Annotated in this window: 52 protein-coding genes and 1 pseudogene (1 of these 53 cut by a window edge); 33 read left to right on the forward strand and 20 right to left on the reverse strand. The window is 66.8% G+C overall.

Features of this window, described 5'->3' with window-relative positions; genetic code table 11:
• The first annotated feature begins 25 nt into the window (after positions 1-25).
• Positions 26-1834: a dihydrolipoyl dehydrogenase gene (gene lpdA / locus Q0P60_RS09450; protein WP_294991704.1), complete on the forward strand. Its 1809-nt coding sequence runs from the start codon at positions 26-28 to the stop codon at positions 1832-1834.
• A 211-nt stretch (positions 1835-2045) separates the two neighbouring features.
• On the opposite strand, the gene Q0P60_RS09455 is transcribed toward lpdA, so the two are convergent.
• The gene (locus Q0P60_RS09455; RefSeq protein WP_294991709.1) at positions 2046-2864 is read right to left on the reverse strand and encodes a hypothetical protein; all 819 of its coding nucleotides are present in this window, start codon (positions 2862-2864) and stop codon (positions 2046-2048) included.
• A gap of 459 nt (positions 2865-3323) precedes the next feature.
• Here Q0P60_RS09455 and Q0P60_RS09460 point away from each other — a divergent pair, with 459 nt between their 5' ends.
• The 9 genes from Q0P60_RS09460 (at position 3324) to Q0P60_RS09500 (ending at position 10540) form a co-directional block, all read left to right on the forward strand.
• A complete protein-coding gene (locus Q0P60_RS09460; protein WP_006394654.1) occupies positions 3324-3689 on the forward strand; it encodes a hypothetical protein in 366 nt (121 codons plus the stop codon).
• A 31-nt stretch (positions 3690-3720) separates the two neighbouring features.
• Positions 3721-4521 carry a F0F1 ATP synthase subunit A gene (gene atpB / locus Q0P60_RS09465; RefSeq protein ID WP_049466592.1) on the forward strand — a complete coding sequence of 267 codons (801 nt, stop codon included), beginning with the start codon at positions 3721-3723 and terminating at the stop codon, positions 4519-4521.
• 73 nt (positions 4522-4594) lie between these two features.
• Positions 4595-4900: a F0F1 ATP synthase subunit C gene (atpE, locus tag Q0P60_RS09470; RefSeq protein WP_005411133.1), complete on the forward strand. Its 306-nt coding sequence runs from the start codon at positions 4595-4597 to the stop codon at positions 4898-4900.
• A 106-nt stretch (positions 4901-5006) separates the two neighbouring features.
• A complete protein-coding gene (locus Q0P60_RS09475; protein ID WP_005419512.1) occupies positions 5007-5477 on the forward strand; it encodes a F0F1 ATP synthase subunit B in 471 nt (156 codons plus the stop codon).
• 2 nt (positions 5478-5479) lie between these two features.
• Positions 5480-6007, forward strand: coding sequence for a F0F1 ATP synthase subunit delta (locus tag Q0P60_RS09480; protein WP_197605859.1), 528 nt, complete (start codon positions 5480-5482; stop codon positions 6005-6007).
• A gap of 44 nt (positions 6008-6051) precedes the next feature.
• Positions 6052-7599 (forward strand): F0F1 ATP synthase subunit alpha, encoded by a 1548-nt coding sequence (gene atpA / locus Q0P60_RS09485; protein WP_005419511.1) that lies wholly within the window; start codon positions 6052-6054, stop codon positions 7597-7599.
• 96 nt (positions 7600-7695) lie between these two features.
• On the forward strand, positions 7696-8559 hold the full coding sequence (gene atpG, locus Q0P60_RS09490) for a F0F1 ATP synthase subunit gamma (protein WP_006471334.1): 864 nt from the start codon (positions 7696-7698) through the stop codon (positions 8557-8559).
• Between the two features lie 38 nt (positions 8560-8597).
• Positions 8598-10004 (forward strand): F0F1 ATP synthase subunit beta, encoded by a 1407-nt coding sequence (gene atpD, locus Q0P60_RS09495; protein WP_294991733.1) that lies wholly within the window; start codon positions 8598-8600, stop codon positions 10002-10004.
• 113 nt (positions 10005-10117) lie between these two features.
• Entirely contained in the window at positions 10118-10540 is a 423-nt protein-coding gene (locus tag Q0P60_RS09500; protein WP_005411127.1) for a F0F1 ATP synthase subunit epsilon, read from the forward strand.
• 72 nt (positions 10541-10612) lie between these two features.
• Here the strand turns inward: Q0P60_RS09500 and Q0P60_RS09505 are convergent, their stop codons facing one another.
• Positions 10613-10996, reverse strand: a complete 384-nt coding sequence (locus tag Q0P60_RS09505) for a GtrA family protein (protein WP_294991739.1) — start codon at positions 10994-10996, stop codon at positions 10613-10615.
• Between the two features lie 83 nt (positions 10997-11079).
• On the opposite strand from Q0P60_RS09505, the gene glmU reads away from it, so the two are divergent.
• Positions 11080-12447, forward strand: a complete 1368-nt coding sequence (gene glmU / locus Q0P60_RS09510; RefSeq protein WP_294991742.1) for a bifunctional UDP-N-acetylglucosamine diphosphorylase/glucosamine-1-phosphate N-acetyltransferase GlmU — start codon at positions 11080-11082, stop codon at positions 12445-12447.
• Complete coding sequence (locus tag Q0P60_RS09515) at positions 12416-12949, forward strand: GNAT family N-acetyltransferase (protein ID WP_294991745.1); 534 nt, start codon at positions 12416-12418, stop codon at positions 12947-12949. Before glmU ends, Q0P60_RS09515 begins: the two co-directional genes overlap by 32 nt.
• A 162-nt stretch (positions 12950-13111) precedes the next feature.
• Here Q0P60_RS09515 and Q0P60_RS09520 read toward each other — a convergent pair.
• The 7 genes and pseudogenes from Q0P60_RS09520 to Q0P60_RS09550 all read right to left on the reverse strand — a co-directional run.
• A pseudogene (locus Q0P60_RS09520) lies at positions 13112-14536 on the reverse strand (HAMP domain-containing sensor histidine kinase); the annotation flags it as partial.
• On the reverse strand, positions 14461-15807 hold the full coding sequence (locus Q0P60_RS09525) for a sigma-54 dependent transcriptional regulator (protein WP_294991748.1): 1347 nt from the start codon (positions 15805-15807) through the stop codon (positions 14461-14463). The gene Q0P60_RS09525 and the pseudogene Q0P60_RS09520, both read right to left, overlap by 76 nt.
• 121 nt (positions 15808-15928) lie before the next feature.
• Positions 15929-16315: a PDZ domain-containing protein gene (locus Q0P60_RS09530; RefSeq protein WP_294991752.1), complete on the reverse strand. Its 387-nt coding sequence runs from the start codon at positions 16313-16315 to the stop codon at positions 15929-15931.
• Between the two features lies 1 nt (position 16316).
• Positions 16317-17534 carry an FtsX-like permease family protein gene (locus Q0P60_RS09535; protein WP_294991755.1) on the reverse strand — a complete coding sequence of 406 codons (1218 nt, stop codon included), beginning with the start codon at positions 17532-17534 and terminating at the stop codon, positions 16317-16319.
• Between the two features lie 20 nt (positions 17535-17554).
• On the reverse strand, positions 17555-18856 hold the full coding sequence (locus tag Q0P60_RS09540) for an ABC transporter permease (RefSeq protein WP_294991759.1): 1302 nt from the start codon (positions 18854-18856) through the stop codon (positions 17555-17557).
• 10 nt (positions 18857-18866) lie between these two features.
• The gene (locus Q0P60_RS09545; protein WP_294991762.1) at positions 18867-19589 is read right to left on the reverse strand and encodes an ABC transporter ATP-binding protein; all 723 of its coding nucleotides are present in this window, start codon (positions 19587-19589) and stop codon (positions 18867-18869) included.
• 42 nt (positions 19590-19631) lie between these two features.
• On the reverse strand, positions 19632-20909 hold the full coding sequence (locus tag Q0P60_RS09550; RefSeq protein ID WP_294991765.1) for an efflux RND transporter periplasmic adaptor subunit: 1278 nt from the start codon (positions 20907-20909) through the stop codon (positions 19632-19634).
• 203 nt (positions 20910-21112) lie between these two features.
• Here Q0P60_RS09550 and glmS point away from each other — a divergent pair, with 203 nt between their 5' ends.
• Both glmS and Q0P60_RS09560 read left to right on the forward strand, forming a co-directional pair.
• On the forward strand, positions 21113-22951 hold the full coding sequence (glmS, locus tag Q0P60_RS09555) for a glutamine--fructose-6-phosphate transaminase (isomerizing) (RefSeq protein WP_294991768.1): 1839 nt from the start codon (positions 21113-21115) through the stop codon (positions 22949-22951).
• Positions 22952-23400: 449 nt separating this feature from the next.
• On the forward strand, positions 23401-23832 hold the full coding sequence (locus Q0P60_RS09560; RefSeq protein WP_100473978.1) for a CBS domain-containing protein: 432 nt from the start codon (positions 23401-23403) through the stop codon (positions 23830-23832).
• Positions 23833-23899: 67 nt separating this feature from the next.
• On the opposite strand, the gene Q0P60_RS09565 is transcribed toward Q0P60_RS09560, so the two are convergent.
• Positions 23900-24328: a VOC family protein gene (locus Q0P60_RS09565; protein ID WP_294991772.1), complete on the reverse strand. Its 429-nt coding sequence runs from the start codon at positions 24326-24328 to the stop codon at positions 23900-23902.
• Between the two features lie 99 nt (positions 24329-24427).
• The gene (gloA, locus tag Q0P60_RS09570) at positions 24428-24946 is read right to left on the reverse strand and encodes a lactoylglutathione lyase (protein ID WP_294991775.1); all 519 of its coding nucleotides are present in this window, start codon (positions 24944-24946) and stop codon (positions 24428-24430) included.
• Positions 24947-25071: 125 nt separating this feature from the next.
• Here gloA and Q0P60_RS09575 point away from each other — a divergent pair, with 125 nt between their 5' ends.
• Entirely contained in the window at positions 25072-26184 is a 1113-nt protein-coding gene (locus Q0P60_RS09575) for a PLP-dependent cysteine synthase family protein (RefSeq protein WP_294991778.1), read from the forward strand.
• A gap of 69 nt (positions 26185-26253) precedes the next feature.
• Here Q0P60_RS09575 and Q0P60_RS09580 read toward each other — a convergent pair whose 3' ends face one another.
• Positions 26254-26658, reverse strand: a complete 405-nt coding sequence (locus tag Q0P60_RS09580; protein WP_294991781.1) for a hypothetical protein — start codon at positions 26656-26658, stop codon at positions 26254-26256.
• 170 nt (positions 26659-26828) lie between these two features.
• On the opposite strand from Q0P60_RS09580, the gene Q0P60_RS09585 reads away from it, so the two are divergent.
• Positions 26829-28859, forward strand: a complete 2031-nt coding sequence (locus Q0P60_RS09585) for a M3 family metallopeptidase (protein ID WP_294991784.1) — start codon at positions 26829-26831, stop codon at positions 28857-28859.
• A 71-nt stretch (positions 28860-28930) separates the two neighbouring features.
• Here Q0P60_RS09585 and Q0P60_RS09590 read toward each other — a convergent pair whose 3' ends face one another.
• From Q0P60_RS09590 to Q0P60_RS09600, 3 genes are all read right to left on the reverse strand, one after another.
• Positions 28931-29734 (reverse strand): SDR family oxidoreductase, encoded by an 804-nt coding sequence (locus Q0P60_RS09590; protein WP_294991787.1) that lies wholly within the window; start codon positions 29732-29734, stop codon positions 28931-28933.
• On the reverse strand, positions 29731-30297 hold the full coding sequence (locus Q0P60_RS09595) for a DUF1415 domain-containing protein (protein WP_294991790.1): 567 nt from the start codon (positions 30295-30297) through the stop codon (positions 29731-29733). Before Q0P60_RS09595 ends, Q0P60_RS09590 begins: the two co-directional genes overlap by 4 nt.
• Positions 30298-30400: 103 nt before the next feature.
• Positions 30401-30883 carry a YajQ family cyclic di-GMP-binding protein gene (locus Q0P60_RS09600; RefSeq protein WP_014038547.1) on the reverse strand — a complete coding sequence of 161 codons (483 nt, stop codon included), beginning with the start codon at positions 30881-30883 and terminating at the stop codon, positions 30401-30403.
• A gap of 155 nt (positions 30884-31038) precedes the next feature.
• Here Q0P60_RS09600 and Q0P60_RS09605 point away from each other — a divergent pair, with 155 nt between their 5' ends.
• The 3 genes from Q0P60_RS09605 to Q0P60_RS09615 all read left to right on the forward strand — a co-directional run bounded on the left by Q0P60_RS09605 (position 31039) and on the right by Q0P60_RS09615 (position 33775).
• Positions 31039-31935 (forward strand): DMT family transporter, encoded by an 897-nt coding sequence (locus tag Q0P60_RS09605; protein WP_294991795.1) that lies wholly within the window; start codon positions 31039-31041, stop codon positions 31933-31935.
• 146 nt (positions 31936-32081) lie between these two features.
• Positions 32082-33089: a methionine ABC transporter ATP-binding protein gene (locus tag Q0P60_RS09610; RefSeq protein ID WP_294991799.1), complete on the forward strand. Its 1008-nt coding sequence runs from the start codon at positions 32082-32084 to the stop codon at positions 33087-33089.
• Entirely contained in the window at positions 33086-33775 is a 690-nt protein-coding gene (locus Q0P60_RS09615; protein ID WP_197580897.1) for a methionine ABC transporter permease, read from the forward strand. Before Q0P60_RS09610 ends, Q0P60_RS09615 begins: the two co-directional genes overlap by 4 nt.
• A 124-nt stretch (positions 33776-33899) precedes the next feature.
• On the opposite strand, the gene Q0P60_RS09620 is transcribed toward Q0P60_RS09615, so the two are convergent.
• Positions 33900-34502, reverse strand: coding sequence for a lipocalin family protein (locus Q0P60_RS09620; RefSeq protein WP_294991805.1), 603 nt, complete (start codon positions 34500-34502; stop codon positions 33900-33902).
• A 128-nt stretch (positions 34503-34630) separates the two neighbouring features.
• Here Q0P60_RS09620 and Q0P60_RS09625 point away from each other — a divergent pair, with 128 nt between their 5' ends.
• The gene (locus Q0P60_RS09625) at positions 34631-34948 is read left to right on the forward strand and encodes a hypothetical protein (RefSeq protein ID WP_294991808.1); all 318 of its coding nucleotides are present in this window, start codon (positions 34631-34633) and stop codon (positions 34946-34948) included.
• Between the two features lie 69 nt (positions 34949-35017).
• Complete coding sequence (locus tag Q0P60_RS09630) at positions 35018-37114, forward strand: prolyl oligopeptidase family serine peptidase (protein WP_294991811.1); 2097 nt, start codon at positions 35018-35020, stop codon at positions 37112-37114.
• Positions 37115-37232: 118 nt separating this feature from the next.
• On the opposite strand, the gene Q0P60_RS09635 is transcribed toward Q0P60_RS09630, so the two are convergent.
• Positions 37233-38426: a pyridoxal phosphate-dependent aminotransferase gene (locus Q0P60_RS09635; RefSeq protein WP_294991814.1), complete on the reverse strand. Its 1194-nt coding sequence runs from the start codon at positions 38424-38426 to the stop codon at positions 37233-37235.
• A 172-nt stretch (positions 38427-38598) separates the two neighbouring features.
• On the opposite strand from Q0P60_RS09635, the gene Q0P60_RS09640 reads away from it, so the two are divergent.
• From Q0P60_RS09640 to hslU, 9 genes are all read left to right on the forward strand, one after another.
• Positions 38599-40710, forward strand: coding sequence for a S9 family peptidase (locus tag Q0P60_RS09640; protein WP_294991817.1), 2112 nt, complete (start codon positions 38599-38601; stop codon positions 40708-40710).
• Between the two features lie 53 nt (positions 40711-40763).
• On the forward strand, positions 40764-41189 hold the full coding sequence (locus Q0P60_RS09645; RefSeq protein ID WP_294991822.1) for a YbaN family protein: 426 nt from the start codon (positions 40764-40766) through the stop codon (positions 41187-41189).
• Positions 41190-41258: 69 nt separating this feature from the next.
• Positions 41259-41531, forward strand: coding sequence for a lipoprotein (locus tag Q0P60_RS09650; protein ID WP_294991826.1), 273 nt, complete (start codon positions 41259-41261; stop codon positions 41529-41531).
• Positions 41524-42375, forward strand: coding sequence for a diaminopimelate epimerase (gene dapF, locus Q0P60_RS09655; RefSeq protein ID WP_294991831.1), 852 nt, complete (start codon positions 41524-41526; stop codon positions 42373-42375). The genes Q0P60_RS09650 and dapF overlap by 8 nt, the downstream gene beginning before the upstream one ends.
• Positions 42372-43046 carry a DUF484 family protein gene (locus tag Q0P60_RS09660; protein ID WP_294991836.1) on the forward strand — a complete coding sequence of 225 codons (675 nt, stop codon included), beginning with the start codon at positions 42372-42374 and terminating at the stop codon, positions 43044-43046. Before dapF ends, Q0P60_RS09660 begins: the two co-directional genes overlap by 4 nt.
• A 13-nt stretch (positions 43047-43059) precedes the next feature.
• Complete coding sequence (gene xerC, locus Q0P60_RS09665; protein ID WP_294991842.1) at positions 43060-43962, forward strand: tyrosine recombinase XerC; 903 nt, start codon at positions 43060-43062, stop codon at positions 43960-43962.
• A gap of 77 nt (positions 43963-44039) precedes the next feature.
• On the forward strand, positions 44040-44240 hold the full coding sequence (locus tag Q0P60_RS09670; protein ID WP_010481389.1) for a DUF3079 domain-containing protein: 201 nt from the start codon (positions 44040-44042) through the stop codon (positions 44238-44240).
• Positions 44241-44412: 172 nt separating this feature from the next.
• Complete coding sequence (gene hslV, locus Q0P60_RS09675) at positions 44413-44964, forward strand: ATP-dependent protease subunit HslV (protein WP_005411093.1); 552 nt, start codon at positions 44413-44415, stop codon at positions 44962-44964.
• 103 nt (positions 44965-45067) lie between these two features.
• Complete coding sequence (gene hslU / locus Q0P60_RS09680; protein ID WP_294991850.1) at positions 45068-46444, forward strand: ATP-dependent protease ATPase subunit HslU; 1377 nt, start codon at positions 45068-45070, stop codon at positions 46442-46444.
• 96 nt (positions 46445-46540) lie between these two features.
• Here the strand turns inward: hslU and Q0P60_RS09685 are convergent, their stop codons facing one another.
• Together Q0P60_RS09685 and smeT are read right to left on the reverse strand one after the other, a co-directional pair.
• A complete protein-coding gene (locus tag Q0P60_RS09685; RefSeq protein WP_294991856.1) occupies positions 46541-47533 on the reverse strand; it encodes a Gfo/Idh/MocA family oxidoreductase in 993 nt (330 codons plus the stop codon).
• A gap of 346 nt (positions 47534-47879) precedes the next feature.
• The gene (gene smeT, locus Q0P60_RS09690) at positions 47880-48539 is read right to left on the reverse strand and encodes an efflux transporter SmeDEF transcriptional repressor SmeT (RefSeq protein ID WP_294991860.1); all 660 of its coding nucleotides are present in this window, start codon (positions 48537-48539) and stop codon (positions 47880-47882) included.
• A gap of 227 nt (positions 48540-48766) precedes the next feature.
• Here smeT and smeD point away from each other — a divergent pair, with 227 nt between their 5' ends.
• Genes smeD through smeF form a run of 3 tightly spaced genes read left to right on the forward strand, consistent with a single transcriptional unit; the run spans position 48767 to position 54544 of the window.
• Entirely contained in the window at positions 48767-49951 is a 1185-nt protein-coding gene (gene smeD / locus Q0P60_RS09695) for a multidrug efflux RND transporter periplasmic adaptor subunit SmeD (RefSeq protein ID WP_294991864.1), read from the forward strand.
• A gap of 12 nt (positions 49952-49963) precedes the next feature.
• Positions 49964-53086, forward strand: a complete 3123-nt coding sequence (gene smeE / locus Q0P60_RS09700) for a multidrug efflux RND transporter permease subunit SmeE (protein WP_294991868.1) — start codon at positions 49964-49966, stop codon at positions 53084-53086.
• Positions 53087-53143: 57 nt separating this feature from the next.
• Positions 53144-54544, forward strand: coding sequence for a multidrug efflux RND transporter outer membrane subunit SmeF (gene smeF / locus Q0P60_RS09705; protein WP_294991872.1), 1401 nt, complete (start codon positions 53144-53146; stop codon positions 54542-54544).
• Between the two features lie 195 nt (positions 54545-54739).
• Here smeF and Q0P60_RS09710 read toward each other — a convergent pair whose 3' ends face one another.
• Positions 54740-54936, reverse strand: partial view of a low affinity iron permease family protein gene (locus Q0P60_RS09710; RefSeq protein WP_294991875.1) — the final stretch only. The gene runs 226 nt beyond the window's last position; only the last 197 of its 423 coding nucleotides appear in the window; its start codon lies off the right edge, out of view; the stop codon is at positions 54740-54742.

The raw sequence follows: 54936 nt of genomic DNA on the forward strand, positions 1-54936 counted from the left end.
CGGCCGGGCACGAGGAAAACCCACCATGGCCACGATTGAAGTCAAGGTTCCCGACATCGGCGATTACAGCGATGTGCCGGTGATCGAAGTGTTGGTCGCCGTCGGCGACACGGTGAAGAAGGATCAGGGTCTGGTGACCCTGGAGTCGGACAAGGCCACCCTGGAAGTGCCGTCCTCGGCCGCCGGCGTGGTCAAGGAACTGAAGGTCAAGCTCGGCGACAGCCTTTCCGAAGGCGCCGTGGTCGTGGTGCTGGAAACCGAGGGTGCCGCCGAGGCCCCGGCCAAGGCCGCTGCGCCGGCCCCGGTGGCAGCCGCCCCGGCCAGCAAGCCGCCGGTGACGCCGTCGCACCGTGCCCCGGCCGAACCGGCTGCGCCGAAGCCGGCGCTGTCCAGCGGCAAGCCGGCCGACATCGAATGCGAAATGGTCGTGCTGGGCTCGGGCCCGGGCGGCTACACCGCGGCCTTCCGCGCCGCCGACGTCGGCCTGGACACGGTGCTGGTCGAGCGCTACGCCAGCCTCGGCGGCGTCTGCCTCAACGTCGGCTGCATTCCGTCCAAGGCGCTGCTGCATGCCGCCGCGGTGATCGACGAAGTGGCCCATGCCGGTGACTTCGGCGTCGAGTTCGGCAAGCCGACCATCACCCTGGACAAGCTGCGCGAGTACAAGGAAAAGGTCGTCAACCAGCTGACCAAGGGCCTGGCCGGCATGGCCAAGCAGCGCAAGGTCCGCAATGTGCAGGGCGTCGGCAGGTTCCTCTCGGCCAACGAGCTGGAGATCACCGCCGCCGATGGCAGCACCCAGCTGCTGCGCTTCCAGAAGTGCATCATCGCGGCCGGTTCGCAGGCGGTGAAGCTGCCGAACTTCCCGTGGGACGACAAGCGCGTGATGGATTCCACCGATGCGCTGGAGCTGGCCGAAGTGCCGGGCTCGCTGCTGGTCGTCGGTGGCGGCATCATCGGCCTGGAAATGGCCACCGTGTACAGCGCACTGGGCAGCAAGGTCACCGTGGTCGAGTTCATGGACCAGCTGATGCCGGGCGCCGACAAGGACCTGGTCAAGCCGCTGGCCGACCGCCTGAAGAAGCAGGGCATCGAAGTGCACCTGAAGACCAAGGCCTCGGGTGTCACCGCCGACGCCAAGGGCATCACCGTGACCTTCGACGCGGCCGAGGAAGGGCAGTCGCCGGCACTGGCGCAGGGCACCTTCGATCGCGTGCTGGTGGCGGTGGGTCGTTCGCCGAACGGCAAGAAGATCGATGCCGAGAAGGCCGGCGTGCAGGTCACCGAGCGTGGCTTCATTCCGGTCGATCGCCAGATGCGTACCAACGTGCCGCACATCTTTGCCATCGGCGACATCGTCGGCAACCCGATGCTGGCGCACAAGGCCACGCATGAGGGCAAGCTGGCCGCCGAAGTGGCCGCCGGGCACAAGAAGGAGTGGGTGGCACGGGTGATTCCGTCGGTGGCCTACACCAACCCGGAAATCGCCTGGGTCGGCGTGACCGAGACCGAAGCCAAGGCCAAGGGCCTGAAGGTCGGCGTGGCCAAGTTCCCGTGGGCAGCCAGCGGCCGTGCGATCGGCATCGGGCGTACCGAGGGCTTCACCAAGCTGATCTTCGACGAAGAGACCCACCGCATCATCGGTGGTGCGATCGTCGGCGTGCATGCCGGTGACCTGCTGGCCGAGATCGGCCTGGCGATCGAGATGGGCGCCGAGGCCGAAGACATCGGCCACACCATCCACGCCCACCCGACGCTGAGCGAGTCGGTGGCGATGGCGTCGGAAATCTACGACGGCACGATCACCGACCTGTACATGCCGAAGAAGAAGTAAGGCGTCCGCGCCTTCTTCGAGTAGAAAACCCCGGCCCTGGCCGGGGTTTTCTGCTTTGAGGGGCCGCGCGCGGGTGCTGGCGCCGCGCTGCCAGCCCGTGTCGCCTGGACGCCGGCGTGAGCCGAAGCGCGCGACGCGGAAACAAAAAAGCGCGGCCCCGATGTACCGGAGGCCGCGCCAGGAGAGAGAGTGCCGTGGAAGGGGCGGGGGATCAGAACACGAAGCTGACGCCGGCGACCGGACCCTTGAATTCCTGCTTCAGGCCGATGGTGCCATCGCTGCCCTTCTTGTCCGCGTCGAGCTTGAACCAGTCGTAGCCGGCGAACACGCCGAAGTTCCTGGTGAAGCGGTAGTCGACGATGGCGTTGGCGCGGCTCAGGTCACCCTTGTAGTCGTCGAAGCTGCCCCAGCGGGTGTTGAGGTACTGGCCCTGCACGGTGATCATCCACTTCTCCGACGGGGTGAAGCTCAGCCGTGCACCGACCACCGGCGCCACGCCGTCGGTCTTCTCGTTGAGGAACTGGCCTTCATACACCGTGCCCAGGTCGGCATAGGCCTTGCTGCTCACCTTGGCGTACTCGGCGCCGATCTGCAGGCCGAGATCGAAGGTATCGGTATCTACCACCGAGTAGTCATAGACCAGGCTGGCCACCTGGTACTTCAGCTCGCCCTTGACGAAGCTGCCGGACGGCACGTTGACGTCACCGAAGGAGATGTCCTGGCCGAGGGTCTCGCGGCGGTCCTTGTCGTACTTGAAGTAGTTGAACAGCAGGCGCTGGCGGTTGCTGATGCGGAACATGCCGTCGATGCGCGGTTCCCACTCCTTGCCCCCCAGCTTGAAGTCCTCGGAGAAGCCGATGTCCTGCCCGGCCACGTTGGTCTTGCCGCGGATCGTATTGTCCGAGTCGATGTTCATTGCACCCAGGCGCAGGGCGAAGCGGTCATCGCCTTCGGCGGCGTGGGCGGCATTGGCGAACGAGGCGCCGGCGGCGAGCAGGGAGAGGGCGAGCAGGGTGGGTACGGAGCGCATCGAAGAGTCCTTGCAGTGGTTCATCAGAATGAAATCCACTGTGCCGGACAGGGCCGTCCACCATCCGTGAACGTATGGTCCACGGGGTGTGCACGGTTCAGCGCTGTCGACACGCTGCAAAAAGATGGCCCCGGAGCCGGGCTTCGGGGCCATCGTGGGACCTGCGGGGCGGAGCGTCGACGAGGTTGCTGCAGGCAGGTCACAGGATCGGACCCGGCCGTGCGGCGAAAGTTCCGCGGCCTGCGACCAAAGTTCAATATTGCGCTGCAGCATCATGCGGACGTCATTGTCCCCCGGGTGGCACGCAAAAATGTAACCGTTACCGCAACTTGCGGCTTCCCGGGATGAACAGGGAGCGGTTGTCTCGCAAATTGTCCCATTGCTATAATTTGGCGGCTCGATGAGGCCCCCCTGCTGTAGCCGCCTCAGCCCTCCACTTGCAACCACGCGGGACGTCCTGTGCTGAACTCCGTTGATGCGGGTCGGCGACTGATGCTGCGCGCCGCGGTCTACCCGCTGGCCGCAGTGGCTGTCCTGGCCCTGGCCTTCCTGCTGGTAGGTCCGAAATATGCCCTCGGCGCGCTGGCGTCCGGTGTGGCCATTTCGGCCGGTGGCTGGGTTGCAGCGCGGATGGCACTGGGTGGCGGGGCACTGGCCGCAGGATCGGCGATGGCTCGCCTGATCATTGCGATCGTGGCCAAGTGGGTGGTGGTATTCGGCGTCCTGCTGGTGGGGTTCCTGGTCTTCAAGCTGCCTGCACTGGCGCTGTTGGCCGGTATCGCCGTCGGCTTGATGTTCCAGGTCCTGGCCATGGCCAGGCGTTGACAGAATTCAATTAACTGAAGGTTCCGGACACATGGCGGGCGAGGCTCTAACCCCTACCAGCTACATCCAGCATCACCTGCACAACCTGACCGCGCCGGTCGGCAAGGGTGAGGGTATGTTCTGGCATATCCACGTCGATACCTTCCTCACCGCGGTCCTGATGGGCCTGGTGATCGTTGTCGCGTTCTGGCTGGGTACCCGCAAGGCCACCGCCGGCGTGCCGGGCAAGTGGCAGGCCTTCGTCGAGATCTGCCTGGAGTTCGTCGACCGCCAGGCCAAGGACACCTATCACGGCAAGAGCAAGCTGGTCACGCCGATCGCCATCACGATCTTCTTCTGGATCCTGATGATGAACCTGATCAAGATGATCCCGGCCGACTTCATCGCCAAGCCGCTGGAATGGGCGGGCATCCACTACTGGAAGCCGGTGCCGACCGCCGACGTCAATGCCACCCTGGGCATGGCCATCAGCGTGTTCTTCCTGATGCTGTTCTTCGCGCTGAAGTCCAAGGGCCTGCTCGGCTTCATCAAGGAATTCCTGACGGCGCCGTTCGGCAAGTGGATGATGCCGTTCAACCTGATCCTCAACATCGTCGAGTGGCTGAGCAAGCCGATCTCGCTGGCGATGCGACTGTTCGGCAACATGTTCGGCGGCGAAATCGTGTTCCTGCTGATCTGGGTGCTGGGTGGTGCCGGTTTCTTCGGTGCCATTGCCGGTGGTGCGTTCGGCCTTGGCTGGATGCTGTTCCACCTGCTGGTGATCCCGCTGCAGGCCTTCATCTTCATGATGCTGTCGATCGTGTACCTGAGCCTGTCGGAAGACGCTCACTGAGTTTCAAGCTTCAACGCGTTTCAACCTTCATCCGTTTCATCACCCTTAGCAACTTAAGTTCCTGGAGATAACCATGTACTTCGCCGTCCTGACCAACTTCGCGCAGATTCAGAGCTCCACCGCCCTTGCCGTCGGCATCATGATCGGCCTGGCCGCGCTGGGCGCCGGTCTGGGTCTGGCCATCATGGCTGGTAAGTTCCTGGAGTCGGCCGCTCGCCAGCCGGAACTGATCCCGGTCCTGCAGGTCCGCATGTTCATCACCGCCGGCCTGATCGACGCCGCGTTCATCATCTCGGTCGCCGTTGGCCTGCTGCTGGCCTTCGCCAACCCGCTGTCGGCTGCCTTTGCTGGCGCCGTCACCAAGGCTCTGGCCGGCTGATACAGCGGTTTGAGACGACCGGGTGCTGATGCACCCGGTTTCGGATGAAGGCCGGATGCGCCGCTACGGCGGCGCGTCCACCCCGAAACCAGCGATCGAGCTAACCATGAATATCAATTTCACCCTTCTTGCGCAGGCGCTGGCCTTCGCTGGTCTGATCTGGATCATCGCGACCAAGATCTGGCCGCCGCTGATGAACGCGATCGAAGAGCGCCAGCAGAAGATTGCTGAAGGCCTCGCTGCTGCCGACCGCAGCCAGAAAGATCTGGCCCAGGCGCAGGAGAAGGTCAACGAAGCGCTGAAGGAAGCCCGCACCAAGGCCAACGAGATCATCGATCAGGCCCACGCGCGTGCCAACCAGATCGTCGATGCTGCCCGTAACGAAGCGATCACCGAAGCCACCCGTCAGAAGGAACTGGCCCAGGCTGAAATCGACGCCGCCGCCAACCGTGCCCGTGAAGATCTGCGCAAGCAGGTGTCCGCGCTGGCCGTGACCGGTGCCGAAAAGCTGCTCAAGCGCGAAATCGACGCCAACGCCCACAAGGCGCTGCTCGACGAGCTGGCCTCGGAGATCTAAGGATGAGCCAGGCCCTCACGCTTGCCCGCCCGTACGCCCGCGCCGCGTTCGCGACCGCGCGCGACGAAGGCGCGTTCGCGCCGTGGTCGGACGCCCTGGCGTTCTCCGCCCACGTCGCCGCAGATCCGCGCGTGGCGGCCCTGCTCGCCAACCCGGAGCTGGGCCGTGACGACGCCGTCGCCCTGCTGGCGCCGGTGACCCACGGCGAGACCTACTCGCGCTTCCTGGCCATCCTGGCCGACTCGCATCGTCTGCCGCTGCTGCCGGAGATCTCCGGCATGTTCGACGCCCTGCGCGCCGAAGCCGAGCATGTGGTCAAGGCCACGGTGACCTCGGCCGCCGAACTGTCGGCCGGTGAACTGGACGCGATCAAGGTCGCGCTGCGCAAGCGCTTCAACCGCGAGGTCGAAGTGACCACCGCGGTCGATGCCTCGCTGATCGGCGGCGCCGTGATCGACGCCGGCGACGTGGTCATCGATGGTTCGCTGAAGGGCAAGCTGGCCCGTCTGCAGACCGCGCTCGCTAACTGAATTCATTTAACGTCCGGCCCCGCTGCCGGCACTAGGACTTGACGATGGCAACCACGCTCAACCCCTCCGAAATCAGCGAACTGATCAAGAACCGCATCGAGAAGGTCAAGCTGGCCGCGGAATCGCGCAACGAAGGCACCGTGACCAGCGTGTCCGACGGCATCGTGCGCATCTTCGGTCTGGCCGACGTGATGCAGGGCGAAATGATCGAACTGCCGAACAACACCTTCGCCCTGGCCCTGAACCTGGAGCGCGACTCGGTCGGCGCCGTGGTCCTGGGTGACTACGAGCACCTGCGCGAAGGCGACGTCGCCAAGACCACCGGCCGCATCCTGGAAGTGCCGGTCGGTCCGGAACTGCTGGGCCGCGTTGTCAACGCGCTGGGCGAGCCGATCGACGGCAAGGGCCCGCTGGGCACCGACCTGACCGCTCCGGTGGAGCGCGTTGCTCCGGGCGTGATCTGGCGCAAGTCGGTCGACCAGCCGGTGCAGACCGGTTACAAGTCGGTCGACTCGATGATCCCGATCGGCCGTGGCCAGCGCGAGCTGATCATCGGTGACCGCCAGACCGGCAAGACCGCGATGGCGATCGATGCGGTGATCAACCAGAAGGGCACCGGCATCAAGTGCGTGTACGTTGCGATCGGCCAGAAGGCTTCGACCATCGCCAACATCGTGCGCAAGCTGGAAGAGAACGGCGCGCTGGCCCACACCATCGTGGTTGCCGCGACCGCTTCCGAATCGGCTGCCATGCAGTACATCAGCGCCTACTCGGGCTGCACCATGGGTGAGTACTTCATGGACCGCGGCGAAGACGCGCTGATCGTGTACGACGATCTGTCCAAGCAGGCCGTTGCCTACCGCCAGATCTCGCTGCTGCTGAAGCGCCCGCCGGGCCGTGAAGCCTACCCGGGTGACGTGTTCTACCTGCACTCGCGCCTGCTGGAACGCGCTGCCCGCGTGTCCGAGGAATACGTCGAGAAGTTCACCGAAGGCAAGGTCACCGGCAAGACCGGTTCGCTGACCGCGCTGCCGATCATCGAAACCCAGGCCGGCGACGTGTCCGCCTTCGTTCCGACCAACGTGATCTCGATCACCGACGGCCAGATCTTCCTGGAAACCGACCTGTTCAACGCCGGCATCCGCCCGGCCGTGAACGCCGGTATCTCGGTGTCGCGCGTCGGTGGCTCGGCCCAGACCAAGATCATCAAGAAGCTGTCGGGCGGCATCCGCATCTCGCTGGCCCAGTACCGCGAGCTGGCTGCGTTCGCGCAGTTCGCCTCGGACCTGGACGAAGCGACCCGCAAGCAGCTGGAGCGTGGCCAGCGCGTCACCGAGCTGATGAAGCAGAAGCAGTACGCGCCGATGTCGATCGCCAACCAGGCGCTGTCGATCTACGCCGTCAACGAGGGTTACCTCGACGACGTGCCGGTCAACAAGCTGCTGGCGTTCGAAGAAGGCCTGCATGCCCACTTCGCCAACACCCAGGGCGAGCTGATCAGCAAGGTCAACGCCACCGGCGGCTGGGACAACGACATCGAAGGTGCCTTCAAGAAGGGCATCGCCGAGTTCAAGACCACCGGCAGCTGGTAATCGCGGTCCTGTAGAGCGGAGCCCTGCTCCGCTGGACCAGATGATCAAACGGTTGAACAACGCGGGGCACCAGCCCCGCGCCACGGGAAACAAGAGATGGCAAGCGGACGCGAAATCAAAACCAAGATCAAGAGCGTGCAGAACACCCGCAAGGTGACGCGCGCCCTGGAGATGGTCTCGGCCTCCAAGATCCGCAAGGCGCAGGATCGGATGAAGACCTCGCGTCCGTACGCGCAGGCGATGAAGCAGGTGATCGGCCACCTGGCCCAGGCCAGTACCGATTACCAGCATCCGTTCCTGGTCGAGCGCGAGCAGGTCAAGCGGGTCGGTTTCATCGTGATCTCCTCCGATCGCGGCCTGGCCGGCGGCCTGAACAACAACCTGTTCCGCAAGATGCTGGGCGAAGCCAAGGCATGGCAGGACAAGGGTGCGGAAGTGGACCTGGTGACCATCGGCCAGAAGGCATCGACCTTCTTCCGCCGCGTCAAGGTCAACATGGTCGGCAGCGTGACCCACATCGGCGACGTGCCGAAGCTGGAATCGCTGATCGGTGTGATCAAGGTCATGCTCGACGCCTTCACCGAAGGCAAGGTCGACCGCGTGTACCTGGTCTACAACCGCTTCGTGAACACCATGACGCAGAAGGCCAGCTTCGATCAGCTGCTGCCGCTGCCGCCGGCTGAGAAGCAGGTCGCTCACCACGACTGGGATTACCTGTACGAACCCGATGCCGCGACCGTGCTCGAGCACGTGATGACGCGTTACATCGAATCGCTGGTGTACCAGGCACTGCTGGAAAACGTCGCCTCCGAGCATGCAGCACGCATGGTTGCGATGAAGGCGGCGAGCGACAACGCCAACAAGCTGATCGGCACCCTGCAGCTCGTCTACAACAAGGCGCGCCAGGCAGCGATCACCCAGGAAATCTCCGAAATCGTCGGCGGCGCGGCAGCAGTCTGACCGCGTTCGTTCAAAGCACACATTTAGAGGATGCAGCAATGAGTCAGGGCAAGATCGTTCAGATCATCGGCGCGGTCGTCGACGTCGAATTCCCGCGTGAGTCGGTGCCGAAGGTGTACGACGCACTGAAGGTCGACAACACCGAAATCACCCTTGAAGTCCAGCAGCAGCTGGGCGACGGCGTGGTGCGCACCATCGCCCTCGGTTCCACCGATGGCCTGAAGCGCAACCTGATCGCCACCAACACCGACCGTGGCATCTCGGTGCCGGTCGGCGCCGGCACCCTGGGCCGCATCATGGACGTGCTGGGCCGTCCGATCGACGAAGCCGGTCCGGTCGCCGCCAGCGACAGCTGGGAAATCCACCGTGCGGCCCCGTCGTACGAAGACCAGTCCCCGGCCACCGAGCTGCTGGAAACCGGCATCAAGGTCATCGACCTGATGTGCCCGTTCGCCAAGGGCGGCAAGGTCGGCCTGTTCGGCGGCGCCGGCGTCGGCAAGACCGTCAACATGATGGAACTGATCAACAACATCGCCAAGGCGCACAGCGGTCTGTCCGTGTTCGCCGGCGTGGGTGAGCGTACCCGTGAGGGCAACGACTTCTACCACGAAATGAAGGACTCCAACGTCCTCGACAAGGTGGCGATGGTGTACGGCCAGATGAACGAGCCGCCGGGCAACCGTCTGCGCGTCGCCCTGACCGGCCTGACCATGGCCGAGTACTTCCGCGACGAGAAGGACGAGAACGGCAAGGGCAAGGACGTTCTGCTGTTCGTCGACAACATCTACCGCTACACCCTGGCCGGTACCGAAGTGTCGGCACTGCTGGGCCGCATGCCGTCCGCCGTGGGTTACCAGCCGACCCTGGCCGAGGAAATGGGCGTCCTGCAGGAGCGCATCACCTCGACCAAGAATGGTTCGATCACCTCGATCCAGGCCGTCTACGTTCCCGCGGACGACCTGACCGACCCGTCGCCGGCGACCACCTTCGCCCACCTGGACTCGACCGTCACCCTGTCGCGTTCGATCGCCTCGCTGGGTATCTACCCGGCCGTCGATCCGCTGGACTCCACCAGCCGCCAGATGGACCCGCTGGTCATCGGCCACGAACACTACGACACCGCCCAGCGCGTCCAGCAGACCCTGCAGAAGTACAAGGAACTGAAGGACATCATCGCGATCCTGGGCATGGACGAACTGTCCGAAGAGGACAAGCAGGCCGTGTCGCGCGCCCGTAAGATCGAGCGCTTCTTCAGCCAGCCGTTCCACGTGGCCGAAGTGTTCACCGGCTCGCCGGGCAAGTACGTGCCGCTGAAGGACACCATCCGTGGCTTCAAGGCCATCGTCGATGGCGAGTACGACCACCTGCCGGAGCAGGCGTTCTATATGGTCGGCGGCATCGAAGAAGCGGTCGAGAAGGCCAAGAAGATGGCCGAGAAGGCCTGATCCGGGACGGGCGGGAGCGATCCTGCCCGACCTGACGCCGGCGCCGGGCACCTGCCCGCGCCGGTGGACTCCCACGGTGGCATTGCGCCGCCGCGAACAGCGAAGAGATTTGCATGAGCACGATCCGTTGCGACATCGTCAGCGCCGAGCAGGAAATCTTCCGTGGCGAAGCGACCCTGGTCGTGGCCACCGGTGAGCTGGGCGAACTGGGCATCGCGCCCAAGCACGCGCCGCTGATCACCCGCCTGAAGCCGGGCAAGGTGGTGGTGACCACGCCGAACGGCGAGCAGCTGGATTTCGCCATTTCCGGCGGCATCCTGGAAGTGCAGCCGCAGGTGGTGACCGTGCTGGCCGACACCGCGATCCGCGCGCAGGACATCGACGAAGCCTCGGTCCGCAAGGCCAAGGAAGAAGCCGAGCGCATCCTGGCCAACCGCGGTGAAGCGATGGAAGTGGCTGAAGCCCAGCAGAAGCTGGCCGAAGCCGTCGTCCAGCTGCAGGCGCTGGAGCGCCTGCGCAAGACCCTCAAGCACTGAGGTCCACGCGATACCCACGAGAACGCCGGCCCTGTGCCGGCGTTTTTGTTTGCGCGCGGTCCTGGCGCCGCCTCAGCGGTACACCACGTAGCGCATCAGCAGGAACGACACGCAGGCCAGCCCGGCTTCCACCAGCGGCTTGGCCAGCCAGGTGTACTGCAGGCCCAGCGCATGGTCGACCAGGCTCACCAGCAGCGTGCTCGCGGCGGTCATCAGCAGCCACAGCCCCAGGAAGCGTGCGAAGCGCTTCCAGCCCAGCTTGTGGGTGCCGGCCTCGGCGAAGGTGTAGCGGCCGTTGAGCCAGAAACCCAGCAGCATGCCGGCCAGGCGCCCGCTGACGTTGGCCGGCGCCACCGGCATTCCCAACGCGGTGGCGGCCACGAACACCAGCCAGTCGACCAGCAGCTGCACGAGCCCGATGACGAGATAGGCGCTTCCCTGGCGGACGAGGCTCATGGGCAGGGTGAAGGAAGAGGGATGCCCATGTTAACGGCCTACGCTCTAGAATCATCGGTAACGAACCACGGACTGCCGTTGCCATGACCCAACCCCTGCACGTCATCATCCTCGCCGCTGGCGCCGGCAAGCGCATGAAGTCGGTGCTGCCGAAAGTGCTGCAGCCGATCGCCGGCCAGCCGATGCTGGCGCACGTGATCGATGCCGCGCGCGAACTGGCGCCGGCGGCGATCCATGTGGTCTACGGTCATGGTGGCGAAGCGGTGCGGCAGTACTTTGCCGGCCAGCCCGATCTGCAGTGGGCTGAACAGGCGCAGCAGCTCGGCACCGGCCATGCGGTGGCCCAGGCGATGCCGCAGGTTCCCGATGCCGCGCAGGTGCTGGTGCTGTACGGCGATGTGCCGCTGATCCGCGCGCAGACGCTGCGCGACCTGCTGGCGCAGCCGGGGCGGCTGGCCGTGCTGGTGGCCGATGTCGAGGACCCGAGCGGGTACGGGCGCGTGCTGCGCGACGCCGAAGGCAAGGTCGGCGCGATCGTCGAGCAGAAGGACGCCGCTGACGACCAGCTGCGCGTGCGCACCATCAATACCGGCATCATCGCGGCCGAATCGACCGCGCTGCGGCGCTGGCTGTCGCAGCTGTCCAACAGCAATGCGCAGGGCGAGTATTACCTGACCGATGTCTTCGCCTTCGCCGCCGGCGAATACACGCCGGCCGAGATGGCACTGGTGGCCGACGCGCAGGAAGCCGAGGGTGCAAACGACCCCTGGCAGCTGTCGCAGCTGGAACGTGCCTGGCAGCGCCGCGCGGTGCGCGCGCTGTGCGCACAGGGTGCGCGCGTGCGTGATCCGGCGCGGCTGGACATCCGTGGCAGCGTCACCGTGGGCAGCGATGTGCTGATCGATGTCGATGTCGTTCTTGAGGGCACCATCGTGCTTGGTGACGGCGTGACCGTGGGCCCGTTCAACCGCCTGAAGGATGTCACGCTCGGCCCGGGCACCGAAGTGCGTGCGCACTGCGACCTGGAAGGCGTGGTCACCGAGGGCGCAGCGCAGGTCGGGCCGTTCGCACGGCTGCGTCCCGGCACGGTGCTGGCCGACGGCGTGCACGTCGGCAACTTCGTCGAGACCAAGAAGGTCACCCTCGGCGTCGGCAGCAAGGCCAACCACCTGACCTACCTGGGCGACGCGGTGATCGGCAGCCGGGTCAACGTTGGCGCCGGCACCATCACCTGCAACTACGATGGCGTGAACAAGTCGACCACCACCATCGGAGACAACGCCTTCATCGGCTCCAACAGTTCGCTGGTGGCGCCGGTGAGCATCGGCGAAGGCGCGACCATTGCCGCCGGCTCGGTCATCACCCGCAACGCGCCGGACGGCAAGCTGACACTCGCACGCGCACGACAGGAAACCATCGATGGCTGGAAGCGCCCGGTCAAGAAATCCTGAGCCGCGCCTCGCGCGCGCCGACGAGCTCGGTGTGCTGCCGGCGATCGAACAGCGCGCCGGCGAACTGCTGAAGGGACATGAGGCCTATCCGGTGTTTGCCGGCCATGGCCTGGACCTGCCGACGCTGCAGGCTGGCCTGCAGCGCGGGCAGCTGTGGGTGGTGGATGCCGCCGCGGGCGGCATTGCCGGTTACCTGCTGGGTGGCACCCTGGGCGAGGAGTTCCATGTGCAGCAGATGGACGTGGACCCGATGCATGCAAGGCGTGGCCATGGCCGTACCCTGCTGCGCCACGCCCTGGCACAGGCGCGCGGCGCGGGTTACCGCTCGGCGGTACTGACCACTTTGTCCGACGTGCCGTGGAATGCGCCCTTCTACGCCAGCGAAGGCTTCGTCGGCGTGCCGCAGGCGCAATGGGAAGCGGGGGTGCAGGCGGTGATGGCCGAGGAGGCCGCGCTGGGGTTTCCGATGCAGCTGCGGGTGGCGATGCGGCGGAGGCTGTAGCCCGCCGCTGGCGGTGCGTGCTTCCGGTAGATCCACGCCATCCCTTCCAGTAGATCCACACCATCCCTTCCAGTAGATCCACACCATCCCTTCCAGTAGATCCACGCCATGCGTGGATAGGCCGACCACGGTCGGCAGCTCCCTTGGAATGCGTCGCTCGGCTCAGCCTGCCGGCAGCAGGATCGACACGCACAAGCCGCCGTCACCCCGGTTCTGCAGCGACACCCGGCCGCCGTGCGCCTCCACGATCTCGCGGGTCAGCGCCAGTCCCAGGCCGGTGCCATTGCGCTTGGTCGAATAGAACGGCATCAGCGCATTCTGCAGAACCTGTTCGTTCATGCCCTTGCCGCGGTCCAGTACATCCAGGCGCAGCCATTGTGGCAACCGCGTCAGCTGCACCTGCACGTCATCATTGGGCGGGTCGGCCTCGGCACAGGCTTCGTGGGCATTCTTCAGCAGGTTCAGCAGCGCCTGCCCGAACTGCGCGATGTCGATCCGGCTGCTCAGTTCCTCGTCCGGTTCGCGGTCCATGCCGAACGGGATCTGCTGGCGCAGGCTGGACAGGAACGGTGCCCAGTGCACGGTCTGCAGCTGCGGCTGTGGCAGCTTGGCGAAGCGCGCATAGCCGCGGATGAAGCCTTCCAGGTGGCGTGCACGGTCTTCGATGGTGGTGAAGATTTCCGGCAGGCGGTCGAAGCGCTCGCGCTGCACCAGCACGCCACCGGAGTGGGCCAGCGAGGCGATCGGCGCCAGCGAGTTGTTGAGCTCGTGGCTGATCACCCGGATCACCTTCTTCCAGGTCTGCACTTCCTGGCGGCGCAGTTCGGCGGTCAGCAGGCGCACCAGCAGCAGGTCGTGCGGGCGGCCGTTGAGCTGGAAGGCACGGCGCGAGAGATGGTAGACCTGCTCGTCGTCCTCATCGCCGTCCTCGCCCTCGGCATGCACCGCGAACAGGCTGTCGCCGCCACGCGCGATCGCGTCGCGCAGTTCGACCGGCACCTGCTCCAGCACGTCCTCCAGGCGCTGCCCTTCCAGCTTCCAGCCACCGTGCAGCAGCTTGCGCGCGGCCAGGTTGGAAAACACCACGCGCGGAATGCCGTCGCCACCGGAAGCGATCAGCAGCATCGCCACCGGCGTGTTCTGCACCATGGTGTCCAGCAGCAGCTCGCGCTGCACCAGGCCCTGGCGCTGCGCACGCAGTACGTCGCCCAGCTCACGATGCGCCTGCACCAGGTCGCCCAGCTCATCGTTGCCGGGCCAGTGCACGCCGAAGTTGTACTCGCCATCGCGGTAGCTGCTGGTGGTGCCGGACAGCGCACGCATCAGCGAGCGTACCGGTGCGGTCGCGCGGCGCAGCGTCCACCACATCAGTGACAGCAGGATCAGCGCCGAGGCGGCCGTGACCACCCAGCCATGATTCATCCAGTACGCCAGCAGCCACGGCAACGCCGCGGCCAGCGCCAGCACCGGCAGCAGGCGCAGGAACAGGCGGAAGGTGAACGAGCGCCGCTTCATTCGCGTGGAATGCCGTGGCGGTCCATGCGCCGGTACAGCGCCTGGCGGCTCAGGCCAAGCTCGGCCGCGGCCTGGGCGATGACACCGTGGTTGCGTGCCAGCACGTCCTCGATGCGCGCGCGGTCGGGATCATTACCGGCACTCGGTGCCGGCCGCGGCGCCGGTGCTGCACGCGGCAGGTTGAGATCGGCCACTTCGATACGGGGGCCGCTGGCCAGCAGTTCGGCACGCTGGATCACGTTGCGCAGTTCGCGCACGTTGCCGGGCCAGGGGTGCCGCTGCAGGGCGGCGGCCGCCGCACTGGACAGCGGCTTGCCCGCAGCCAGGAAGCGCTCGGCCAGCGGCACGATGTCGCCGGCACGTTCGGCCAGCGGCGGCAGCACCAGTTCCACCGTATTGAGGCGGTAGTAGAGGTCTTCGCGGAAGCTGCCGTCGCGGATCATGGCCGGCAGGTCGGCATTGGTCGCGCTGACCACGCGCACCTTGACCTGGCGCTCGCGGTTGGAGCCCAGGCGCTCGAAGCGGCCGGTCTCCAGCACGCGCAGCAGTTTCATCTGCCCACCCAGCGACAGGTTGCCGATCTCATCCAGGAACAGGGTGCCGCCGTCGGCGGCTTCGAACTTGCCTTCGCGTGCCTTGTTGGCACCGGTATAGGCGCCCGCCTCGGCACCGAACAGTTCGGCTTCGATCAGTTCCGACGGCAGCGCACCGCAGTTGACCGTGATGAACGGGCCCTTGGACACCAGCGAATTGGCCTGGATGATCTGCGCGATCTTTTCCTTGCCGGCACCGTTCGGGCCGGTGATCAGCACCGGCAGTTCCGAGCGGGCGACCTGGCAGGCGAGGGCGATGACACGCTCGCTGGCGGGGTCGGCGAAGACCGCGCCGCACAGCGTGTACTTCTCTTCCAGTGCATTGCGCTGGCGCAGTTCGCGGCTGCGACGGCGGTCCAGTTCGCGGCGTGCCTCGGAAAGCTCCAGCAGGTTGTTGACCGTGGTCATCAGCTTGCGGTCGTCCCATGGCTTGGCCAGGTAATCGGCCGCGCCGGCCTTGACCAGGTCCACCGCGCTGCTCAGGTGGGTCCAGGCGGTCAGCAGGATCACCGGCAGGTCCGGATGGCGCGCGCGGATCTGCGCGAACAGGACCTCGCCTTCCTCGCCGGAGGTGGTGTCCTCGCTGAAGTTCATGTCCTGGATCACCAGGTCAACCGGCTGCGACTCGAGCAGCGCCAGCCCTTCGGCCGGGCTCTGCGCCTGCAGCGTGTCGATGTCGTGCAGGGAGAACAGCACGTCCAGCGCGGTACCCACGCTGGCGTTGTCGTCGATGATCAGGATCGCAGGCATCAAGCGGTTCTGCAGAAAGGGATGGGCGGCGCCGTTGGAGCCGTTCGTGTCCACGCACCGGGAGAGCCGGGCGCCACCCATCAAGCATAGCCAAACCCGTGGCCGCAGGGTGGGGCGGGGCTCAGCGCCGTGGCGGCGGAGGCGGCGGTGCCAGCGGTGGCGGTGCGAGCAGCGCCAGGCGCCAGGCCGCCGCATCCACCGGGACCGTCAGTTCGCGCCTGTCGCGGCGCAGCAACAGATAGGCGGTGGCGCCGGTGGAGTGGCGCAGGGCACTGGCAAGATGCTCCACCCGGCGCACCGCGGTGTCGTCCACGCGCAGGATGCGGTCGCCGCTGCGCACGCCGAAGCGGGCTTCCGGGCTGGCCGCATCCACATGCACCTGGCCCTCGGTCGAGCGCAGCGCCAGCCGTGCATCATCCTGGCGCCACTCCAGTGTCTGCGAGCTGCCACCGCCGGCCAGCACCGGCAGTGGCAGCAGCAGCATCAACAGCACCCATCGGGCACGCATCTCACGCGCCCCGGGTGGCGACCGCTGGCGGTACCGCCGCTGCACGCCGGGCCGGCCCGAACACGGCGATCTGGCCCAGCAGCCACAGCAGCAGCGCACCCAGCGGCAGGTAGAACAGCGGCATGCGCGGCAACTCGTACATGTTCATCAGTGCGAGGTTGATCGCATACGCGGCCAGCATGCCCAGCACGATGCCCAGCGTGGCCAGCAGGAAGTTCTCGGTCTGGAAGTAGCGCAGGATCTGCCCGCGGGTGGCGCCGAGTGCGCGGCGGATGCCGATCTGCTTGCTGCGCTGCTGCACCCAGAAGCTGGCCAGGCCGATGATGCCCAGCGCGGTCACCACCAGCAGCGAGACGCTGACGGTGATGAGCAGGCCGACCATCGCGCGGTCGTTCTTGAAGTAGTCCTGGCGCTGGTCCTCATAGGTCCGCTTGTCACGCATCAACCGGTTGGGGTCGTTGCGTTCCAGTGCAGCGGCCGCGGCGTTGAGCACTTCGTCGCGGCGTGCCGGATCGGTGCGCAGGATGTAGGTGCCGCCGTCGTCGAAGGTGCGGCGCAGCGGCAGCAGCATCGACTTGGTCCAGTTGTCGTCCCAGCCATTGGGCGTGCTGAGCACATCGACGATGCCGACCACGTGCAGCGGCTGCTTGCCCATGTAGTAGGTCTTGCCGAGTGCACTGCCGTTCGGCTCCATCTTGGCGGCGGTGGCCTGGGTGAGGATCACCGGCATGGCCTGGTCCTTGGCGCTGCCCTTGCTCGCTTCCTTGACGTCCATGTACTCACTGGGCAGGAAGTCGCGCCCGGCGATCAGGTGGATGCCCATCGTGCCCAGCCCGCCTTCGGACAGGGTGTACATCGAGGCGGTGGTGGTGGGGCGTTCCTGCTCCGGTTCGCGCTGGATGCTGCTGCTGGACGAGCCGTTGCGGAACGGAACCTGGTTGATGATGGTGGCGCTGGTGACACCGGGAATGGCACGCAGCGAAGCCAGGTCCTCGCGGGTGCGGGCCATGGCGTCGGTCTGCTTGCCGATGCCGCTGACACGCAGCATCACCAGCTCGTTCTCGGCGATGCCGCTGGGCATGCTGATCTTCTCGATGCGCTGGCTGACCAGGAACAGCGCGTTGCAGACGATGGCGCAGGTCAGTGCGACTTCCAGCACGATCAGGGCGGCAGCAGTCTTGTGCCGGCGCAGGGTGCTGAGGATGGGGCGGATGTCCATGGGAGTCCTCGTTCTCGTGCTTACTGCGACTTGAGCTGGATGGCCGGGGTGACCTGCATCGCGCGCCAGGCGGGCAGGAAGCCGGCGGCGAGGCTGGCGAACAGGGTCAGGCCGAGGGCCAGCAGCAGCATGCTGCCGTCCAGGTGGGCCAGCTGGGCGTAGGTCACCGGTTGCTGGCGCACGGCGTACAGGCCGAGCAGGGCCAGGCCGATGCCGAGCACGCCGCCGACCACGCCGACCGCACCGGCTTCGACCAGGCACTGCAGGAAGATCTGCCCACGGCTGGCACCCAGAGCACGGCGCACGCCAATCTCACCACTGCGGCGCAGGAACTTGGCCAGCAGCAGGCCGACCGTGTTGACCAGGCAGACGCCGAGGAAGCCCAGTGCCAGCCACAGCTGCAGGCGCACGTCGTTGGGCACCGCGCCATTGAAGTCCAGCCACTCCATCACATTGCGCAGGCGCACGTTCGGCGGGCGCTGGAAGCGGCCGGCTTCGAGCTGCTGGCGGGAGTAGTTTTCCAGGTAGCGGCGATAATCGTCGGCCTTGGCCGGATCCATTTCCGCCCAGTACTGCAACCACGCACACGGAGCGTTGAGCGAGTGGCTGTTGTCGTCGGGATTCTCGCCGAAGCAGTTCATGTTGCCGTTGCTGCCCAGGTTCAGCTCGAACGAGGTGGTGATCGGCAGCAGCAGCTCTTCGTTGGTGCCGTAGCTGCCGGTGGTCAGGTCGTAGAAGTGCGGCTCCGGGCTCCACTCCTTCATCACGCCGACGATGCGGTAGGACTGGCCTTCCATGCGGATGTCACGGCCGACGCTGTTGGCGCCCTGGAACAGCTTTTCATTGAGGGTCTTGGAGATCACCACCACGCGGGCACGCGCATCATCGTCGGCGCGGGACCACGGACGGCCGTACTGCATCGGCACGTTGAACATCGGGAAGAAGTCGGCCGAGGTCCAGCGGGTATCGATGGTGAAGGGCTTGAGCGTGCCGCTGGTCGGTTCGATGGTGCCGTCGCCGGCGGTCATCAGCGCCTGCCGTTCGGCCTTGGCTTCGCGCAGCAGGGCCTCGCCGTCGAAGCGGGTCAGCTGGGTCTGCGGCTCCTCGCCCGGGACATAGCCACCGCGGCCACCCGGATCAATCTGCGCATAGAACAGGCGGTCGCTCTTGTCGGGGATCGGATCGCCGGACAGCACGTGGAACACGGTCAGGGTGGTCATCGAGGCGCCGATGCCCAGCGCGATGGCGACCACCATCAGTGCGGTCAGTATCTTGTTGCGGCGGAAGCTGCGTACCGCCAATCGGGCGTAGTAGGCGAACATGGTCGTGCCCTCACTCGTTGACCGCGACAATGTGGCGCGGCGTGGCCAGCACCGGCTCGCGCACCAGGTCGGTCACCTGGCCGTCGACGATGTGGACGTTGCGCTGCGCGCGCGCCGCCAGTTCCGGATCGTGGGTGACCATCACGATGGTGGTACCGGCGGCATTGATCTCTTCCAGCAGTTCCATCACGCCACGCGCCATCTGCGTGTCGAGGTTGCCGGTCGGTTCGTCGGCCAGCAGCAGGCGCGGGCTTCCGGCCAGGGCGCGTGCGATCGCCGCGCGCTGCTGCTGGCCGCCGGACAGTTCGTTGGGGTAGTGCTTCATGCGCGAGCCGAGGCCGACCTGGGTCAGCGCCTTCTCGATGCGCTCACGGCGTTCGTTGGCGCTCATCTTCCGGTAGCGCAGCGGCACATCGACGTTGTCGAACAGGTTCAGGTCCGGGATCAGGTTGAAGCCCTGGAAGATGAAGCCGATCTTCTGGTTGCGCAGGCGGCTGCGCGCATCATCGCCGAGCGTGCTCACGTCCTGGCCGTCGAGCATGTAGGTGCCGCTGGTGAAGGTCTCCAGCAGGCCGGCAATGTTGAGGAAGGTGGTCTTGCCGGAGCCGGACGGACCGGTGACGGCGACGAACTCGCCTTCCTTGACCTGCAGTTCCAGCGAGCGCAGCGCGTGGGTTTCCACCTGTTCGGTGCGGAAGACCTTGGCGACCGAACGCATATCGAGCATGTACATGGGGTGTCCTCTCTCCAGGATTCAGGTATCAGGTATCAGGTATCAGTTGACGGAGACGCGTTCGGCGTCCTTGAACAGGTCGCTGCCGGAGACCACGATGCGGTCGCCCGGCTGCACGCCCGACTTGATTTCCACTTCGCCCAGGCTGCTGACGCCCAGTTCCACCGGACGGCGCACCGCGGTGCGGCCATCCATCACGTAGGCGATGCCGTTGCCCTGTTCGACGAACGGGCCGCGCTCGACCTTGAGCACGTTCTTGCGGGTATCGAGCAGCACGCGCACCGACATCCGCTGGCTCTGGCGCAGGCCTTCCGGCTGCGCACTGGCGAAGCGCACGCGGGCGTTGACCTCGCCATTGACCACTTCCGGCGACACCGCGCTGATCTCGCCCGGGAACGGCTGGCCGTTGCCGCCGGTCAGCTGCGCCGGCATGCCGATCGCCAGGTCGCGGGCGAAGCTCTCCGGCACCTTGATCTCGACCTCGAACTTGGACAGGTCGACCACGCCCAGCACCGGCGCGTTGGCCGCCAGGTTGGTGGACTGGATGGCCTGGACCTGGCCGACCTGGCCGTCGAACGGCGCGCGCAGGGTCAATGCGTCCACCTGGCGCTGCACTTCGGCCACCACGGCCTTCTGGCGATCGGCCAGCAGGCGCTTGTTGCGCGCGTCCAGGTCGGCGCCCTGGCTCTGCAGGCGCGCATCGGTGGTGGCGTTGGACAGGGTGATGTCGGCCTTCTTCAGCGAGTCCTTGGCCTTGGCCAGGTCGATCTGCGGCACCGCACCGCCGTCGTAGCCGCGCTGGTAGCGCTGCAGGTCGCGGTCGGCGGCCTGCCGTTCGATGGTGGCCTGGTCGGTTTCCTTGCGCGACTTGGCGCGGGCCAGGGTGGCATCCAGTGCCGCACGGCTGGCCTCGGCCTCCAGGCCGGCCAGGGTGGCCTGTTCCTGGGCCAGCTTGCTGCGCAGTTCCGGGCTGTCGATGATCGCCAGCTCCTGGCCCTTCTTGACCACGTCACCGGCGACCACCTTCAGGTCCACGGTACCGGCCGAGATGGCGTACAGGATCGGGCTGTTGGCGGCGATCACCCGGCCGTCGGCGGCAATGTCACGGACCAGGTCGCCACGCTTCACTTCGGCAATGCGGACGCGGCTGCTGTCGAAGGAGCGGCTGGCATTGGACCAGGCATGCACCGCCCAGCCGATGCCCGCCAGCAGCGCAATGGCACCCAGCGCCGGCCAGCGGTAGCGGTGCCAGGCCGCGCGGGAAGGGCCGGCCGGGGCGGAGGAAACGATCTGGTCCTGTGCGGAAGTGTCGCGGATCATCGGGTGCATGCCTGACGGTGGTAGCCAGTACCAAGCAGGTAGCGTGCCAACTTTAAATCCTTTCCATTCAATGGCTTGTGATTGCCCCTGCAGTGTCCGGGTGTCCGCGGACACCTTTCCGGACACTTTCATTAAGCGGACAGGAGGGGGAAGCCGGACACGCAGGCTAGAATGCGGCGATCGTCTTCAAGGAAACGCGTGACATGTGTGGAATCGTAGGTGCGATCGCTGATCGCGATGTGGTGCCGGTGCTGATCGAAGGACTGAAGCGACTTGAGTACCGTGGTTACGATTCCTCGGGCATCGCCGTGATCGACGGTGCCGAGCGACCGGAGGTACGCCGCGTGCGTCGTACCGGCCGCGTGTCGGAAATGGCCACCGCGGCCGAGGCCGAGGGCTTCAATGCGGTGCTCGGCATCGGCCACACCCGCTGGGCCACCCACGGCGGCGTGACCGAGGCCAACGCGCATCCGCACATCAGCCAGGGCGTGGCGCTGGTACACAACGGCATCATCGAAAACCACGAAGAGCAGCGCGAGAAGCTGCGCGCGATGGGCTACACCTTCGAATCGCAGACCGATACCGAAGTGATCGCGCACCTGATCCATCATCACCTGAAGAGCGGCGACGACCTGCTGGTGGCATTGCAGCGCACGGTGAAGGAGCTGACCGGCGCCTACGCACTGGCCGTGGTCAGCCGCGCCGAGCCGGAGCGCTTCGTCTGCGCACGCATGGGCTGCCCGCTGCTGATCGGCCTGGGCGAAGGCGAGAACTTCGTCGCCTCCGACGTCTCGGCGGTGATTTCGGCCACCCGCAAGGTGATCTTCCTGGAAGAGGGTGACACCGCCGAGATCCGGCGCGACGGCGTGCGCATCTTCGATGAGCATGACCAGCCGATCGAACGCGATGTGCACCTGTCGGATGTGTCGCTGGCCTCGCTGGAGCTGGGCCCGTACCGCCACTTCATGCAGAAGGAAATCCACGAGCAGCCGCGCGCGCTGGGCGACACCATCGAGGCCGCGATCGATGCCGGTGGCTTCCCGGCTGAACTGTTCGGCAAGAATGCCGAAGCCGTGCTGTCGGGCATCGAAGGCGTGCAGATCATCGCCTGCGGCACCAGCTACTACTCCGGCCTGACCGCACGCTACTGGATCGAAGCGATTTCCGGCCTGCCGTGCAGCGTGGAAATCGCCAGCGAGTACCGCTACCGTGCGGCGTACGCGAACCCGAAGCACCTGATCGTCACCATTTCCCAGTCCGGCGAAACGCTGGATACGATGGAAGCGCTGAAGTACGCCAAGTCGCTCGGCCACAAGCACACGCTGTCGATCTGCAACGTGCCGGAAAGCGCGATTCCGCGCGCCAGCGAACTGGTCTGCTACACCCGCGCCGGCGCCGAGATCGGCGTGGCCTCGACCAAGGCCTTCACCACCCAGCTGGCCGCACTGTTCCAGCTGACCGTGGTGCTGGGCAAGCTGCATGGCCGCATCGATGCAGCGCAGGAAGCGGACTACCTGGAGCAGCTGCGCTTCCTGCCGGGCAGCGTGCAGCACGCACTGAACATGGAACCGCAGATCGCGGCCTGGGCCGAGCGCTTCGCGCGCAAGAGCAGCGCGCTGTTCCTGGGCCGTGGCCTGCATTACCCGATCGCGCTGGAAGGCTCGCTCAAGCTCAAGGAAATCTCCTATATCCACGCCGAGGCCTACCCGGCCGGCGAGCTGAAGCATGGCCCGCTGGCGCTGGTGGACGAGGACATGCCGGTGGTGGTGATCGCCCCCAACGACAGCCTGCTGGAGAAGGTGAAGTCGAACATGCAGGAAGTGCGCGCCCGTGGCGGCGAGCTGTTCGTGTTCGCCGATCAGGACAGCAACTTCAACGAGTCCGAAGGCGTGCACGTGATCCGTACGCCGCGCCATGCCGGCGTGCTCAGCCCGATCGTGCACACCATTCCGGTGCAGCTGCTGGCCTACCACACCGCACTGGCACGCGGCACCGACGTGGACAAGCCGCGCAACCTGGCCAAGAGCGTGACGGTGGAGTAACGGCTGGCGGATCGACTGCTGGACGCCGAATGCGAAGGGGGCCCATGTGGCCCCTTTCGTTTGCGTCGCTGACGGCAGCAAGTGGGACACGCGGCAGGCGTTCTGTCCGTCGCCGGCAGCAGGCCATCAACCTTTAACGCCTGGCACTGCCTGTATTCAGCGGCGGTTTCAGCCGCGGTGCCATTCTCTGGATCGTCAGTTGGTTCCCACGACGAACTGTCCTATCGATGCCGGTAGTGACCGATGGTCGCAGTCGTAGAATCGATTTGAACGAGGTCCGGGTCGAGTGGTTGGGCCCGCCTCGTTCGCGTTGCAGCACGTCGTCTGCCGATTTCTTTCCAGCGGCAGCCGGGTGCGCCAGACGTGCGCTGAAAGGTCTGTTCCCGGGGAGGGGGCGTATCGGAAGAGCACACTTTTTTGACTTCAGTGACCTGCACCAGGAAACAAGAATGAACGTCCGCGAACTCCTGCAATCCAAGAAAGAAGCTGTCATCACCATCGATGCGGAAGACACCATCGGTGCCGCCGCCCACAAGATGAGCGCGAACAAGATCGCCGCGCTGGTGGTGATGAAGGACGATGCCCCGGTCGGCATCATTTCCGAGAAGGACATCGTGCGTACCCTGGCCGACGACGGCCCGCAGGCCGGGCGCCGGGTGATCTCCAGCCTGCCGTCCACCGGCCTGGAGGGCATTGCCCCGGACGCGACCCTGAAACAGGCCATGTCGTTGATGACGTACTCGCGGCGCCGTCATCTGATGGTCACCGAAGGCACCCGCCTGGTCGGCATCCTCAGCCTGGGCGATATTGTGAAGAACCTGCTGGGCGAGCTGGAGCTGGAAAAGGCCGTGCTGCAGGACATCTACATGGCGGCCCACTGAGGGCGGCACCGCAGGACGCAGGGAAGCCGGGCATTGCCCGGCTTCTTCGTTCACGGCATCGGTCAAATCAGAAACTGACCTGCACCGAGTCGGCGCTGTAGCGGGCCGGGCCGTGGTAGACCACCTCGATGTTGTTGCCATCGGGGTCGAGCACGAAGGCGCCGTAGTAGCCGGGGTGGTAGGGGCGTTCGCCGGGCGCGCCGTTGTCGGTGCCACCGGCGGCGATCGCCGCGGTGTGGAAGGCATCGACGGTGGCGCTGTCGCGGGCCTGGAAGGCCAGGTGGTGGCGGCCGGTCAGCTGGCCGGCGGCGGCCTCGCTGCTGGCACTGGAGATGAACAGCTCGTCGGCCCAGAAGAAGTCCGGCCCCTCACCCCCCAGCGGCACGCCGATGGTGTCGAACACCGCCTGGTAGAAGCGGCGGCTGGCGGCCAGGTCACGCACCACCAGCTGCAGATGGTCGATCAAGCGGCCGCGGTGCAGTTCCATCGTTTCCATACGAACCTCACACAAAAAGGGGACGGAGGGGATTAAGTCGCTTCCGGCCAATAGTGCCAGAAACGGCTTAATCCCCTCCGTCCCCTTTTTTCCTGCGGGTCAGACGTTGGAGATGATCTCGACCCAGTAGCCGTCCGGGTCCTTGATGAAGGCCAGGTTCTTCATGCGGCCGTCGGTCAGGCGCTTCTGGAAGGCCACGCCCAGCTCCTCGAAGCGCTGGCAGGCGGCCTCGATGTCCGGCACCGACACGCAGATGTGGCCGAAGCCGCGCGGGTCGCTGTTGCCATCGTGGTAGACCGCGCCGTCCTGGCTCTCGGTACCGTGGTTGTGGGTCAGCTCCAGCACGCCCGGCAGGCCGGCCATCCAGAGGCGGCGCTGGGCGTCGTCCTCCGGCACCACCGCGCCGGCCGGCACATAGGCCAGGAAGTACAGGCTGAACTGGGCGTCCGGGAAGTCGCGCTTGTCGATCAGCTGGTAGCCGAGCACGCGGGTGTAGAAGTCCAGCGAGGCGGTGATGTCCTTCACCCGCAGCATGGTGTGGTTGAACACGAAGCCGGTGGTCTCGGCCGGAGCCTGGGCGGCGACGCCGGGAACATCGCGCAGGGCGGGAATGGTCATGGGGGAGGTCCTTCAGGCAGGGCCGTTGCCGGCCGGATGGCGCCATTCTACCGACCCGCACCGGACGGCACTGCGACGTACAATGGTCGGATCGCACCGTTCCGTCCTGACAACGATTGCCCGCCATGTCGCAGCGTGAATGGGTGGCCGCCGCCATCCGCAAGATCGAAGCCGATTTCAACCGTTCCGCCGATACCCACCTGATCCCGCTGGCGCTGCCCGGGTTCGAGGGCATCGACCTGTACCTGAAGGATGAATCGAGCCATCCCACCGGCAGCCTCAAGCACCGGCTGGCACGCTCGTTGTTCCTGTACGCGCTGGCCAATGGCTGGCTGCGCGAGGGGCGGCCGGTGATCGAGGCCTCCAGTGGCTCCACAGCGGTGTCCGAAGCCTATTTCGCGCGGCTGCTGGGCCTGCCGTTCATCGCGGTGATCCCGGCCACCACATCGCCGGAAAAGATCGCGGCGATCGAATTCCACGGCGGCCGCTGCCACCTGGTCGAGCGCGCCTGCGATCTCAACTGCGACTCGGAAAAGCTGGCCCGCGAAACCGGCGGCCACTTCATGGACCAGTTCACCTACGCCGAGCGCGCGACCGACTGGCGCGCCAACAACAACATCGCCGAATCCATCTTCAAGCAGATGGCCGAAGAGCCGAGCCCGATCCCGGAATGGATCGTGTGCAGCCCCGGCACCGGCGGTACGGCGGCCACGCTGGGCCGGTATGTCAGCTACCGCCGGCATGACACCCGCATCCTCTGCGCAGACCCGGAAGTGTCGGTGTTCTTCGACGGCTACCGGGCCGCGGTGGCCGGTGAGCAGGACTGGCGTGGCCTGACCTGCAGCGGCGGTTCGCGCGTGGAAGGCATCGGCCGGCCGCGGGTGGAGCCGAGTTTCATCCCGACCAGCGTCGATGCGATGGTGAAGGTGCCCGACGCGCTGAGCCTGGCCGCGATGCGCCATGTCAGCCGCCAGCTTGGCCGTCGTGTCGGTGGCTCCACCGGCACCAACTTCATCGGTGTGCTGCAGGCGGCGCAGTGGATGCGCGAGGCCGGCCACCAGGGCAGCATCGTCAGCATCCTGTGCGACAGCGGCGAACGCTATGCGCAGAGCTACTACGATCCGGCCTGGTACCCGCGGCAGGGGATCGATGTCGACGCTGCTGATGCGCAGCTGGCGGCAGCCGTGGCCGGGCAGGGCCTGCCGCAACTGCCGTGGTGCAGCCTGGAAGCGTTGTAGCGCGCCTGTGACGTCGAGCCCTGCTCGACTCCGGCATGCAGCAGTCGAGCACGGCTCGACCCTGCAGATTCAGTATCCCGCTGCGGTGAACGCATCCAGCACCGCATCGCGCAGTGCATCGGGCAGCGCCTCGATATCCATCGCGCGATCATCCAGGTGCAGGCTCGGGTCCAGGCTGCTCGCGCGGCCCTGGGCCAGCGCCTGCAGCCACAGCAGCACGCAGATCACGAACTCGCGTTCATGGCCCAGCCGCAGCTGGCTGGCGCCACGTTCGATCACCTCGAACGGGTACCACTCCTGGGCGTCATTGAAGGTGCCGCCCTGCTGCAGCAGCGCCTGCAGCTGTTGCAGGTGGCGTGGGGCGTCGTCGCCGGCATCGCACAGCGCGGCGATCCAGTTCAGTTCGGCGGCGCTGGCGGACAATGCCAGCGACCGCGCCGGTGAGGCGGATGCAACTGCAGCCAGACCTTCCATGTGGGGCCTCGTTCGGTACCTACCGCTGCGGACTCCCCCGCAGCCAGAGCTTCGGGGCGGGAGCGTAAGGCTGACGTGAATGCCGCGCCATGCCCCCTTGTCAGCCACGCTGGCCAGCGCCATATCTAGCAGGCTGCCCGCCTGCCGGGCCCGTATCCTGGAGATCTGCCGTGACCGTAGCCAACCCCCTGCTCGATTTTTCCGGCCTGCCGCGCTTCGAGGCGATCCGCCCTGAACACGTAGCGCCGGCGCTGGACGTGCTGCTGGCCGAGGCCGAAGCGGCCGTTGGCGCAGCCGAGCAGGTGCAGCCGGTGCGCTGGGAGACCTTCGTGGCCCCGCTGGATGACGCGACCGAGCGGTTGTGGCGTGCCTGGGGCCTGGTCGGTCACCTGCAGGGCGTGGTCAACACCCCGGAACTGCGCGAGGCCTACAACAGCAACCTGCCGCGGGTGACCCGTTTCGCCAGCGCGCTGAGCCAGAACCTGGCGCTGTACCGCCAGTACCAGGCGCTGGCGGCCAGTGCGGAAGCGGCGACCTTCGATGAGGCGCGGCGCAGGGTGCTGGACAATACCTTGCGTGATTTCCGCCTGGGCGGTGCTGAACTGGCGCCCGAAGCGCAGCAGCGCTTTGCCGCGATCAAGGAGGAACTGTCGGCGCTGTCGGCGAAGTTCTCGCAGAACGTGCTGGATGCCACCGATGCATGGTCGCTGATCATCGAAGACGAAGCGCGCCTGGCGGGCCTGCCGGACGACGTGAAGGCGGCCGCGCGCGCTGCGGCGGAGAAGGACGGCAGCCGGGGCTGGAAGCTGACCCTGCAGATGCCGTGCTACCTGCCGGTGCAGACCTGGGCCGAAGACCGCGACCTGCGCGAGATCCTGTACCGCGCCAGCGCACAGCGTGCGTCCGAGTTCGGCGACGACGTGCTGGACAACAGCGGCAACATCGACCGCATCCTGGCCCTGCGCGCGGAGCTGGCCGCGCTGCTCGGCTTTGCGTCGTACGGCGATTATTCGGTGGCGACCAAGATGGCGCAGGACCCGGCGGAAGTGCTCGGTTTCCTGCGTGACCTGGCCGCGCGTGCCAAGCCGTTCGCGGCCAAGGACCGCACCGAGCTGGAGCAGTTCGCACGCGAACATCTGGGCATCGACCAGCTGCAGGCCTGGGACCTGGCGTTCGCCGCCGACCGCCTGAAGCAGGCGCGCTACAGCTATTCCGAGCAGGAGGTGAAGCAGTACTTCACCGAGCCGAAGGTGCTGGGCGGACTGTTCTCGGTGATCGAGCAGCTGTACGGGCTGCGCGTGCAGGAAGACAACGCACCGGTCTGGCACCCGGATGTGCGCTTCTTCCGTCTGGTCGATGCGCAGGGCGCGCTGGTCGGCCAGTTCTACCTGGACCTGTACGCGCGCGAGGGCAAGCGCGGTGGTGCGTGGATGGATGATTGCCGCAACCGCCGCGTGCGTGCCGATGGCAGCGTGCAGACGCCACTGGTGTACCTGGTGTGCAACTTCGGCCGCGGTGCCAACGGCAAGCCTGCCACGTTCAGCCACAACGAAGTGACCACGCTGTTCCATGAAATGGGCCACGGCCTGCACCAGCTGCTGACCCGAATCGGCGAACTGGGCGTGGCCGGCATCAACGGCGTGGAATGGGATGCGGTGGAACTGCCCAGCCAGTTCATGGAGAACTTCTGCTGGGAATGGGACCACCTGCAGGGCATGACCGCGCATGTGGACAGTGGCCAGCCGCTGCCGCGCGGGCTGTATGAGCGGATGCTGGCGGCACGCAACTTCCACAGTGGCATGGCCACGGTGCGCCAGCTGGAGTTCGGGCTGTTCGACATGCTGCTGCACAGCCAGTTCGAACCATCGCAGGACAGCGTGCTGGCGCTGCTGGACCGCGTGCGCGCGGAAGTGGCGGTGAACCACCCGCCGGCCTGGAATCGCTTCCCGCACCAGTTCAGCCACATCTTCGCTGGCGGCTATGCGGCCGGCTACTACAGCTACAAGTGGGCCGAGGTGCTCAGCGCCGACGCCTATGCCGCCTTCGAGGAAGCGCCGCAGGCACTGGCCGCGACCGGTGCACGCTTCCGCGATGAGATCCTGTCGCGTGGCGGCAGCCGCCCGGCGGCGGACAACTTCAAGGCGTTCCGCGGCCGCGCACCGCAGATCGACGCCCTGCTGCGCCACTCCGGCATGGCCTGACCACAAAAAAGGGGACGGAGGGGATTAAGTCGTAAGTGCATTTACGACTTAATCCCCTCCGTCCCCTTTTTTCAGTCGGCGTAGATCATCCTACGGGTCATGCCGCCGTCGACGATGAAGTCCTGGCCGGTGCTGAAGCCGGACAGCGACGACAGCAGGTAGACCGCCAGCGCGCCGATGTCCTCGGGGCGGCCGACACGGCCGACCGGGTGCTGTGCCTGGTCGATGGCCGAGTACTCGGCCGGCTGGCGACGCGACGGTGACTGCCAGGCCGTGGTGCCGATCCAGCCGGGGCTGATGCTGTTGACCCGCACCGACGGGCCGCTGCTGATCGCCAGCGCATGGGTGAAGGCGACCAGTCCGCCCTTGGCGGCGGCATAGGCTTCGCTGTGCGCTTCGGATTGCCATGCGCGCGTGGAGGCGATGTTGATGATGGCGCCTGCCGTGCTGGCCGACAGTGCCGGCAGAGCATGCTTGCTGCACAGGAAGGCCCCGTGCAGCGATGACAGGCGGCGCTGCCACTCGTCCCAGTCCATGTCCTGCAGCCGGGTGCCGTGCGGCCCGGCGATGCCGGCGTTGTTGACCAGTCCATCAATGCGGCCGAAGCGCTGCAGGGCGATGGCGATGAAGTCGCGCACGCTGCTTTCGTCGGTGATGTCCAGGCGCTGGAACGCGGCCTCATCGCCGCGCTGCCATTCGGCCAGGCAGGCCTGGCCGGCGTCCACGTCGAGGTCACCGATCAGCACGCGGCCACCGGCACCGAGCACGGCCTGGGCGATGCCACGGCCGATGCCGTTGGCGCCGCCGGTGACCAGCACCACCTTGCTCGACAGCGGTGCGGCCGGCCATGCGGCGATCGGCGGCACCCCGCTCATGTCAGGTCTTCGCCGCGCAGGCGGCGATGCCAGCCATCCACGCCGATGCGGTCCAGGGTCTGGATGTTGCGCTCGACGATCACGTCCGGATCGGGGAACGCATCCACCGCGCGCGCCACGCTGTCTTCGCGCAGCAGATGCAGGGTGGGGAAGGGCGCCCGGTTGGTGTAGTTGCTGGCGTCGTTGGCGGCCACGCCTTCGAACTGGTAATCCGGGTGGAAGCTGGCCACCTGCAGGATGCCCTGCAGGTCCAGTGCTTCGATCGCCGCGTCGGCGTTGTCGAGGAAGTCGTTGTAGTCCAGGAAGTCGGCCAGCACCTGCGGATGCACGATCAGCGTGGTGTCGATCTGTTCGGCCGGGGTGTCGCGCAGCAGCACCAGCTCCTCGGCCAGCTGCTCGACCAGTGCTTCCGGCGTGGTCGCATCGCTGAGCACGAAGCGGACCTGCTCCTTCACGTACACCGCCTTGGCGAACGGGCACAGGTTCAATCCGATGACGATGCGTTCCAGCCACAGGCGGGTGGCGGCGATCGGGTCATCGGTGGGCAGGTGGGAATCGGTCATGGCGGGCGCGTCGGCTGGCGGGGCCGCCATTGTAGGCGGGTCGCCGGCAACGCGCCGTGGTGCCGCTGCCGCGGAGAGCGCCGGGCCGTGCCCGGCGCTCAATTCAGTCGCGGAAGTTGTTGAACTGCAGCGGCAGCTCGAACTTGCCGGCCTTGAGCACGGCGATGGCGTCCTGCAGGTCGTCGCGCTTCTTGCCCTGCACGCGCAGCTTGTCGCCGTTGATCTGGCTTTCCACCTTCAGCTTGGCATCCTTCAGTGCGGCGGCGATCTTCTTGGCGATCTTCTGCTCGATGCCCTGCTTGACGGTGATCTTCTGCCGGGCCTGGGCCAGGTTGGTCTCGATGTCGCCGAATTCCAGGCTGAGCACGTCGATGCCGCGCGCGGCCAGGCGGGCACGCAGGATGTCGTTCATCTGCTTGAGCTGGAACTCGGTCGGCGCGGTCTGGTTGATGACATCGCCATCGCGTTCGAACTTGGCGTCCACGCCCTTGAAGTCGAAGCGGGTGCTCAGCTCGCGGTTGGCCTGGTCGATGGCGTTGGTCAGTTCGTGGGTGTCGACTTCGGACACGACGTCGAAGGAAGGCATGGGCGATGCTCCGCAGGATTCAGTGGTGACCATTCTATCGCGAGGGCCCGCATGGCTGCCCTCTGTAGAGCCGCGCCCGCGCGCGGCTGCTCTTCACAAGGCAGCCGAGCACGGGCGCGGCTCTACAGAAGGCGAGCACCGGGCGATAATGGGCCATGAACCTGCAACGCTCCCCCTCGCGCGCAGTGGCCTGGATGGTCGCGGCGGTCGCCTGTTTCTCGCTGATGGACGCTGGCATGAAGCAGCTGTCGGCCAGCTATCCGACCCTGGAAGTGACCTTCCTGCGCGGTGCCGCCTCGCTGCCGTTCGTGCTGGTCTGGGTGCTGGTCAGTGCCGGGCCGCGTTCGCTGGTGCCGCGGCGCTGGGGCCTGCACCTGCTGCGTGGCGCGCTGGGCATGGCGATGATCGGCTGCTTCGTGTTCGCCCTGCGCGACCTGCCGCTGTCCACCGCCTACACCATCTACTTCGTCGCCCCGCTGCTGATCGCGGCGCTGTCGGTGCCGTTGCTGGGAGAACGGGTGGGACCGCGGCGCTGGGTCGCCATCGGCATTGGCCTGGTCGGCGTGCTGGTGGTGCTGCGGCCGGGCGTGGATGGCTTCATCTCGGTGCCGGGCCTGATGGTGCTGGCGGCGGCCACGGCCTATGCGGTGGCCGCCATCACGGTCAGCCTGCTGACCCGGACCGATACCTCGCAGTCGATGGTGGTCTGGTTCCTGGTGATCATGGCGATCGGCGCGGGCCTGCTGGCCCTTCCCGGCTGGGTGCCGCTGCAGCTGGCGCATGCGCCGCTGATTGCCGGCATGGGCCTGGCCGGGGCGCTGGGCCAGATTGCCCTGACCAAGGCCTTCCAGCTGGGCGAGGCATCGATGATCGCGCCGTTGGAGTACAGCGGCCTGGTCTGGGTGATCGGCTGGGACCTGGCCTTCTGGGGCCAGCTGCCGGACGGCTACACCTGGGTCGGGGCGGCGATCATTGTCGCCTCGGGTCTGTACCTGCTGCACCGCGAGCGGGTGAACCGGCAGCAGCCGCCGAAGCCGCTGGACCATCCGTGATCAGGTGCCGGGCAGCGGCCGGCACCGCCGGTGCGGGCGGCTTAGAACCAAAAGGAATAACATTCTGGCCCAAGGCGCGGGCGCGCGAGCGCCTGCGCTGGTAGGCTGCACGCCCCCTTCCGTCACCCAGCCGGTGAGCCACGTCCGTGATCGAGTTCCAGCGCCTGCACAAATCCTATGCCGTTGCCGGCCGCCAAGTCAGCGCGCTGCAACCGCTGGACCTGACCATCGAGGCCGGTGAGGTATTCGGCATCATCGGCCATTCCGGCGCGGGCAAGTCGACCTTGATCCGCATGATCAACCGCCTGGAAGAACCCAGTGGCGGCCGCCTGCTGATCGGCGGCGAGGATGTCACTGCGCTGGACGCAGACGGGCTGCGCGCGCTGCGCCGCCGCATCGGCATGATCTTCCAGCACTTCAACCTGCTGTCTTCGCGCACGGTGGCCGGCAACGTCGCTTTCCCGCTGGAGCTGGCCGGCACGCCGAAGGCGGAGATTGACGCACGCGTCGCCGAGCTGCTGCAGACCGTCGGCCTGGAGGCCCACGCGCAGAAGTATCCGGCGCAGTTGTCCGGCGGCCAGAAGCAGCGCGTCGGCATCGCACGCGCGCTGGCCACGCGCCCGCAGATCCTGTTGTGCGACGAGGCCACCAGCGCGCTGGATCCGCAGACCACGGCCTCGGTGCTGTCGCTGCTGTCGAAGATCAACCGCGAGCTGGGCCTGACCATCGTGCTCATCACCCACGAGATGGACGTGATCCGTCGTGTCTGCGATCGCGTCGCCGTGCTCGATGCTGGCCAGATGGTCGAGACCGGCCCGGTCACCCAGGTGTTCCTGCATCCGCAGCATCCGACCACGCGCCGCTTCGTCAGCGAATCGGAGCACGTGGACGAAGGCGCGCTGCACCGTGATTTCGACGCCGTCGGTGGCCGCATCGTGCGCCTGACCTTCCTTGGTGGCGACACCTACGAACCCCTGCTCGGCAGCATCGCGCGGCAGACCGGGGTCGACTACAACATCCTGTCCGGCCGCATCGACCGGATCAAGGACACCCCGTATGGCCAGCTGGTGGTCGCCCTGGTGGGCGGTGACCAGTCGGCCGCGCAGGCCGCGTTCGTGGCGGCCGGCGTGCACGTTGAGGAGCTGCGTCGATGATCATTGCCACTGCCGGCGGTTTCTTCCGTCACCTGGATGCGGGCAAGTGGGCCGATATCGGCCAGGCCACCGTCGACACTCTGCTGATGCTGCTCGGTTCGCTGCCGCTGACCCTGGCCATCGGCCTGCCGCTGGGCGTGCTGCTTTACCTGTTCGGCGCGCCGCAGATGAAGCGTCGCCCGTTCGCCTATGGCGTGCTGGCACTGGTGGTGAACCTGCTGCGCTCGGTGCCCTTCATCATCCTGATGATCGTGCTGATCCCGGTCACCCTGTTCCTGATGGGGACGTCGCTGGGCGTGCGTGGTGCGATCGTGCCGCTGGTGATCGGCGCGGCACCGTTCTACGCGCGGCTGGTCGAGACCGCGCTGCGCGAAGTGGATCGTGGCGTGATCGAAGCGACCCAGGCGATGGGCGCCACCACCTGGCAGCTGGTCACCCGCGTGCTGCTGCCGGAAGCGCGGCCCGGCCTGATCGCCGGCGCGACGGTCACCACCGTGGCGCTGATCGGTTTCACTGCGATGGGTGGTGCGATCGGTTCCGGTGGCCTCGGTGACCTGGCCTTCCGCGACGGCTACCAGCGCTCGCATACCGATGTGGCACTGGTCACCGTGGTCCTGCTGCTGGTGCTGGTGCAGCTGCTGCAGATGCTCGGCGACCGCCTGGTCGCGCATTACAGCCGCAAATAATCCCGCGCCGGGTGGCGCATCGCGTGGAAACGGGAATGCCGGCCGCTGGCCGGCCATCGCCTCATGAGGGGGGCATCGCGCAGGAACGGTAGTGCCGGCCGCTGGCCGGCCATCCCGCCTGCGATCAACGCGCGTTGGGTACTTCGTAGCCCAGCTTGCCGACCTGCTCGGGGTGCTGCGGCACGCGCTTGAGCTTGTCGGTGTTCACGCCGTACTCGTCGCGCAGGCGTTCAGCCAGCTCCTTGTACAGGGCCTTGTCCATGTCCGGCTTGCGCGCGAAGATCCAGGCCATCTCGCGGCCCGGGTAACCGATCAGCGCCCAGGAGTAGTCCGGCGCTACTTCCAGCACCCGCGAATGGGTCGGCACGACGCGGTAGAACCAGGTGCGCCAGCCGTGGTTGCCGCTGTCCGGATCAACGCTGGCACGCGCACGCACTTCCTGCAGCGGCTCACCGAAGCCATCGCGGTAGCGGTAGGTGATGCCGACCTTGTGCTCGTCGCGCAGTTCGTACTCGTTGACGCTGGCAACGTGGCCGCGTTCGATGAAGTTCGGCACGCGGCCGATCACGTACCAGGTACCCATGAAGCGCTTCAGGTCGATCGGCGCATCCGGATCGGTGGCGCGTGGGACGCTGGCACGCGGCGATGGCGGCTCACTGGCGGCCATGGCGGGGCCGGCCAGGGACAGGGCCAGCAGCACGGCGCAGAACGGGCGGATCGAAGTCATGCGGGAGCAGGCTCAGGAGGACTTTGCCCGAGCATGGTCGACTGAGCGTGCGCGATCCGTCAATGGTGTCGCAACCTGTGAGAAGGGCCTTGCCCAAGCTGTGTTGCATTGTCCACCGGAGAATCCCCATGAACGCACGTCGCGTCCGTCGCCCCGCAACTGAACGCGTCATCCCCGAGCGTGCCGATCCGCGCCTGCTGCGCAGCGTGCAGCAGCTGGCTTTGGCCGGCGTGGCACTGGTGCTGGTGTGGCCGGCCGCGCGCGGCAGCACGGCGTGGCTGGGCTGGCTGCCGATGTGGCTGGTGGGCATGCCGCTGGCGTCCTGGTGGGCGCTGCTGCGCTTTCCGCTGCCGCGCCTGCGGCAGCGGCGTCGTACCGGTGGACAGGCCCGTCGCCGCGGGCACCCGCCATTGCAGGGCCGTCGCGCCCCGGCACCCACGGCCTGACCTTCGACACGGGGGCGGCTGTGGCGATCCATGCTAGCGTTCCACGGCTTATGACTGCCTGGAGCTGCAATGTCACGACTCGCTTCCGCCTGCCTGCTGGCCGGCATGATGACCGCTGCCTCGGTGGGGACCGCCGTGGCCGCTGAAGACACCGATCGCTACGCCTGGCTCGAGGACGTCACCGGCGACAAGCCGTTGTCCTGGGTCAAGGAGCAGAACGCCAAGTCCGAGGCGCGCCTGGCGCAGAGCCCGGCCTTCAAGCAGATGGAGGCCAGCATCCGCGAGGTGCTCGACTCCGATGCCAAGATCCCCGCCGTGCAGAAGATCGGCGACTACTACTACAACTTCTGGAAGGACCAGCAGCACGAGCGCGGCCTGTGGCGGCGCACCACGCTGGCCGAATACCGCAAGGCCTCGCCGCAGTGGGAGACCGTGCTCGATCTGGACGCGCTGAACAAGGCCGAGGGCGAAAACTGGGTCTGGCACGGGGCCGACTGCCTGCGCCCGGACTACAGCCGTTGCCTGATCGCGCTGTCGCGCGGCGGTGCCGACGCCGACGTCACCCGCGAATTCGACCTGTCCAGCAAGAGCTGGATCAAGGACGGCTTCTTCCGTCCCGAGTCGAAGGGCGGCCTGAACTGGATCGACCGCGATACCGTGTTCGTCTACACCGATTTCGGTGCCGGCTCGATGACCACCTCCGGTTACCCGCGCGTGGCCAAGCTGTGGAAGCGCGGCACGCCGATGACCTCGGCTACCGTGGTCTACGAAGGCAAGCCGGAAGACATGTACATCGCGGCGATGCACGATGACACCCCGGGCTTCGAGCGCAACCTGGTCAGCCGCACGCTGGCCTTCTACAACAACGAGCTCTACCTGCGTGGCGACGACGGCACGCTGACCAAGATCGACGCGCCGAATTCGGCCGAAAAGGGCCTGCACAAGCAGTGGCTGACCCTGGAGCTGCGCGATCCGTGGACCGTGGGGGGCAAGACCTACGCGTCCGGTTCGCTGCTGGCGACCCGGCTGGACGACTTCCTGGCCGGCAAGCGCGAGTTCGACGTGCTGTTCACCCCGACCGCCACCACCTCGCTGGCGAGCGCGACCTGGACCCGGAGCCACCTGGTGCTGAACGTGCTGGACGACGTCAAGAACCGCCTGTCGGTGCTGACGCCGGGTGCCAATGGCTGGCAGACCAGCCGCTTCGTCGGTGCGCCGGCCTTCGGCACGCTGGGCGTGGCGGCGGTGGACAGCAACGACAGCGATGCGGTGTGGCTGACCGCCACCGACTACCTGACCCCGACCACCCTGGCACTGGCCGAGATCGGCCAGGCGCCGGAAACGCTGAAGACCATGCCGGCCTTCTTCGATGGCAAGGACAAGGTGATCGAGCAGCACTTCGCCACCAGCAAGGATGGCACCCGCGTGCCGTACTTCGTGGTGCACGACAAGAAGATGAAGCTGGACGGTTCCAATCCGACCCTGCTGTATGGCTACGGCGGCTTCGAGATCTCGCTGACCCCGGCCTACTCCGGCGGCATGGGCCGCGCCTGGCTGGAGAAGGGCGGCGTGTACGTGGTCGCCAACATCCGTGGCGGTGGCGAGTACGGCCCGCGCTGGCACCAGGCGGCGCTGAAGCAGAACCGTCACAAGGCCTATGAAGACATGGCCGCGGTGGCGCGGGACCTGGTCAAGCGCAAGATCACCACCGCCAAGCACCTGGGCGTGCAGGGCGGCAGCAATGGTGGCCTGCTGACCGGCAACATGCTGACCCAGTACCCGGAGCTGTTCGGTGCGGTGGTGGTGCAGGTACCGCTGCTGGACATGAAACGCTACAGCCACCTGCTGGCCGGTGCCTCGTGGATGGCCGAGTACGGCAACCCGGACACCAGCGACTGGGAGTTCATCAAGACCTTCTCGCCGTACCACCTGTTCGACGCGAAGAAGAACTACCCGCCGGTGCTGTTCACCACCTCCACCCGCGATGACCGCGTGCATCCGGGCCATGCCCGCAAGATGGCGGCGAAGATGATCGACGCCGGCAAGGACGTGACCTACTACGAGAACATCGAAGGTGGCCACGGCGGCGCAGCCAACAATGCGCAGGCCGCGCATATGTCGGCACTGGCCTACAGCTTCCTGTGGGAACGCCTGGGCGGTAAATAAGCAGAACGGAAAACGCCGCCCCAGGGCGGCGTTTTTCATTACCGGTAGTGCCGGCCGCTGGCCGGCAACTGCATCATTCACGCATTCCCGGGTTGCCGGCCAGCGGCCGGCACTACCGTCAACGTGATCCTTGCCAGCGCTTCAGCCCGCGCGCGATGCGTTCCACCGCTTCCTGCAGCCGCGGCACCTCCTGGGTATAGGCCAGGCGCACATGCTGGTTCGCGCGATGGAAGCCGAAATCCAGGCCCGGGGTGAACGCCACGTGCTCGGTTTCCAGGAAGTGCGCACAGAACGCCTGCGCGTCGTCGGTGAACGCGCTGACATCGGCGTACAGGTAGAACGCGCCCTGCGGCTCGACCTCGATGCGGAAACCCAGCTCTCGCAGCGCCGGCAGCAGGAAGTCGCGGCGCTGGCGGAACGCTTCGCGGCGCTGTTCGAAGATCGCCATCGATTCGCTGCTGAAGCAGGCGAGGGCGGCGTGCTGGGCGATGCTCGATGCGCTGATGTACAGGTTCTGCGCCAGCTTCTCCAGGTCCGCTACCGCCGCCGGGGGCGCTACCAGCCAGCCCAGCCGCCAGCCGGTCATGCCGAAATACTTGGAGAAGCTGTTCAGCACGAAGGCGCCGTCGTCCACCTGCAGCACGCTGGGCGCATCCAGGCCATAGGTCAGGCCGTGGTAGATCTCGTCCACCACCAGATGGCCGCCACGCGCGTGCAGGGCCTGCGACAGTGCCGCCAGTTCGTCGGCGGAGAGCACGGTGCCGGTCGGGTTGGCCGGGGAAGCGACCAGTGCGCCGACACTGTCGGCATTCCAGTGCTGCTGCACCAGTGACGGGGTCAGCTGGTAGGCCGTGTCCGGGCCGACCGGTACCAGCTGCGCGCCGCCTTCCACCAGGCGCAGGAAGTGGCGGTTGCACGGATAACCAGGGTCGGCCAGCAGCCAATGGCGGCCGGGATCGACCAGCAGGCTGCTGGCCAGCAGCAGCGCACCGGAGCCGCCGGGAGTGACCAGGATGCGTTCGGGATCGATGTCCAGCCCGTAGTGGCTGCGATAGAAGCCGCTGATCGCCTGGCGCAGGGCTGGCAGGCCGCGCGCGGCGGTGTAGCGGGTATGGCCAGCGCCCAGCGCGGCCTGGCCGGCGCGCACGATCGGCTCGGCGGTGGTGAAGTCCGGTTCGCCGATCTCCAGGTGGATCACATCGTGGCCGGCCTGTTCCAGCGCCTGCGCGCGGGCCAGCAGGGACATCACGTGGAACGGTGCGATTTCATGGCTGCGCCGGCTGTAGCCCGGCGTGTGGGGCAGGGTACTCATGCGCCCATGGTACGCCGCGCGCCGCGGCAGTGCCGGCCATCGGCGGGCATTGGCCGGGGTTCGTTCAAGCCGGGGTTGCCGCATCGCCGCGATTGCGGTCAGATCCCTGTTCGGGAAAAGGGAGCTGACCCCGTTCAAGACCATTGCATTGATGCGCCTGGAGCCTTATTTCATGAAATCCACCCTCTGCCTGTTGCTTGCGAGCCTGATGACCACCACCGCCACTGCTGCCACTCCGCCCGTTCCGCCGGATGCCGCCAAGCATCCGCATGTGGTCAAGGCGCCGTTCGGCGCGACCCGCAACGACGACTACTACTGGCTGCGCGACGACAAGCGCGAGAACAAGGAAATGCTGGCCTACCTGCAGGCCGAGAACGCCTATGCCGACCAGCTGCTGGCGCCGCTCAAGCCGCTGGAGGACACCCTGTACAAGGAGATAGTCGGCCGCATCAAGCAGGACGATTCCAGCGTGCCGGCGCGTGAGCGCGGCTACTGGTACTACAGCCGCTTCGAGACCGGCCAGGACTACCCGATCCACGCGCGCCGCAAGGGCAGCATGGATGCGGCCGAGGAAATCCTGCTGGACGTCAATGCGATGGCCGCCGGCAAGGGCTATTTCAGCGTCGGTTCGATGGAAGTGAGCCAGGACAACCGGCTGCTGGCCTGGGCCGACGATGATGTCGGCCGCCGCCAGTACACCATCCGCTTCAAGGACCTGGCCAGCGGCCAGGTGCTGCCGGACGTGATCACCGGCAGCTCCGGCGACCTGGTCTGGGCCGATGACAACCGCACCGTGCTGTACGTCGAGAACGATCCGGAAACGCTGCTGACCGTGCGCGTGAAGCGGCACGTGCTGGGAACGCCGGCCAGCGCCGACACCGTGGTCTACGAAGAAAAGGACGACAGCTTCTACATGGGCATCGGCCGCACCCGCGACGATCGCTTCATCACCATCGGCGTGCACAGCACCGTGTCTTCGGAAGAGCGCTATGCGCCGGCCAGCGATCCGACCACCTTCACCGTGCTGGCCCCGCGCCAGCGCGATGTCGAGTACGACGCCGACCATTACGATGGCCGCTGGGTGATCCGCACCAACGACGGTGCGAAGAACTTCAAGCTGGTCACCGCGCCGACCGATGCCACCTCGCGCGCGCAGTGGAAGGACTGGATCGCGCACGACGATGCGGTGTTCATCGAGGGTTTCGAGCTGTTCGACAGCTATACCGCCATCGCCGAGCGGTCCGAAGGCCTGGAGCGCATCCGCCTGCTGTTCAAGGAAGGTCGCAGCGACTACGTCAAGGCCGATGAGCCGGCCTATTCGATGGGCCTGGGCGACAACACCGAGGCCGATACGCCGTGGCTGCGCTACGTCTACACCTCGATGACCACGCCGACCACGGTGTTCGAGCTAAACACCGCCACCGGTGAGCGCCGCCAGCTGAAGCAGCAGCCGGTGATCGGCTATGACGCATCGAAGTATGAAACCGACCGTGTCTGGATCACTGCGCGCGACGGCGTGAAGGTGCCGGTCTCGCTGGTCTACCGCAAGGGCTACCAGAAGGATGGCAAGGGCGCGCTGTTCCAGTACGCCTACGGCAGCTACGGCATGTCGATGGATCCGTATTTCAACCAGACCGCGGTCAGCCTGCTGGACCGGGGCGTGGTGTACGCCATCGCGCATATCCGTGGTGGCCAGGAAATGGGGCGCGACTGGTACGAGAACGGCAAGCTGCTGCACAAGCAGAACACCTTCAACGACTTCATCGACGTCACCCGTGGTCTGGTGGCACAGGGCTGGGCGGCAAAGGACCGGGTGGCGGCTTCCGGCGGCAGCGCGGGTGGCCTGCTGATGGGCGCGGTGGCCAACCAGGCGCCGCAGGACTACCGGGTGATGGTGGCGCAGGTGCCGTTCGTCGACGTGGTCACCACCATGCTCGACCCGACCATCCCGCTGACCACCAACGAGTACGACGAGTGGGGCAACCCGGAGCAGAAGCAGTACTACGACTACATGCTGTCCTATTCGCCGTACGACAACGTCCGCAGCCAGGCCTATCCGGCGCTGTTCGTCGGCACCGGGCTGTGGGATTCGCAGGTGCAGTACTGGGAGCCGGCCAAGTGGGTGGCCAAGCTGCGTGACGACAACACCGGCCATTACCCGATCCTGTTCCGGACCAACATGGAAGCCGGGCATGGCGGCAAGTCGGGGCGCTTCCAGCGCTACCGCGAGCTGTCCGAGTCGTATGCGTTCGTGCTGCAGCAGCTGGGCATCGCCCAGCCGTGATGGCGCGGGGTGCCGGGCGTTGCCCGGCACCCCGAAACGGTATCCTTGCGGACATGAGCCTGCCCGAACCGCCTGCCCCTCCTGAGTCCGCCGCGCCGCCGCGCGTGGTGCGCTTCCGGTGGGCGTGGTGGCTGCTGGCCTACGTCAGCCTCGGCACCGGCATTGTCGGTATCTTCGTGCCGGGCCTGCCGACCACGGTATTCATCCTGATCTCGGCCTGGGCCGCCTCGCGCGGTTCCGAGCGCCTGCACAACTGGCTGCTGCAGCACCCGCGCTTCGGCCCGGCCATCGCCAACTGGCAGGCGCATGGTGCGGTCAGCCGCTATGGCAAGTGGATGGCCACGATCACCATGGCGGTGTGTGCCGGCATCATGCTGTGGTGCGTGCCGATCGCCTGGGTGAAGTGGTTCTCGATCGGCAGCATGACCGTGGTGGCGATCTGGTTGTGGACCCGGCCGCTGCCACCGCCGGAGCGGTAGCGCGGGCCGCCGGCCGGCACCCCGATCCTCTGCACCAACCGCTCAGCCGCCAATGGCTATACTCGGGGCATGAAGATCCCCCATCGAAACGCCATCCTGATTCCGCTGGCAGCGGCCTCGCTGCTGTTCCTCGCCGCCTGCGGCAACAAGGGCCCGCTGGTGCTGCCGCAGAAGCCGGTGCCGGTGGAAGAAACCGTCGAGCCTGCAGCCGAGCCCGCCAGCGAGGCGACCCCGGCGGCGACCCAGGGCAGCGGCACGCCGGCCACCACCGTGGACCCGGCCGCAGCGGCGGCGCAGCCGGCGCCTGCGCCCGCGAAGAAGGCGGGCGGCGGGAATGAGTAAGGCCGGCTCCAAGGCCCTGCGCTTCAGCAAGATGCATGGCGCGGGCAACGATTTCGTAGTGATCGACCTGCGTGACGGTACGTTGCCGCCCACGCCCGAACTGGCTGCGCGCCTGGCCGACCGCCACACCGGTGTCGGCTGCGATCAGATCCTGACCATCGAGGCACCACGCGCGGACGGCTCGGTGGCCTCGTACCGGATCTGGAACGCCGATGGCTCCAACTCCGAGCAGTGCGGCAACGGCGCGCGCTGCATTGCCGCCTGGCTGGTGCGCGAGGGCAGTGCGCAGGGCGATGCGTTCGTCATCGACAGCCCGCTGGCCAGCCACCCGGTCAGCGTGCTCGGCGACGGCCAGTTCGCCGTGACCATGGGCGTGCCTGCCTTCGAGCCGGCCCAGGTGCCGCTGATGGGCTTCGCCCACGCACGCGAGGAATACCTGCTGCCGCTGCAGGGCGAGAGCGTACGTTTCGCCGCGGTGTCGATGGGCAACCCGCATGCGGTGATCGAAGTGGGCCTGATCGATGCCGCGCCGGTCGAGCGCGTCGGATCGCTGCTGCAGCAGCACGCCTCGTTCCCGCGTTCGGTGAACGTGGGCTTCACCCAGGTGATGAGCCCGGCCCATGCGCGCCTGCGCGTGTTCGAGCGCGGCGTCGGCGAAACCCTGGCCTGCGGTAGCGGCGCCTGCGCCGCCGCGGTGACCCTGATGCAGCGCGGCCGCCTGCAGCGCGATGCACGCATCAGCCTGCCCGGCGGCGACCTGCGCATCCAGTGGCCGGGCGACGGCCAGCCGGTGGTGATGGCCGGCCCGACCGCATTCGTCTTCGAAGGGGAGTGGATCGCATGACCGACACCGTCGACAAGCTCGGCTCCCACGAAGTCGCTGCCTGGCTGCGGCGTCATCCGGGCTTCCTCAAGCAGTTCCCCGACCTGGCGCTGACCCTGGTGGTGCCGCGCGACGACGGTCCGACCGCGTCGCTGGCCAGCTACCAGCTGGAAGTGCTGCGCGAGAAGAACCGCGAGCTGGCGCGACGGTTGGCCGACCTGGGCGCCACCGCCCAGGTCAATGAACGGCTGGCGGTGCGCACGCACCAGCTGACCCTGGCCCTGATGAAGCAGGGCAACGCGGCCGATACCCTGCGCGCGATGGCCGCATCGCTGCAGGAAGACTTTGCCGGCGACCTGGTGCGGCTGGTGGTGCATGCGCCGGTGGCCGGGCTCGAGCAGGCCGACTGGCTGCAGGTGATCGCCGCCGATGATCCAGCACTGGAGCCGTTCCGCGATTGCCTGAAGGACGGTGAGCCGATCTGCGGCCGCCTGCAGCCGGAAAAGAACGCCGTGCTGTACGGGGTGCGCAGTGAGGAAGTGCAGACCACCGCACTGTTGCCGCTGCCGGGCGTGGGCCTGATCGCGGTCGGCAGCCACGATCCGAACCGCTTCTACCCGGGCATGGGCACGCTGTTCCTGCGCATGATGGGTGATGCCCTGGCCACCGGCCTGAAGCGCTTCCCGGGCTGAGCAGGACACGACGATGAGCGCGGTTCAGGCGTTCCTGCAGCACCTGCAGGTGGAGCGGCGGATGTCGGCGCATACGCTCGATGCCTACCGCCGTGATCTGGACGCGCTGTCGGTGTGGGCCGAGCCGCGTGGCGTGGAGGTGGAGGCACTCGATGCCGACGCGGTGCGCCAGTTCGTTGCCGATGAGCACCGTCGTGGGCTGTCGGCCAAGAGCCTGCAGCGGCGGTTGTCGGCCTGCCGCAGCTTCTACGCGTGGTTGCTCAAGCACGGGCGCATCGAGGCCAGTCCGGCGGCGACGCTGAAGGCCCCGCGTGCGCCGCGCCGGTTGCCGCAGGTCCTCGATGCCGATGAAGCGGTGCAGCTGGTCGAGCTGGAACCGGAAGGCGAACTCGGTCGGCGCGACCGCGCGCTGCTGGAACTGTTCTATTCCTCCGGCCTGCGCCTGAGCGAAGTCTGCGCGCTGACCTGGCGCGACCTGGACTTCGCCAGCGGGCTGGTCAATGTACTGGGCAAGGGCAACCGCCAGCGCCGGGTGCCGTTCGGCCGTCCGGCGCGCGAAGCACTGCAGGCGTGGCGTGCGGAAAGCGGCGGCGGGCCGGCTTCGCCGGTGTTTCCCGGCCGCAACGGGCCGATCAGCCAGCGTGCGGTGCAGATCCGCATCCGCCAGCTGGCGCAGCGCCAGGGCCTGTTCAAGCACGTGCACCCGCACATGCTGCGGCACAGTTTCGCCAGCCACATCCTGGAGTCGTCCGGCGATCTGCGCGGGGTGCAGGAGCTGCTCGGCCATGCCGACATCGCCACCACCCAGATCTATACCCATCTCGATTTCCAGCACCTGGCCAAGGTCTACGACGCGGCGCATCCGCGCGCCAAGCGCCGCAGCCGTGCCGACACGCCCGACGACAAGGCTGAATAGCACGCCCTTGATCTGGATCAGGGCAGCGCAGGTGCCGCCGGTGCATCGTGGCCGCAGGCCACCAGGACACCGGCAGCATGGCAAAGCCGATTCCATTGCATCCCCGCCACCCCGAGCGCATCTGCTGGGGCTGTGACCGCTACTGCGCGGCGGACGCGCTGGCCTGCGGCAATGGGTCCGGGCGTACCCAGCACCCGATCGAGACGCAGGGTGAAGACTGGTACATCGCCTGGGGTATCGAGCCGAATCCGGACCGGCCTTCGCAGGCAAAACGTTGAACGGCAGGCGTTCCACGTTCGGGCGGTGGGGTCCGCGCGCATTGCGATGCGCTCGTTGGAACGGCGCCCTCTGTCCATGGGGCGCGGCCAAGCGCTGAACGGCAGCCATCCGCACAGGCTTGATCGCACCCAGCGCTGTCCCCATGTCCCGGGAACAGCTATCGGAGGCCGCATGGACCCCAGTCAGAACCCCAACGTTTTCCACGCCACCACCATCGTCTGCGTCCGTCGCGGCGAGCATGTGGCCATTGCCGGCGATGGCCAGGTCACGCTGGGCCACACCGTGATGAAGGGCAATGCGCGCAAGGTGCGCCGCCTGGGCCGTGATGGCCAGGTGCTGGCCGGCTTCGCCGGTGCCGCTGCCGATGCCTTCACCCTGTTCGAGCTGTTCGAGGCCAAGCTGGAAAAGCATGGCCAGCTGCAGCGCGCTGCGGTCGAACTGGCCAAGGATTGGCGCACCGAGCGCCGCCTCGGCAAGCTCGAAGCGCTGCTGGCGGTGGCCGACAAGGAAACCTCGCTGATCATCAGCGGCACCGGTGATGTGATCGAGCCGGAAGACGGCATCATCGCCATCGGTTCCGGTGGTTCCTACGCACTGTCGGCCGCCCGCGCGCTGATGGCGCACACCGAACTGGATGCGCGCACCATTGCCAGCGAAGCGATCGGCATTGCCGGCGACATCTGCATCTACACCAACCGCAACGTGGTGGTCGAAGAGCTGTGAGGGTCGTGCCGGCCGCTGGCCGGCAACCCCATGGCCCTGGACACACGTGCCAGGTCGCCGGCCAACGGCCGGCGCTACCGACAACGAATCCGTGAGCACATCCATGTCGAAGATCGAAGTTTCCTCCGCCACCATGACGCCGCGCGAGATCGTGCAGGAGCTGGACCGGCACATCGTCGGCCAGCACGACGCCAAGCGCGCCGTGGCCATCGCCCTGCGCAACCGCTGGCGCCGCATGCAGCTGCCGGCCGAGCTGCGCAATGAAGTGATGCCGAAGAACATCCTGATGATCGGTCCGACCGGTGTCGGCAAGACCGAGATCGCGCGCCGCCTGGCCACCCTGGCCAACGCGCCGTTCGTGAAGGTCGAAGCGACCCGCTTCACCGAGGTCGGCTATGTCGGCAAGGATGTCGAGCAGATCATCCGCGATCTGGCCGATACCGCCGTCAAGCTGTACCGCGAACAGGCCAAGGTGCGTGTGCGCACCCAGGCCGAAGAGCGCGCCGAAGACCGCATCCTCGATGCACTGATGCCGCGCCGCAGCGGTGGCATCGGTTTCGATCCGGAAGTGGCACGCAACGAGCCGTCGGCGCAGGACAACGAGACCCGCATCAAGTTCCGCAAGATGCTGCGCAATGGCGAACTGGACGAGCGCGAGATCGAGCTCGACCTGGCGGCCAACGTCAGCATGGACATCATGACCCCGCCGGGCATGGAGGAAATGGGCCAGCAGCTGAAGTCGATGTTCGCCAACCTCGGTGGCGGTGCCAAGGCGCACAAGCGCACGCTGACCATCAAGGCCGCGCGTCCGCTGCTGATCGAGGAAGAGGCCGGCAAGCTGGTCAACGAGGACGATATCCGCAGTGCGGCGATCGAGGCCTGCGAACAGCATGGCATCGTCTTCATCGACGAGATCGACAAGGTCGCCAAGCGCGCCGATGCCGGTTCGTCCGGCGGTGATGTCTCGCGCGAAGGCGTGCAGCGCGACCTGCTGCCGCTGGTGGAAGGCTCCAACGTGTCCACCAAGTACGGCACCATCAAGACCGACCACATCCTGTTCATCGCCTCCGGTGCGTTCCACCTGGCCAAGCCCAGCGACCTGATTCCGGAGCTGCAGGGCCGCTTCCCGATCCGTGTCGAACTGGGAGCACTGAGCAAGGGTGATTTCGTCCGCATCCTGACCGAGCCGAAGGCGGCGCTGACCAAGCAGTACGAAGCGCTGCTGGCCACCGAAGGCGTCAAGGTCAGCTTCGCGACCGATGCCATCGAGCGTCTGGCCGAGATCGCCTTCCAGGTCAACGAGCGCCAGGAGAACATCGGTGCGCGGCGCCTGCATACCGTGCTCGAGCGCCTGCTGGATTCGCTCAGCTACGAAGCGCCGGACCGTGATGGCGAGACCCTGGCCATCGACAGTGCCTACGTCGATGCGCACCTGGGCGAGCTGGTGCAGGACCCGGACCTGAGCCGCTACATCCTGTAACGCCCGATGGGGTCGGATCCCTCGCCGTGGCGACGGCGCTGACCCCGCTCGCTGCGACAGCAAAGGCCGCCACATGGCGGCCTTTGCTGTTGGCGGTCAGCGCGATTGCCGAGTGCGATAGGCCTGCAGTACCTGGTCGATCACCGCACTGGTGCGGGCGGCGCTGATGCCGTTCGAGGGCGAGTGCCCGTTGCCGCGCAGTTCGTCCACGAGGGCGGCGATCAACGGTTGCTGGATCGACGGCGGATTGGGGAGGTCGAATGTCTGCACGCCCGCTTCCGTTTCCAGCTCCACCGGAACGTCCTCGAAGGTGGCAAAGCGCAGCTGCCCACGGTCGCCGGTGATCTCGATCTCATCCTGGCGGCGGAACGCGCAGAAGCTCCATTGCGCGATGCCGTGCGCCCCCGTCCCGGTGCGGAAGCACATCGAGACGCTGTCCTCGGCGGGGTAGGCGCCGGACAGCGAACTGGCCAGGCCGCGCACATCGGTCAGCGGCCCCAGCAGATGATCCAGCAGGTCCAGGGTGTGCGAGCCCAGGTCGACGAACAGACCGCCGCCGGCGATCGCGGGGTTGGTCCGCCAGAAGTCCGGCGATGCGGCGTTCACCGAATGTGGCCGATGCAGGGTCGCGCGCACGCTGCGCGCGGTGCCGATCGCGCCGCTGTCCAGCAGCTGCTTCACCTGTGCGAAGCGGGGCAGGGCACGGCGGTAGTAGGCCACGAACACGGGCACACCGCTGCGCGCGCTGGCCGCGATGATGCGCTGGCACTCGTCGTGGTCCATGGCCATCGGTTTTTCGATGTAGACCGGCTTGCCGGCAGCGATCGCCTGCAGTGCGTACTGCATGTGCGTGGAGGGCGGTGTTGCGACGTACACCGCGTTCACCTCCGGATCGGCGATGAGTGCATCGGCATCGGCATACCAGCGGGGAATCGCGTGGCGCTGTGCGTAGTCCTCGGCCAATGCGGCATTGCGGCGCATGACCGCCGCCACCCGTGAGCCGGGTGTGCTGGCCAGGGCGGGACCGCTCTTCTTCTCGGTGACGCTGCCGCAGCCGATGAAGCCCCACACCACGTTGTCCAAGTACATCGCTGTATTTCCGGGGAAGGAAACAACAGTGTAGGCACACGCCCACCACGCTCAACGCAGCAGGGCGCGCAAGCGCTCGATGCCGGGCCGGAAAGCAGGTGTCGGCAGGCGGGAATCGGCATGCCTGACACGGCGGCGGCGGAGCTCGGCCCTTGCGCTTGCGGCAGGTAGGTTGCAGAGGGAGGGATGCCGATGGCGGGCTCTCCCGCGTTGCCGCCGCATCGCATCCCGCCGCGTTCGATCAGTCACTTGCGGCGGAGGATGAACTGCCCGCGTTGACGGCCGTCGATCACGTTGATTGCGACAGATCGCACAGTGTCGGCCGCCGCAGCGGCAGCAATGCCGCTCATGCTTCGGGCAACGGCTCGGGCACCGTGCCGGCGGCGAACACGCCTTCCTTGACGTAGGCAGCCAGGGTCATGTCCAGCGCGAGCATGCCGTCGCGCTTGAGGTCCATCAGTTCCGGTTCGACCATGGCGCCGTGCAGCACGCCCAGTACCGTGGCATGCAGCATGCGCGCGGCGATCTTCGGGTCGGCGCCTTCGCGCAGCTGGCCCAGGTCCCTGGCCCGGCGCAGGGCACGTTCCATCCGGTCCAGCGCATCGCGGAAACCGGCCTGCTGCATTTCGGTCAGCACCTTGGTATCGGCCGAGGCATCGCTGCGCAGCATGATTTCCATGGTCTTGCGCAGGCGCTCGTCTTCGGACAGCTCGATGAACGAATGGATCATCACCGCGCGCAGGTCTTCCACCGGCGTGTCGCGCTGGTCGGTGGAGGTGCGCTCGAGTTCCTGCATGAAGGGCAGGTGCACGCGCTCGACGATCGCGGTCAGCACCTCGCTCTTGTTCTTGAAGTGCCAGTACACCGCGCCACGGGTATAGCCGGCGCGGGCGCCGATCATCTCCAGCGTGGTACGGGCCACGCCGTGTTCATGGAAGCAGGCTTCGGCGGCGTCAAGGATGCCTTCCCGGGTTGCCTGGGTGTCCTCTTTGGTCTTGCGGGCCATGGATGTGGGTACGAGTGCGGGTGAAACGTGGCTGAATTGTACCGGTTTACAAACAAACAAGCATGTATGTATATTTCGCACCCATCATTCCCGTCGTGTGCGTGGCAGGCCCGTCCGGCTCCCACTCCACCCGGGTGGGCGCTGTTCGCAAGGTCTCTGCCGCTGGCGGTGGAACGGCCGACGTATCAGTGCCGACTGAGATCCCTTCCTCCAAGAGCCTTTCCGTCATGTTGCTGAGCCGAATCCGACCCTTTGCACTGTCGCTGGCAATCGCCGCGACCGTGGCTGCCTGCGGCGGCCAACCCCAGGCCCCCGAGCAGGGCCCGGGTGACGTCACCGTGGTCACGCTGAAGTCCGAAACCGTGGGCCTGACCCGCGAACTGCCGGGCCGTACCAATGCCTTCCTGGTTGCCGAAGTGCGCCCGCAGGTCAATGGCATCGTGGCCAAGCGCCTGTTCACCGAGGGTGGCATGGTCAAGGCCGGCGAGCCGCTGTACCAGATCGAGGACGCCAGCTACCGCGCGCAGGCCAACAGCGCCCGTGCCCAGCTGGCCCGTGCCGAAGCCACCGCCAACGCCGCACGCCTGAGCGCCAAGCGCATCACCGAGCTGGCCAAGGTCGATGCGGTCAGCCAGCAGGACCTGGAAAACGCCGTGGCCGCGCAGAAGCAGGCCGAGGCCGACGTCGGTGCGGCCAAGGCCGCGCTGGATGCGGCCAATGTGACCCTGGGTTACGCCCGTATCACCGCCCCGATCAGTGGCCGCATCGGCAAGTCCAGCGTCACCCAGGGCGCGCTGGTCAGCGCTGGCCAGGCCAATTCGCTGGCCACCGTGCAGCAGCTGGACCCGATCTATGTCGACCTGACCCAGTCCTCGGCCGAGCTGCTGCAGCTGCGCCGCGAACTGGCCGCCGGCCGCCTGCAGGACAACCAGACGCTGCCGGTCAGCATCCTGATGGAAGACGGCAGCACCTTCGAGCACAAGGGCACGCTGGAATTCTCCGAAGTCAGCGTTGACCCGGCCACCGGCAGCTTTGGCCTGCGCGTGAAGGTGGACAACCCCGATGGCCTGCTGATGCCGGGCGCGTACGTGCGCGCGGTGATCGGCGGCGGCGTGCGCAGCGACGCGGTGCTGGTGCCGATGCAGGGCATCGCCCGCGATCCGAAGGGCGACACCACCGCGATGGTGGTCGGCAAGGACAGCAAGGTCGAAGTGCGCCCGGTCAAGGTCAGCCGCACGGTCGGCGACAAGTGGCTGGTCGAGGACGGCCTGAAGGCCGGCGACAAGGTCATTGTCGAAGGCCTGCAGAAGATCGGCCCCGGCATGCCGGTCAAGGTCACCGAGAAGGGCGCTGCTCCGGCCAAGCCGGCGGCCGCCGCCCAGCCTGCCGCCCCGGCCGGCGACGCGAAGTAAGCGGAGAACCCCATGGCACGCTTTTTCATCGATCGACCCATCTTCGCGTGGGTGATCGCCATCATCATCATGCTCGCCGGCGGCCTGGCCCTGTTCAAGCTGCCGGTCTCGATGTATCCCAACGTCGCACCGCCGGCGGTGGAAATCAGCGCCACCTATCCGGGTGCATCGGCCAAGGTGGTCGAGGACTCGGTGACGCAGATCATCGAGCAGAACATGAAGGGCCTTGATGGCCTGATCTACTTCTCCTCCAACAGCTCGTCCAACGGCCAGGCCACCATCACCCTGACCTTCGAGAGCGGCACCAACCCGGACATCGCCCAGGTGCAGGTGCAGAACAAGCTGCAGCTGGCCATGCCGCTGCTGCCGCAGGAAGTGCAGCGGCAGGGCATCAACGTGGCCAAGTCCAGCTCGGGCTTCCTGAACGTCATCGCGTTCGTGTCCGAGAACGGCAGCATGGACGCCAACGACATCGCCGACTACGTCGGTTCCAATGTCGTTGACCGCCTGAGCCGCGTGCCCGGCGTGGGCAACATCCAGGTGTTCGGTGGCAAGTACGCCATGCGCATCTGGCTGGACCCGAACAAGCTGCACACCTATGGCCTGTCGGTTGCGGAAGTGACCGCTGCGGTCAAGGCACAGAATGCGCAGGTGGCCATCGGCCAGCTGGGCGGTGCGCCGTCGGTGAAGGGCCAGCAGCTCAACGCCACCATCAACGCGCAGTCGCGCCTGCAGACTCCGGAGCAGTTCCGCAACATCATCGTGCGTGGTGCGCAGCACGGTGCCGAGCTGCGCCTGGGGGATGTCGCCCGCGTCGAGCTGGGCGCCGAGTCCTACGACTTCGTCACCCGCTACAACGGCCAACCGGCCAGCGGCCTGGCGGTGACCCTGGCCACCGGCGCCAACGCGCTGGATACCGCCGCCGGCGTGAACGCCGCGCTGGAGGACATGAAGAGCTTCTTCCCGGCCGGGTTGAAGGCCGAGATCCCGTACGACACCACCCCGTTCGTGCGCGTGTCGATCAAGGGCGTGGTGCAGACCCTGCTCGAAGCGATCGTGCTGGTGTTCGTGGTGATGTACCTGTTCCTGCAGAACTTCCGCGCCACCCTGATCCCGACCATCGCCGTGCCGGTGGTGCTGCTGGGTACCTTCGGCGTGCTGGCGATGCTGGGCTTCTCGGTGAACATGCTGACCATGTTCGCGATGGTGCTGGCGATCGGCCTGCTGGTGGACGACGCCATCGTGGTGGTGGAGAACGTCGAGCGCATCATGTCCGAGGAAGGACTGTCGCCGCTTGAGGCCACCCGCAAGTCGATGGGCCAGATCACCGGCGCGCTGGTGGGCATCGGCCTGGTGCTGTCGGCGGTGTTCGTGCCGATGGCCTTCATGAGCGGCTCCACCGGCGTGATCTATCGCCAGTTCTCGGCCACGATCGTCTCGGCGATGGCGCTGTCGGTGCTGGTCGCGATCGTGCTGACCCCGGCGCTGTGCGCAACCATGCTCAAGCCGCTGAAGAAGGGTGAGCACCATGTCGCCCACCGCGGCCTGGCCGGCCGTTTCTTCAACGGCTTCAACCGCGGCTTCGACCGCACCAGCGAAAGCTACCAGCGTGGCGTGCGCGGCATCATCCACCGCCCGTGGCGTTTCATGGGCATCGTGGCGGCGCTGTTCGTGCTGATGGGCGTGCTGTTCGTGCGCCTGCCCAGCTCGTTCCTGCCCAACGAAGACCAGGGCGTGCTGATGGCGCTGGTGCAGGCGCCGGTCGGTGCCACCCAGGAACGTACGCTGGAATCGATCGCGGCACTGGAAAACCACTTCCTGCAGAACGAGAAGGATGCGGTGGAATCGGTGTTCTCGGTGCAGGGCTTCAGCTTCGCCGGCATGGGCCAGAACGCGGGCATGGCGTTCGTCAAGCTGAAGGACTGGAGCGAGCGTGACGCCAACAACGGCGTGATGCCGATCACCGGTCGTGCGATGGCGGCACTGGGCCAGATCAAGGATGCCTTCATCTTCGCCTTCCCGCCGCCGGCGATCCCGGAGCTGGGTACCGCTTCGGGCTACGCCTTCTTCCTGAAGGACAACAGCGGCCAGGGCCACGAGGCACTGGTGGCCGCGCGCAACCAGCTGCTCGGCCTCGCCGCCGGCAGCAAGAAGCTGGCCAACGTGCGCCCGAACGGCCAGGATGACACGCCGCAGTTCCGTATCGACATCGATGCGGCCAAGGCGACCTCGCTGGGGTTGTCGATCGACCAGATCAACGGCACGCTCGCCGCCGCGTGGGGCAGCTCGTACATCGATGACTTCGTTGATCGTGGCCGCGTCAAGCGCGTGTTCGTGCAGGCCGACCAGCCGTTCCGCATGGTGCCGGAGGACTTCGACCTCTGGTCGGTGAAGAACGACAAGGGCGAGATGGTGCCGTTCAGTGCGTTCGCCACCAAGCACTGGGATTACGGCTCGCCGCGCCTGGAACGCTACAACGGCGTGTCGGCAATGGAAATCCAGGGCGAACCGGCCCCGGGTGTCGCTTCCGGTGATGCCATGGCCGAGGTTGAACAGCTGGCCAAGCAGCTGCCGGCGGGCTTCGGCATCGAGTGGACCGCGATGTCCTACCAGGAACGCCAGGCGGGCTCGCAGACGCCGCTGCTGTACACGCTGTCGCTGATGATCGTGTTCCTGTGCCTGGCCGCGATGTATGAAAGCTGGAGCGTGCCGACCGCCGTGCTGTTGGCGGCCCCGCTGGGTATCCTCGGCGCGGTGCTGGCCAACACCTTCAAGGGCCTGGAGCGCGACATCTACTTCCAGGTGGCGATGCTGACCACGGTGGGCCTGACCAGCAAGAACGCGATCCTGATCGTGGAGTTCGCCAAGGAAAACCTGGAGAAGGGCGCTGGCCTGATCGAGTCGATCATGCACGCGGTACGCGACCGCCTGCGCCCGATCGTGATGACCTCGCTGGCCTTCGGCATGGGCGTGGTGCCGCTGGCGATCTCCACCGGTGCCGGCTCCGGCGCCAAGCAGGCGATCGGCACCGGCGTGCTCGGCGGCATGATCGTCGGCACCGTGCTCGGCGTGTTCTTCGTGCCGCTGTTCTTCGTGGTGGTGCAGCGCGTGTTCAAGCGCAAATCCACGACGTAAGCGAAACGGTAGTGCCGGCCGCTGGCCGGCATTGCCTCCTGCCATCTGGCAGTACCGATGGAAGTCATTCCCATGAAAAGTGCATCCCTGTTCCTTTCCATCGCCGCCGCGCTTGCGCTGGCCGGCTGCTCCACCCTGGTTCCGAAGAACACCGCGGTCGCTCCGGCGATTCCGGCGCAGTGGCCGGCCGACGCCTCGCAGGGCCAGGTCGCCGATGTCGCCGCGGTCGGCTGGCGCGACTTCTTCACCGATGCGCGCCTGCAGCAGGTGATTGACCAGTCGTTGCAGAACAACCGCGACCTGCGCGTTGCCGTGCTCAATGTCGAACGCGCGCGCGGCCAGTACCGCGTGCAGCGCGCCGACCGCGTGCCGGGCGTGGCCGTCACCGGCCAGATGCAGCGGCAGGGCACCGACGCCGGTGTCAGCGAGCAGTTCAGCGCAGGCGTCGGCGTGGCCGAGTTCGAGCTGGACCTGTTCGGCCGCGTCCGCAATCTCAGCGAGGCCGCGCTGCAGCAGTACTTCGCGGTGGCCGCCAATCGTCGCAACGCGCAGCTGAGCCTGGTTGCCGAGACCGCAACCGCGTGGCTGACCTACGGTGCCGATGCGCAGCGGCTGAAGATCGCCGATGCGACGCTGAAGACCTACGAGGATTCGCTGCGCCTGGCGGAGGCCCGCCACGAGCGTGGCGGCAGTTCGGCGCTGGAATTGACCCAGACCCGTACCCTGGTTGAAACCGCCCGCACCGATGCCGCGCGCCTGCGGGGCCAGCTGGCCCAGGACCGCAACGCACTGGCGCTGCTGGCCGGCGGCCAGCTGGATCCGGCGCTGCTGCCGGACAGCATCGCGCCGCAACTGCTGGCGCTGGCTCCGCCGCCGGCTGGCCTGCCCAGCGATGTGCTGCTGCAGCGCCCGGACATCATGGCGGCCGAACACCAGTTGCTGGCGGCCAACGCCAACATCGGTGCGGCGCGCGCAGCGTTCTTCCCGAGCATCTCGCTGACCGGCAGCATCTGCAGCGGCTCGACCGAACTGTCCAACCTGTTCGACAGCGGTACCCGGGTGTGGAGCTTCCTGCCGAAGATCACCCTGCCGATCTTCCAGGGCGGCAAGCTGCGCGCCAACCTGGCCATCGCCAATGCCGATCGTGATATCGCGCTGGCGCAGTACGAGAAGTCCATCCAGGTGGGCTTCCGCGAAGCCGCCGACGCGCTGGCGCTGAATGTCAGCCTGGATGAGCAGGTCAGTTCCCAGCAGCGCCTGGTGGAGGCGGCCGAGCAGGCCAACCGCCTGTCGCAGGCCCGCTATGACGCCGGCCTGGACAGCTTCGTCACCCTGCTCGACGCACGGCGCACCGCGTACAACGCGCAGCAGACGCAGCTGCAGGCCCAGCTGGCGCAGCAGGCCAACCGCATCACGCTGTACAAGGTGCTGGGCGGCGGCTGGCACGAGCGCAGCTGAAGGGGTGCCGGCCAGCGGCCGGCGCTACCGTGATGCTCGATGGTGGTGCCGGCCAGCGGCCGGCGCTACCGTGATGCTCGATGGTGGTGCCGGCCGCTGGCCGGCATTGATGGTCGATGGTGGTGCCGGCCGCTGGCCGGCATTGATGGTCGATGGTAGTGCCGGCCGCTGGCCGGCATTCCCGCTTCCAGGGCGCTACACCGCCTCGTCGTCACGGCGGGGGACGTGGCAGGCACGTACCCGTGCCAGCGCATCGCCGGCTTCGCGCGCCATGCGCTCGTACTCGCGGCGGATCTCCTCCAGCCGCTCCTCGTCGAGTTCTTCCAGGTCGAGCAGCTCGTTGTTGGCCTCTGCGGTGGCGCGGATCAGCTCGTCGAGCTTGATCTGCATCG

The organism is uncultured Stenotrophomonas sp., from assembly GCF_945952405.1.
Classification (GTDB): Bacteria; Pseudomonadota; Gammaproteobacteria; order Xanthomonadales; family Xanthomonadaceae; genus Stenotrophomonas.

Bases quoted from the DNA above. Each gene is read 5' to 3' on its own strand.
- lpdA (WP_294991704.1), top strand. From the start codon at position 26: ATGGCCACGATTGAAGTCAAGGTTCCCGACATCGGCGATTACAGCGAT.
- Q0P60_RS09455 (WP_294991709.1), bottom strand. From the start codon at position 2,864: ATGCGCTCCGTACCCACCCTGCTCGCCCTCTCCCTGCTCGCCGCCGGC.
- atpB (WP_049466592.1), top strand. From the start codon at position 3,721: ATGGCGGGCGAGGCTCTAACCCCTACCAGCTACATCCAGCATCACCTG.
- atpE (WP_005411133.1), top strand. From the start codon at position 4,595: ATGTACTTCGCCGTCCTGACCAACTTCGCGCAGATTCAGAGCTCCACC.
- Q0P60_RS09475 (WP_005419512.1), top strand. From the start codon at position 5,007: ATGAATATCAATTTCACCCTTCTTGCGCAGGCGCTGGCCTTCGCTGGT.
- Q0P60_RS09480 (WP_197605859.1), top strand. From the start codon at position 5,480: ATGAGCCAGGCCCTCACGCTTGCCCGCCCGTACGCCCGCGCCGCGTTC.
- atpA (WP_005419511.1), top strand. From the start codon at position 6,052: ATGGCAACCACGCTCAACCCCTCCGAAATCAGCGAACTGATCAAGAAC.
- atpG (WP_006471334.1), top strand. From the start codon at position 7,696: ATGGCAAGCGGACGCGAAATCAAAACCAAGATCAAGAGCGTGCAGAAC.
- atpD (WP_294991733.1), top strand. From the start codon at position 8,598: ATGAGTCAGGGCAAGATCGTTCAGATCATCGGCGCGGTCGTCGACGTC.
- Q0P60_RS09500 (WP_005411127.1), top strand. From the start codon at position 10,118: ATGAGCACGATCCGTTGCGACATCGTCAGCGCCGAGCAGGAAATCTTC.
- Q0P60_RS09505 (WP_294991739.1), bottom strand. From the start codon at position 10,996: ATGAGCCTCGTCCGCCAGGGAAGCGCCTATCTCGTCATCGGGCTCGTG.
- glmU (WP_294991742.1), top strand. From the start codon at position 11,080: ATGACCCAACCCCTGCACGTCATCATCCTCGCCGCTGGCGCCGGCAAG.
- Q0P60_RS09515 (WP_294991745.1), top strand. From the start codon at position 12,416: ATGGCTGGAAGCGCCCGGTCAAGAAATCCTGAGCCGCGCCTCGCGCGC.
- Q0P60_RS09525 (WP_294991748.1), bottom strand. From the start codon at position 15,807: ATGCCTGCGATCCTGATCATCGACGACAACGCCAGCGTGGGTACCGCG.
- Q0P60_RS09530 (WP_294991752.1), bottom strand. From the start codon at position 16,315: ATGCGTGCCCGATGGGTGCTGTTGATGCTGCTGCTGCCACTGCCGGTG.
- Q0P60_RS09535 (WP_294991755.1), bottom strand. From the start codon at position 17,534: ATGGACATCCGCCCCATCCTCAGCACCCTGCGCCGGCACAAGACTGCT.
- Q0P60_RS09540 (WP_294991759.1), bottom strand. From the start codon at position 18,856: ATGTTCGCCTACTACGCCCGATTGGCGGTACGCAGCTTCCGCCGCAAC.
- Q0P60_RS09545 (WP_294991762.1), bottom strand. From the start codon at position 19,589: ATGTACATGCTCGATATGCGTTCGGTCGCCAAGGTCTTCCGCACCGAA.
- Q0P60_RS09550 (WP_294991765.1), bottom strand. From the start codon at position 20,909: ATGATCCGCGACACTTCCGCACAGGACCAGATCGTTTCCTCCGCCCCG.
- glmS (WP_294991768.1), top strand. From the start codon at position 21,113: ATGTGTGGAATCGTAGGTGCGATCGCTGATCGCGATGTGGTGCCGGTG.
- Q0P60_RS09560 (WP_100473978.1), top strand. From the start codon at position 23,401: ATGAACGTCCGCGAACTCCTGCAATCCAAGAAAGAAGCTGTCATCACC.
- Q0P60_RS09565 (WP_294991772.1), bottom strand. From the start codon at position 24,328: ATGGAAACGATGGAACTGCACCGCGGCCGCTTGATCGACCATCTGCAG.
- gloA (WP_294991775.1), bottom strand. From the start codon at position 24,946: ATGACCATTCCCGCCCTGCGCGATGTTCCCGGCGTCGCCGCCCAGGCT.
- Q0P60_RS09575 (WP_294991778.1), top strand. From the start codon at position 25,072: ATGTCGCAGCGTGAATGGGTGGCCGCCGCCATCCGCAAGATCGAAGCC.
- Q0P60_RS09580 (WP_294991781.1), bottom strand. From the start codon at position 26,658: ATGGAAGGTCTGGCTGCAGTTGCATCCGCCTCACCGGCGCGGTCGCTG.
- Q0P60_RS09590 (WP_294991787.1), bottom strand. From the start codon at position 29,734: ATGAGCGGGGTGCCGCCGATCGCCGCATGGCCGGCCGCACCGCTGTCG.
- Q0P60_RS09595 (WP_294991790.1), bottom strand. From the start codon at position 30,297: ATGACCGATTCCCACCTGCCCACCGATGACCCGATCGCCGCCACCCGC.
- Q0P60_RS09600 (WP_014038547.1), bottom strand. From the start codon at position 30,883: ATGCCTTCCTTCGACGTCGTGTCCGAAGTCGACACCCACGAACTGACC.
- Q0P60_RS09605 (WP_294991795.1), top strand. From the start codon at position 31,039: ATGAACCTGCAACGCTCCCCCTCGCGCGCAGTGGCCTGGATGGTCGCG.
- Q0P60_RS09615 (WP_197580897.1), top strand. From the start codon at position 33,086: ATGATCATTGCCACTGCCGGCGGTTTCTTCCGTCACCTGGATGCGGGC.
- Q0P60_RS09620 (WP_294991805.1), bottom strand. From the start codon at position 34,502: ATGACTTCGATCCGCCCGTTCTGCGCCGTGCTGCTGGCCCTGTCCCTG.
- Q0P60_RS09625 (WP_294991808.1), top strand. From the start codon at position 34,631: ATGAACGCACGTCGCGTCCGTCGCCCCGCAACTGAACGCGTCATCCCC.
- Q0P60_RS09630 (WP_294991811.1), top strand. From the start codon at position 35,018: ATGTCACGACTCGCTTCCGCCTGCCTGCTGGCCGGCATGATGACCGCT.
- Q0P60_RS09635 (WP_294991814.1), bottom strand. From the start codon at position 38,426: ATGAGTACCCTGCCCCACACGCCGGGCTACAGCCGGCGCAGCCATGAA.
- Q0P60_RS09640 (WP_294991817.1), top strand. From the start codon at position 38,599: ATGAAATCCACCCTCTGCCTGTTGCTTGCGAGCCTGATGACCACCACC.
- Q0P60_RS09645 (WP_294991822.1), top strand. From the start codon at position 40,764: ATGAGCCTGCCCGAACCGCCTGCCCCTCCTGAGTCCGCCGCGCCGCCG.
- Q0P60_RS09650 (WP_294991826.1), top strand. From the start codon at position 41,259: ATGAAGATCCCCCATCGAAACGCCATCCTGATTCCGCTGGCAGCGGCC.
- dapF (WP_294991831.1), top strand. From the start codon at position 41,524: ATGAGTAAGGCCGGCTCCAAGGCCCTGCGCTTCAGCAAGATGCATGGC.
- Q0P60_RS09660 (WP_294991836.1), top strand. From the start codon at position 42,372: ATGACCGACACCGTCGACAAGCTCGGCTCCCACGAAGTCGCTGCCTGG.
- xerC (WP_294991842.1), top strand. From the start codon at position 43,060: ATGAGCGCGGTTCAGGCGTTCCTGCAGCACCTGCAGGTGGAGCGGCGG.
- Q0P60_RS09670 (WP_010481389.1), top strand. From the start codon at position 44,040: ATGGCAAAGCCGATTCCATTGCATCCCCGCCACCCCGAGCGCATCTGC.
- hslV (WP_005411093.1), top strand. From the start codon at position 44,413: ATGGACCCCAGTCAGAACCCCAACGTTTTCCACGCCACCACCATCGTC.
- hslU (WP_294991850.1), top strand. From the start codon at position 45,068: ATGTCGAAGATCGAAGTTTCCTCCGCCACCATGACGCCGCGCGAGATC.
- Q0P60_RS09685 (WP_294991856.1), bottom strand. From the start codon at position 47,533: ATGTACTTGGACAACGTGGTGTGGGGCTTCATCGGCTGCGGCAGCGTC.
- smeT (WP_294991860.1), bottom strand. From the start codon at position 48,539: ATGGCCCGCAAGACCAAAGAGGACACCCAGGCAACCCGGGAAGGCATC.
- smeD (WP_294991864.1), top strand. From the start codon at position 48,767: ATGTTGCTGAGCCGAATCCGACCCTTTGCACTGTCGCTGGCAATCGCC.
- smeE (WP_294991868.1), top strand. From the start codon at position 49,964: ATGGCACGCTTTTTCATCGATCGACCCATCTTCGCGTGGGTGATCGCC.
- smeF (WP_294991872.1), top strand. From the start codon at position 53,144: ATGGAAGTCATTCCCATGAAAAGTGCATCCCTGTTCCTTTCCATCGCC.